54 protein-coding genes, 1 tRNA gene, 1 other RNA gene, 1 pseudogene and 1 CRISPR repeat array (1 of these 58 only partly in view) are annotated in these 57,671 nt (G+C 39.1%); of the genes and pseudogenes, 28 read left to right on the top strand and 29 right to left on the bottom strand.

All coding sequences use genetic code 11. The features are described from left to right. Positions 1-245 precede the first annotated feature (245 nt). Both H6G06_RS12825 and H6G06_RS12830 read left to right on the top strand, forming a co-directional pair. Entirely contained in the window at positions 246-1,148 is a 903-nt protein-coding gene (locus tag H6G06_RS12825; RefSeq protein ID WP_190560641.1) for a TIGR02587 family membrane protein, read from the top strand. Beyond that, a complete protein-coding gene (locus H6G06_RS12830; protein WP_190560643.1) occupies positions 1,145-1,543 on the top strand; it encodes a TIGR02588 family protein in 399 nt (132 codons plus the stop codon). The genes H6G06_RS12825 and H6G06_RS12830 overlap by 4 nt, the downstream gene beginning before the upstream one ends. 296 nt (positions 1,544-1,839) lie before the next feature. Here H6G06_RS12830 and rpe read toward each other — a convergent pair whose 3' ends face one another. Continuing rightward, positions 1,840-2,547: a ribulose-phosphate 3-epimerase gene (rpe, locus tag H6G06_RS12835; protein WP_190560645.1), complete on the bottom strand. Its 708-nt coding sequence runs from the start codon at positions 2,545-2,547 to the stop codon at positions 1,840-1,842. A 186-nt stretch (positions 2,548-2,733) separates the two neighbouring features. Here rpe and H6G06_RS12840 point away from each other — a divergent pair, with 186 nt between their 5' ends. Next, positions 2,734-4,323 (top strand): S8 family serine peptidase, encoded by a 1,590-nt coding sequence (locus H6G06_RS12840; RefSeq protein WP_190560647.1) that lies wholly within the window; start codon positions 2,734-2,736, stop codon positions 4,321-4,323. A gap of 261 nt (positions 4,324-4,584) precedes the next feature. Next, positions 4,585-4,797: a proteinase inhibitor I4 serpin gene (locus H6G06_RS12845; RefSeq protein ID WP_190560649.1), complete on the top strand. Its 213-nt coding sequence runs from the start codon at positions 4,585-4,587 to the stop codon at positions 4,795-4,797. A gap of 25 nt (positions 4,798-4,822) precedes the next feature. Here the strand turns inward: H6G06_RS12845 and H6G06_RS27415 are convergent, their stop codons facing one another. The 7 genes from H6G06_RS27415 to H6G06_RS12880 form a co-directional block, all read right to left on the bottom strand. After that, positions 4,823-4,984 carry a hypothetical protein gene (locus H6G06_RS27415; RefSeq protein WP_242039684.1) on the bottom strand — a complete coding sequence of 54 codons (162 nt, stop codon included), beginning with the start codon at positions 4,982-4,984 and terminating at the stop codon, positions 4,823-4,825. 292 nt (positions 4,985-5,276) lie between these two features. Next, on the bottom strand, positions 5,277-6,989 hold the full coding sequence (locus H6G06_RS12855) for a diflavin flavoprotein (RefSeq protein WP_190560946.1): 1,713 nt from the start codon (positions 6,987-6,989) through the stop codon (positions 5,277-5,279). Between the two features lie 497 nt (positions 6,990-7,486). Further along, entirely contained in the window at positions 7,487-9,205 is a 1,719-nt protein-coding gene (locus H6G06_RS12860; protein WP_190560651.1) for a diflavin flavoprotein, read from the bottom strand. A 402-nt stretch (positions 9,206-9,607) separates the two neighbouring features. Further along, on the bottom strand, positions 9,608-12,508 hold the full coding sequence (locus tag H6G06_RS12865) for a HEAT repeat domain-containing protein (protein WP_190560653.1): 2,901 nt from the start codon (positions 12,506-12,508) through the stop codon (positions 9,608-9,610). A gap of 223 nt (positions 12,509-12,731) precedes the next feature. Further along, positions 12,732-13,122, bottom strand: a transfer-messenger RNA (tmRNA) gene (gene ssrA / locus H6G06_RS12870). A gap of 229 nt (positions 13,123-13,351) precedes the next feature. Then, positions 13,352-15,007 (bottom strand): NYN domain-containing protein, encoded by a 1,656-nt coding sequence (locus H6G06_RS12875; protein WP_190560655.1) that lies wholly within the window; start codon positions 15,005-15,007, stop codon positions 13,352-13,354. Between the two features lie 120 nt (positions 15,008-15,127). Continuing rightward, positions 15,128-15,436 carry a TIGR03792 family protein gene (locus tag H6G06_RS12880; RefSeq protein WP_190560657.1) on the bottom strand — a complete coding sequence of 103 codons (309 nt, stop codon included), beginning with the start codon at positions 15,434-15,436 and terminating at the stop codon, positions 15,128-15,130. A 91-nt stretch (positions 15,437-15,527) separates the two neighbouring features. Here H6G06_RS12880 and H6G06_RS12885 point away from each other — a divergent pair, with 91 nt between their 5' ends. Together H6G06_RS12885 and H6G06_RS12890 are read left to right on the top strand one after the other, a co-directional pair. Beyond that, positions 15,528-16,559, top strand: coding sequence for a VOC family protein (locus H6G06_RS12885; protein ID WP_190560659.1), 1,032 nt, complete (start codon positions 15,528-15,530; stop codon positions 16,557-16,559). Positions 16,560-16,695: 136 nt separating this feature from the next. Further along, the gene (locus tag H6G06_RS12890; protein ID WP_190560661.1) at positions 16,696-17,511 is read left to right on the top strand and encodes a DUF1838 domain-containing protein; all 816 of its coding nucleotides are present in this window, start codon (positions 16,696-16,698) and stop codon (positions 17,509-17,511) included. Positions 17,512-17,838: 327 nt separating this feature from the next. Next, positions 17,839-18,382: direct repeats of the CRISPR family, unit length 37 nt; unit sequence GTTGCAACATTAAATAATCCCTATTAGGGATTGAAAC. Between the two features lie 513 nt (positions 18,383-18,895). On the opposite strand, the gene H6G06_RS12895 is transcribed toward H6G06_RS12890, so the two are convergent. Then, positions 18,896-19,264, bottom strand: a complete 369-nt coding sequence (locus H6G06_RS12895; protein ID WP_190560663.1) for a pentapeptide repeat-containing protein — start codon at positions 19,262-19,264, stop codon at positions 18,896-18,898. Positions 19,265-20,574: 1,310 nt separating this feature from the next. Between H6G06_RS12895 and H6G06_RS12900 the strand changes: the two genes are divergently transcribed. Continuing rightward, positions 20,575-22,290, top strand: a complete 1,716-nt coding sequence (locus H6G06_RS12900) for a response regulator (RefSeq protein ID WP_190560665.1) — start codon at positions 20,575-20,577, stop codon at positions 22,288-22,290. A gap of 230 nt (positions 22,291-22,520) precedes the next feature. On the opposite strand, the gene H6G06_RS12905 is transcribed toward H6G06_RS12900, so the two are convergent. Next, on the bottom strand, positions 22,521-23,540 hold the full coding sequence (locus tag H6G06_RS12905; RefSeq protein WP_190560667.1) for a S66 peptidase family protein: 1,020 nt from the start codon (positions 23,538-23,540) through the stop codon (positions 22,521-22,523). Positions 23,541-23,876: 336 nt separating this feature from the next. Between H6G06_RS12905 and H6G06_RS12910 the strand changes: the two genes are divergently transcribed. The 3 genes from H6G06_RS12910 (at position 23,877) to H6G06_RS12920 (ending at position 25,720) form a co-directional block, all read left to right on the top strand. Next, positions 23,877-24,158 (top strand): hypothetical protein, encoded by a 282-nt coding sequence (locus tag H6G06_RS12910; RefSeq protein WP_190560669.1) that lies wholly within the window; start codon positions 23,877-23,879, stop codon positions 24,156-24,158. Between the two features lie 349 nt (positions 24,159-24,507). Then, positions 24,508-24,885, top strand: a complete 378-nt coding sequence (locus H6G06_RS12915) for a Lin0512 family protein (protein WP_190560671.1) — start codon at positions 24,508-24,510, stop codon at positions 24,883-24,885. Between the two features lie 496 nt (positions 24,886-25,381). Continuing rightward, positions 25,382-25,720, top strand: a complete 339-nt coding sequence (locus H6G06_RS12920) for a hypothetical protein (protein WP_190560673.1) — start codon at positions 25,382-25,384, stop codon at positions 25,718-25,720. 118 nt (positions 25,721-25,838) lie between these two features. Here the strand turns inward: H6G06_RS12920 and H6G06_RS12925 are convergent, their stop codons facing one another. Then, positions 25,839-26,555: an ATP-binding response regulator gene (locus H6G06_RS12925; protein WP_190560674.1), complete on the bottom strand. Its 717-nt coding sequence runs from the start codon at positions 26,553-26,555 to the stop codon at positions 25,839-25,841. Between the two features lie 278 nt (positions 26,556-26,833). Between H6G06_RS12925 and H6G06_RS12930 the strand changes: the two genes are divergently transcribed. From H6G06_RS12930 to H6G06_RS27995, 3 genes are all read left to right on the top strand, one after another. Then, a complete protein-coding gene (locus tag H6G06_RS12930; protein ID WP_190560676.1) occupies positions 26,834-27,403 on the top strand; it encodes an IS607 family transposase in 570 nt (189 codons plus the stop codon). A 402-nt stretch (positions 27,404-27,805) separates the two neighbouring features. Then, positions 27,806-27,955 (top strand): hypothetical protein, encoded by a 150-nt coding sequence (locus H6G06_RS12935; protein ID WP_190560678.1) that lies wholly within the window; start codon positions 27,806-27,808, stop codon positions 27,953-27,955. A 57-nt stretch (positions 27,956-28,012) separates the two neighbouring features. Continuing rightward, complete coding sequence (locus H6G06_RS27995; RefSeq protein ID WP_190560679.1) at positions 28,013-29,299, top strand: ATP-binding protein; 1,287 nt, start codon at positions 28,013-28,015, stop codon at positions 29,297-29,299. A 10-nt stretch (positions 29,300-29,309) separates the two neighbouring features. On the opposite strand, the gene H6G06_RS12945 is transcribed toward H6G06_RS27995, so the two are convergent. Continuing rightward, positions 29,310-30,398, bottom strand: a complete 1,089-nt coding sequence (locus H6G06_RS12945) for a hybrid sensor histidine kinase/response regulator (protein ID WP_190560681.1) — start codon at positions 30,396-30,398, stop codon at positions 29,310-29,312. A gap of 602 nt (positions 30,399-31,000) precedes the next feature. Here H6G06_RS12945 and H6G06_RS12950 point away from each other — a divergent pair. Beyond that, complete coding sequence (locus tag H6G06_RS12950) at positions 31,001-31,531, top strand: hypothetical protein (protein ID WP_190560948.1); 531 nt, start codon at positions 31,001-31,003, stop codon at positions 31,529-31,531. A 171-nt stretch (positions 31,532-31,702) separates the two neighbouring features. Here the strand turns inward: H6G06_RS12950 and recA are convergent, their stop codons facing one another. From recA to H6G06_RS13005, 11 genes are all read right to left on the bottom strand, one after another. Then, entirely contained in the window at positions 31,703-32,782 is a 1,080-nt protein-coding gene (gene recA, locus H6G06_RS12955; RefSeq protein ID WP_190560683.1) for a recombinase RecA, read from the bottom strand. A 233-nt stretch (positions 32,783-33,015) separates the two neighbouring features. Then, positions 33,016-34,188: a molybdopterin-synthase adenylyltransferase MoeB gene (gene moeB, locus H6G06_RS12960; RefSeq protein ID WP_190560685.1), complete on the bottom strand. Its 1,173-nt coding sequence runs from the start codon at positions 34,186-34,188 to the stop codon at positions 33,016-33,018. Between the two features lie 33 nt (positions 34,189-34,221). Further along, positions 34,222-34,695 (bottom strand): M67 family metallopeptidase, encoded by a 474-nt coding sequence (locus tag H6G06_RS12965; RefSeq protein WP_190560687.1) that lies wholly within the window; start codon positions 34,693-34,695, stop codon positions 34,222-34,224. A 575-nt stretch (positions 34,696-35,270) separates the two neighbouring features. Continuing rightward, complete coding sequence (locus H6G06_RS12970) at positions 35,271-36,005, bottom strand: carbonic anhydrase (RefSeq protein ID WP_190560689.1); 735 nt, start codon at positions 36,003-36,005, stop codon at positions 35,271-35,273. A 208-nt stretch (positions 36,006-36,213) separates the two neighbouring features. Beyond that, a complete protein-coding gene (locus H6G06_RS12975; protein WP_190560691.1) occupies positions 36,214-36,942 on the bottom strand; it encodes an ABC transporter ATP-binding protein in 729 nt (242 codons plus the stop codon). 157 nt (positions 36,943-37,099) lie between these two features. Beyond that, positions 37,100-37,327 (bottom strand): indolepyruvate ferredoxin oxidoreductase subunit alpha, encoded by a 228-nt coding sequence (locus H6G06_RS12980; RefSeq protein ID WP_190560693.1) that lies wholly within the window; start codon positions 37,325-37,327, stop codon positions 37,100-37,102. Between the two features lie 64 nt (positions 37,328-37,391). Further along, positions 37,392-38,603 (bottom strand): ATP phosphoribosyltransferase regulatory subunit, encoded by a 1,212-nt coding sequence (locus H6G06_RS12985; RefSeq protein WP_190560695.1) that lies wholly within the window; start codon positions 38,601-38,603, stop codon positions 37,392-37,394. Continuing rightward, positions 38,603-39,529, bottom strand: a complete 927-nt coding sequence (locus H6G06_RS12990) for a J domain-containing protein (RefSeq protein ID WP_190560697.1) — start codon at positions 39,527-39,529, stop codon at positions 38,603-38,605. Before H6G06_RS12990 ends, H6G06_RS12985 begins: the two co-directional genes overlap by 1 nt. 87 nt (positions 39,530-39,616) lie before the next feature. Next, entirely contained in the window at positions 39,617-40,426 is an 810-nt protein-coding gene (locus tag H6G06_RS12995; protein WP_190560699.1) for an inositol monophosphatase family protein, read from the bottom strand. Positions 40,427-40,548: 122 nt separating this feature from the next. Then, entirely contained in the window at positions 40,549-41,142 is a 594-nt protein-coding gene (locus H6G06_RS13000; protein WP_190560701.1) for a thermonuclease family protein, read from the bottom strand. 9 nt (positions 41,143-41,151) lie between these two features. Then, positions 41,152-41,520 (bottom strand): 2Fe-2S iron-sulfur cluster-binding protein, encoded by a 369-nt coding sequence (locus tag H6G06_RS13005; RefSeq protein WP_190560703.1) that lies wholly within the window; start codon positions 41,518-41,520, stop codon positions 41,152-41,154. A 106-nt stretch (positions 41,521-41,626) separates the two neighbouring features. On the opposite strand from H6G06_RS13005, the gene H6G06_RS13010 reads away from it, so the two are divergent. The 5 genes from H6G06_RS13010 (at position 41,627) to H6G06_RS13035 (ending at position 44,754) form a co-directional block, all read left to right on the top strand. Further along, positions 41,627-41,713, top strand: a tRNA-Ser gene (locus tag H6G06_RS13010). Between the two features lie 186 nt (positions 41,714-41,899). Beyond that, positions 41,900-42,286 (top strand): hypothetical protein, encoded by a 387-nt coding sequence (locus tag H6G06_RS13015; protein ID WP_190560705.1) that lies wholly within the window; start codon positions 41,900-41,902, stop codon positions 42,284-42,286. Between the two features lie 9 nt (positions 42,287-42,295). After that, complete coding sequence (locus tag H6G06_RS13020) at positions 42,296-43,933, top strand: caspase, EACC1-associated type (protein ID WP_242039685.1); 1,638 nt, start codon at positions 42,296-42,298, stop codon at positions 43,931-43,933. 26 nt (positions 43,934-43,959) lie between these two features. Next, entirely contained in the window at positions 43,960-44,184 is a 225-nt protein-coding gene (locus tag H6G06_RS13030) for a 2-oxoisovalerate dehydrogenase E1 subunit beta (protein ID WP_199306683.1), read from the top strand. A gap of 285 nt (positions 44,185-44,469) precedes the next feature. Continuing rightward, complete coding sequence (locus H6G06_RS13035; RefSeq protein WP_190560707.1) at positions 44,470-44,754, top strand: PIN domain-containing protein; 285 nt, start codon at positions 44,470-44,472, stop codon at positions 44,752-44,754. Between the two features lie 4 nt (positions 44,755-44,758). Here the strand turns inward: H6G06_RS13035 and H6G06_RS13040 are convergent, their stop codons facing one another. Continuing rightward, positions 44,759-45,361 carry a Uma2 family endonuclease gene (locus H6G06_RS13040; RefSeq protein WP_242039686.1) on the bottom strand — a complete coding sequence of 201 codons (603 nt, stop codon included), beginning with the start codon at positions 45,359-45,361 and terminating at the stop codon, positions 44,759-44,761. A 103-nt stretch (positions 45,362-45,464) separates the two neighbouring features. Between H6G06_RS13040 and H6G06_RS13045 the strand changes: the two genes are divergently transcribed. From H6G06_RS13045 to H6G06_RS13070, 7 genes and pseudogenes are all read left to right on the top strand, one after another. Continuing rightward, positions 45,465-45,782, top strand: a complete 318-nt coding sequence (locus H6G06_RS13045; protein WP_190560709.1) for a hypothetical protein — start codon at positions 45,465-45,467, stop codon at positions 45,780-45,782. Between the two features lie 17 nt (positions 45,783-45,799). Further along, positions 45,800-46,096 (top strand): hypothetical protein, encoded by a 297-nt coding sequence (locus H6G06_RS13050; RefSeq protein ID WP_190560711.1) that lies wholly within the window; start codon positions 45,800-45,802, stop codon positions 46,094-46,096. Continuing rightward, positions 46,035-46,175, top strand: a pseudogene (locus H6G06_RS27420) (type II toxin-antitoxin system VapC family toxin); the annotation flags it as partial. The gene H6G06_RS13050 and the pseudogene H6G06_RS27420, both read left to right, overlap by 62 nt. Before the next feature lie 255 nt (positions 46,176-46,430). Next, positions 46,431-47,864, top strand: a complete 1,434-nt coding sequence (lpdA, locus tag H6G06_RS13055; RefSeq protein ID WP_190560713.1) for a dihydrolipoyl dehydrogenase — start codon at positions 46,431-46,433, stop codon at positions 47,862-47,864. Positions 47,865-47,967: 103 nt separating this feature from the next. After that, a complete protein-coding gene (gene trpC, locus H6G06_RS13060) occupies positions 47,968-48,852 on the top strand; it encodes an indole-3-glycerol phosphate synthase TrpC (RefSeq protein WP_190560715.1) in 885 nt (294 codons plus the stop codon). Positions 48,853-49,027: 175 nt separating this feature from the next. Next, on the top strand, positions 49,028-49,276 hold the full coding sequence (locus H6G06_RS13065) for a DUF5340 domain-containing protein (protein ID WP_190560717.1): 249 nt from the start codon (positions 49,028-49,030) through the stop codon (positions 49,274-49,276). Between the two features lie 142 nt (positions 49,277-49,418). Next, entirely contained in the window at positions 49,419-50,567 is a 1,149-nt protein-coding gene (locus tag H6G06_RS13070; RefSeq protein ID WP_190560719.1) for a pyridoxal-phosphate-dependent aminotransferase family protein, read from the top strand. Between the two features lie 353 nt (positions 50,568-50,920). Here H6G06_RS13070 and H6G06_RS13075 read toward each other — a convergent pair whose 3' ends face one another. The 3 genes from H6G06_RS13075 to H6G06_RS13085 form a co-directional block, all read right to left on the bottom strand. Then, entirely contained in the window at positions 50,921-51,148 is a 228-nt protein-coding gene (locus tag H6G06_RS13075) for a DUF2949 domain-containing protein (protein ID WP_190560721.1), read from the bottom strand. A gap of 638 nt (positions 51,149-51,786) precedes the next feature. Further along, positions 51,787-52,290, bottom strand: a complete 504-nt coding sequence (locus tag H6G06_RS13080; protein ID WP_190560723.1) for a DUF192 domain-containing protein — start codon at positions 52,288-52,290, stop codon at positions 51,787-51,789. Positions 52,291-52,610: 320 nt separating this feature from the next. Next, positions 52,611-54,353 (bottom strand): ShlB/FhaC/HecB family hemolysin secretion/activation protein, encoded by a 1,743-nt coding sequence (locus H6G06_RS13085; protein ID WP_199306684.1) that lies wholly within the window; start codon positions 54,351-54,353, stop codon positions 52,611-52,613. A 527-nt stretch (positions 54,354-54,880) separates the two neighbouring features. On the opposite strand from H6G06_RS13085, the gene H6G06_RS13090 reads away from it, so the two are divergent. After that, entirely contained in the window at positions 54,881-55,120 is a 240-nt protein-coding gene (locus H6G06_RS13090) for a transposase (RefSeq protein ID WP_242039687.1), read from the top strand. Positions 55,121-55,156: 36 nt separating this feature from the next. On the opposite strand, the gene H6G06_RS13095 is transcribed toward H6G06_RS13090, so the two are convergent. Continuing rightward, complete coding sequence (locus tag H6G06_RS13095; RefSeq protein WP_190560725.1) at positions 55,157-55,765, bottom strand: class I SAM-dependent methyltransferase; 609 nt, start codon at positions 55,763-55,765, stop codon at positions 55,157-55,159. A 188-nt stretch (positions 55,766-55,953) separates the two neighbouring features. Continuing rightward, positions 55,954-56,553 carry an MBL fold metallo-hydrolase gene (locus tag H6G06_RS13100; protein ID WP_190560727.1) on the bottom strand — a complete coding sequence of 200 codons (600 nt, stop codon included), beginning with the start codon at positions 56,551-56,553 and terminating at the stop codon, positions 55,954-55,956. A gap of 927 nt (positions 56,554-57,480) precedes the next feature. Between H6G06_RS13100 and H6G06_RS13105 the strand changes: the two genes are divergently transcribed. After that, a protein-coding gene (locus H6G06_RS13105; protein WP_190560729.1) for a four-helix bundle copper-binding protein crosses the window boundary here: on the top strand, positions 57,481-57,671 show its 5' portion. It continues 172 nt past the right edge of the window; only the first 191 of its 363 coding nucleotides appear in the window; the start codon lies at positions 57,481-57,483; the stop codon falls past the right edge of the window.

Here is a 57,671-nt window from a genome sequence, read left to right on the forward strand (position 1 = left end):
AAACCTAACCCCCCAGCCCCCTTCCCTACTAGGGAAGGGGGAGTCAAAGCCTCTCCCCTACCAGGGGAGAGGTTTGGAGAGAGGTTTTATATTTAATTGTGCCAAGTTACTTACCAAAAAGCAATTTCTTGTGTGTCTACCGCAGGAAATATATAACAGTATATTTATAAAATAACGTAGGATAGATGTTGAAAATATATATTTCATGAGACATTTATCATAGATTAAAATATGAAAATTCAATAATGAGGTACATATTCTTAGTGATTAAAAAAGATTATCAAAATACTTGGACACGAGAAATAAATGATATTGTGCGTGGCACTTGTGGAGGTTTTTTATTTGGTATTCCACTAATATATACTATGGAAGTATGGTGGATTGGCTCTCTAGCAAAACCAAGATTGATTTTTATAGCGATTGCTTTAATGTTTATTGTAGTTTTTTTGCTCAATTATACAGAGGGTTTTCGCAAACGCAGAAATAACTGGCGAGTTGATGAAGCAGCGATAGATACTGTAGAGGCAATGGCAATTGGATTTGTTTGTTCTGCATTTATGTTGTGGTTATTGCAAGAAATTACGCCAGAAACTTCCTTGAAAGAAAACCTGGGTAAAGTTGTATTTGAAGGTGTACCATTTACGCTAGGGGTGGCATTAGCCAACCAGTTTCTCCAAGAAAGTAATCAAAATAATTCAACATCAATTACTCATAAAGGTAATGGTATCAGCAAACATAAGCAAAATGGTTTGCACGGCACATTGGCTGATTTAGGTGCCACTCTCATTGGTGCAATTGTGATTGGTTTTAATATTGCACCAACCGATGAAGTTCCTATGTTAGCATCTGCTATTTCACCCCCTTGGTTATTGGCGCTAATGGCTGCATCTTTAGTGATTTCCTACGCAATTGTCTTTCAAGCTGGTTTTTCAGACCAACAAAAACGCAGACAGCAAAAAGGGATTTTTCAGAGGCCATTAAGTGAAACGACTATTTCTTATTTAGTATCTTTACTAGCAAGTGCAGTGATGCTGTTATTTTTTCAGAAGATAACTCTTGCAGACCCTTGGAGGATGTGGTTAGAACATACCTTAGTCTTGGGATTACCTGCAACTATTGGTGGTGCAGCGGGTAGGTTAGCAATATGATGCAAACAGAACCCCAACCAAAACTTTCTTTAGCTGAGTGGGTAACATTTAGTATAGCTTTATTTATCCTGGCAATTATTATTAGCTTAGTCGGTTACATTTGGATGAATGAGGAAGACAAACCTCCCATTTTATCAGTTACTAAAAAACAAATGATTCGCGAAATTGATGGGAAATTTTATGTTCCCTTTGAAATAGTTAATACTGGTGGTGAAACTGCTGAATCAGTGCAAATTATTGCTGAGTTACAAATTGCTGATAAAGTTGTTGAAACAGGAGAGCAACAGATTGATTTTTTGTCTGATGGTGAAAAGGAAGAAGGAGCATTTATATTTAGCCAAAATCCGCGTCAGGGGCAATTAACTGTGCGGGTTGCTAGCTATAAGTTGCCATAATCCAATTTCTGCACAGATGAGGTAATCATAACTAATCAACCGGACTTGATATAACTCAAGCAACTCTTAACTTCTCTTTATATATTACAAAATGAAGTGCAGAATGCGGGCTATAGTTTCCTGAGTTGAATGCGGAAAATAAACAAGGGCGCTCGCTTGAGTTAGCGCCCTTTATTTTTTTGATTTCGTTAGCTGAACCATTCTCATGTTCAGAAGTGATCCAAGTCAGCTAAAGATACCACTTCTGAAATAATGCAAGTTCAATGTGTAACAGGTGACTAATTATTCTTTCTAGCTTAAACAGCAGCTAATTCTGGTGCGGGACGCTTACTGTTACGGATATTGTTAATCGCTTCAGCATAATCAGGAGCATTAAACACAGCAGAACCCGCTACAATAGCATTAGCTCCTGCTTCCAAAACTTGCCAAGTGTTATTAGCTTTGAGTCCCCCATCAACTTCAATCCAAGGATCTAAACCGCGTTCATCACACATTTGACGCAGTTTACGAATTTTGGGAACCACACTAGGAATAAAGCTTTGTCCACCGAAACCGGGGTTAACGCTCATAATCAGCACTAAATCACACAGTTCCAGTACATATTCAATTAATTCTAAAGGTGTACCGGGGTTCAGTACAACTCCAGCTTGTTTACCGAGTTCTCTGATTTGTCCCAAAGTCCGGTGTAGGTGAGGTGAAGCGTTATGTTCAGCGTGTACAGAAATTATATCAGCACCAGCCTTAGCAAAACCTTCTACATACTTTTCTGGTTCCACGATCATCAAGTGGACATCCAGCGGTTTGGTTGTAATCGGACGAATCGCCTCCACAACCAGAGGACCTATTGTAATATTAGGTACAAAGCGTCCGTCCATTACATCAACGTGAATCCAATCTGCTCCCGCTTTGTCCACAGCGCGAATATCGTCACCCAGACGACTAAAATCCGCTGATAGGATAGATGGAGAGATAACTATAGGCTTTTTAGATGGGTTTTGGGTCATGGCTAGTGGGTTCTTAAGCGTCCTCGTCTGTAAGCATTGTAACAAAATATGGACTTTTTGGAAATTAGTGATTTGTGATTGGGGACTGGTGATTGGTGATTGGTAACTAATTATTCTCTATTCCCTATTACCTCTTAACTGTCACCTGTTCCCTGTTCCCTGTTCCCTGTTCCCTGATAATTGACTATGAACAAAATCTGGATAATTTGCGGTTTGGGTATTTCCTGTTTAACTGTGCCAGTATTGGCATCTGTAAAGTTTGGCAGTTCTCTAGGAAGCGGTGGTATTGATGTGCTGAAATTACATCAACCTCCTTACAATTTAACTGGCCGCAAAATTGCCATCGGTCAGGTAGAAATTGGTCGTCCTGGTATGTTTGGCTTAGATAAAGCCGTGTCTAAAAATCGCGCTATTTCTCCCGTTGCCGTTTTTTTACGCACAGTACCAGCTAAGTCAAATACTGGCGTTGATCCCCATGCTTATAATGTGGCTGCGGTGATGGTCAGTAAAGACAAAGCTTGGCCGGGAGTTGCACCAGAAGCAAGACTATATTCTTCTGCTGTCGGTGCTACAAAAAATATGGGTCAAGCAGAAGAGTGTTTATCAGCACAACATATAGCATTACAAAACAGTGGTGATGTTCGCGCTATTAACTTTAGTTTTGGTGAACCTTTGAACCGTGACCCCAGACCAGAAGCTGTTTTAGATGGTCAAGCTTTACTGACTTTGTGTATTGACTGGTCGAGTCGGGTTCATAATGTCGTGTATGCGATCGCTGGCAACCAAGGCAAAGGCGGGATTCCCATTCCTACAGATAATTTTAACGCAATTAACGTCGCTTTTTCATCCCCAAGAGAGGAGATTTTTAATAAACTTCATGTTTCTAATCTAGCAGGTAATAATCAAGGAGTGGGCGATCGCCTTGTTGGTAAAGAATTTAATATTGGTGGACGCAGATCAATTAGTTTAGTTGCTCCTGGTAGTAATATTCATGTACTTAACCCTGATGGTAAATTGAATAAATCTACAGGTTCGAGTTTTGCCGCACCTCACGTTACCGCTACCGTAGCTTTATTACAAGAATTTGCTGACCGACAGTTAAGAATTAAACAACCAAATTGGACTATTGATGCTCGAAATCATCAGGTTATGAAAGCTGTATTATTAAATTCAGCCGAGAAAATTCAAGATAGAGGTGATGGTTTGTGGTTGGGAATGACCAAGACTTTAGTTGATAAACAAAATCGAGATTGGTTTGCTTCTGATGCTTACAAAAACACGAAAATTCCCCTTGATGATCAAATGGGAACTGGTCATTTAAATGCTTTTCGTGCTTATCAACAATTTATGCCGGGTCAATGGCAACCTTCCGCACCAGTTCCATCAGTTGGTTGGGATTATAACACAATTAATGCTAATTCTTTCAGAGAATATAGTTTAGCAAAACCCTTAAAACAAAACAGTTTTATAGCTCTTACCTTAACTTGGGATAGATTAGTGGAATTAGATGATAAAAATAAAAATCACCAATATGATATAAATGAACCTTTCCAAAATAAAGGTTTAAATAACCTTGACCTTTATCTAGTCAAAGCAGACAGTCCAAAAACTGAAATTGCTGCTTGTGCTTCTGTGAGTGAAATTGATAATGTAGAACATATTTTTTGTCCCGTTCCTGCTACTGGGAATTATAAAATTCGCGTCCATTTTAAACAACAAGTCAATGAACCAACTCAAGCATACTCCTTAGCTTGGTGGACTGTTCCTGTCAATTAGGAGATAGCCCGGATTTCTAGCAACAATTTATAATTAATTTACAAATTCAAAAAAGAAGTCGGGGATGTGATTGTCCAGATCCCCGACTTCTAGCAACAATTCATAATTTATTCACAAATTCAAAAAAGAAGTCGGGGATCTATGTCTGTTACCAAAACTGTAACCATTAGCTGTTTATGTGCGGTATATGAGATAGTGAACACCTGACACATCATTAGCGTCTAACTTAATAGAAAGCTGAAACAACAAATGAGGTAGTAGATGAACCGACACAAGTTTAGTGCTGTGCAAGAAAATTTCTTACAAAGACGGTACGGAGTGAGTTTAGGTAGACGCTACGTTTTAGCCGCAGCTAGTATTGTGATGTTGAGTGTACTTGGATGTTCCCAAATTGATCACAATACAGCATTAATCACCAAATCTCGTCTACCTGGCACTGAGTCGGAATTTACCAAGGATAATGGCTACTTCTGATGTTTGTTACTTCTGGCTGCTTGTACTAACGCCAATCATCCAACACAAACACATCCCTACGATTGTATCCTGGTTGATTAGGTCTGTGCATGGCTACACCGATGCTTTGACTACGAAAACCACGGGTTTGCATCTGCAAATAAGCGGCTTCTCGACTGGTATTTACTCCCGCAACCAAGCGAGACATCCGCTACAGTTAAACCTTCACACAAGTCTAACAACTGGTCAAAACGTTTTTGTGCATCATTCCCAGAACGCACAGCGCCAAATTTGACAAAGCAATTATTACTACCAGCTTCTGTAGCAGCGCCGGACATTTCTCGTTCCCATACTCTGTATGGGAATGAATTTTAGAAGGCTCTGCCTTCTATTAAATCAGAGGCAGAGCCTCTTCATAGCATTCCCAGTCTGAGACTAGGAACGAGATCAACGAGATGTCTATTTTTCTTTCTTCTACCTCCTAACTCGTTGATCTCCTGCTAATAATGTGAACCCGTCTTGCGGTGGTTGATAGCAGTCACTGCATCAGGTTTGAGTAATTTGCCGTTATCAATGGTTGCGTATATCACCCAATGATCGCCACATTCTAGACGTTGGTTAACGGAACATTCTAAATATGCACAAGCATCGGTGAGGACTGTGCAACCGTTGTCTGCTTCTACAGTCTGGAAGTTAGCAAACCGATCTTCTCCAGGGGCGAAATTCTTGCGGAAATGTCTCATGTAGTCTACATGAACCCCTTCAGGGAGAATATTCAGGACAAACTTACCACCAGGATACATTAATGATTCAACTGCTCGTTCCTTAGCGATCGCCACTGTAATTCCTGGTGGATTAAAAGTAGCCTGAGACACCCAAGCCCCTAGCATTCCTGTAGAAACTTCTCCTTGTTTAGCTGCGATCACACACACAGAACCAATAATTCTACCTACAGCTTGTTCTACAGGAGTAGCAGCTTGTTGGGGTACACGGATTTTCTTTGCTTTCTTCAAACTTTGAGCAAAGTCTGTACCGATTTCTTCCGACATTTTCAGAGTCACTTCATCTGGTTTAAACTTGACTTTCAGCGTGTCAAAACCAAACCGATATCCAGCATCCCGCAGTTTACATTCTACCAGGTCTAATGCTTCACCACTCCAACCATAGGAACCAAACACCCCGGCTAATTTACTATTGTCACCGATTGCCAGGACAATACCTAAAGCAGTGTGAATAGGTGTAGGTGCATGACCACCGATGGTAGGAGTACCAATAATAAACGCATCCGCTTGTTCTACGGTATGACGAATTTCGTCTGGGGGTGCAAATTCGCAATTTATAGATTTAACCGCAACTCCACCTTTGGTCAATCCCAAAGCCATCGCCTGTGCTAAAGTTGCTGTGTTGCCATAGGCTGAGGCATAAAGTAACGCCACAGATATTTCCCGATTCTTGTGGGAATGACACCATTCACCATAAGCTTTCGTTAGTTCAATTAAGCCAGTCCGTACCAATGGACCATGACCAACAGCATACATCCTCACCTGCAAATCAGAGATTTTCTCTAAAGCAGCTTCTACATGAGTTGCATGGGGAGCCATCAGGCAATTAAAGTAGTAACGTTGGTCTTCTTTGAAAGTTTCCACGTTATCATCAAAGACTTCATCACCGCAGATATGCACCCCAAATAACTTATCTGTGTAGAGAATTTGGGTTTGCTGGTCGTAGGTGCAAAGTGCTTCTGGCCAACGGGGACTTGGAATAGGTAAGAATTTCAAAACATGACCCTTACCCAAATCTAAGGTTTCTTTCCCCCGCATTGTCAAAACTTTGATATCTTGGTCGAGAAAAGCCGCTCGCAAATTAGCAGCACCAGGAAGAGAACATACAAAAGTAATTTGTGGTGCAAGTTCTAAAAGTGCTTTTAAAGTTGGTATGCGGTTAGGGCTAAAATGACCCAAAATCACATAATCCAACTTGCGGAAATTGACGCTATTTTGTAATGCTTCCAAATAAATATTTGTGAAGCTTTCCCCCGGAGGATCAATCAATGCAGTTTTATCGGCTTCTATTAAATAGCAATTGGAGGTAGTACCTCGGCAAAGTGCATATTCAATTTCAAACCGTAGACGTGACCAACTTCTCGCTCTGAGAACTTTTGTATTTGTAGCAATCGGTAGAATTTGTACGTCGCGTGGTTTGGAATCGCTCATAGCTGTTTGTTGTGGAGAAAAAACTTGAAAAAACCAGTTTTTAGCCGATGCCAAGGCGTTAGAAAAAGAATCTGGGGGTTGCATATAAATTATGAAATATTCGCCAGCAAATATCTGTGCATTGCAATTCAAAATTAAAAAAGGGGTAATTGGTAATGGGGGGTAATGCGTAATTGGTAATGGGTAATAGGGAGAATTATCTATCACCTATTCCCAGTCCCCAATCCCCAATCCCCAGTCCCTCACAAGGGTAGGTATTTTACATTGTCGTGAGGGCAAGACTTGGATGACAAGGAAGGACAGTGGATAAGGGAGGAAAACCGTACCAAATCAAATTCTCTTGGTAACAAGAACAGTCCGTCAAAATACCATTGTGCGTATCAAATCTTCCTTGTCTACCTTCCATCCTTGTCTTCCTAGTCCTGCCTTCACAGTTAATATTAAAAACCTACCCCTGTGAGATCCCCAGTCCCCAATCCCTAGTCCCCAATCCCCAATTAATAGTAGTTCCCTACTTTGCGATGACGTACTGCTGTCACTGCTTCAGGTTTGGAAACTCGTCCATCTTCGACTGTGCAGTATAAAATCCAGTGGTCGCTACATTCCATGCTGGTGACTACTTCACATTCCATGTATGCGAGTGCATCGGTTAAAATTGGTGAACCGTTTTTGGCGGTTTGGGTTTTTACTCCTGCAAATCTATCCGCACCCGGATGTAAACGTTTGAGGAAGTGTTTTTTCAGGTCTTGATAGTTTCCTTCTTCCAGAACATTGAGAACAAAGCGATCGCCTATTTGCAGTAAGCTATCAATCGCTCGATCTTTAGCTACAGCAATTGTGAATCCTAAAGGCTGTAAACTAGCTTGTGTTACCCAAGAAGCTATCATTGCACCGCTAACATCTCCTTTTTTAGCAGTAACAATGTACAATCCACTGCTAATTCTCCCTAACGCTTTTTCCATGTTCACGTCGAGGGATTTGATTTGTTTGATGTTGCGTTCTCGCATCACCAATTGTCCCAAATCTGTACCAGCTTCTTCACAACTTTTATAAGTTGATTCACCAGGAACTTCTTTAATCCGAATTGCTGGGAATGCTTCTTTAATCCCTAAGTCAATAAACTTGCGTCGTAGGGTATCAATGGGTTCATCATCACCACCATAGGACTCAAATAGTCCTACTACTTGCTTATTTTTGGCGACAGATAATAAAGAACTAATTCCGGCTTGTGCAACAATAGAAGAAGTAGGTGGCATTCCAATAATTAAACCGGATGCTCTACCTGCTAGTTCTTGAATTTCTTGCAATTCTGCTGTGTGGAGATCAATTACTTCTACTCCTACACCAGCTTTTTGGAGACCGTCACCAATTGCATGAGCCAAGCGATCGCTATGACCATAACCGGAAACATAGAACAAACCAACCACAGTTTCTGCTGTAGCTTGTCTTTGGCTCCAAGTTTTGTAGCATTCGGTTAAAACATCAAGGTGATGGTATAGTAATGGTCCGTGTCCGTTAGCAATTATTTGAATTTTGCCTAAATCACCCATTCTCTTCATTGCATTCAATAAAGAACGAGCATTGGGACCCATTAAGCAATCATAATAAAATCGAAAATCAGCTTCAATTGCTTCTAAATCTTCGTCAAAGGTGCGACTATCACAAAAGTGCATTCCAAACGCATCACAAGTGTAAAGGATTTGGGTTTTGCGATCAAAACTGAAGATGGTATCAGGCCAGTGTAAATTTGGCGCACTGACGAATTCTATTTCATGTCCTTTACCAATATCGATGCGATCGCCACTTTTGACAATTCGCTTGGAAAAAGGATCATGTACCAAACCTTCCAAAAATTGCAGTGCTACTTTGGAAGCTAAAACAGTTGCTCTCGGTGCTAACTGTAATACGTCTTCTACCAAACCACTATGATCTGGCTCTGTGTGACTAACAATTATATAATCAATTGTCTTGGGGTTAACAAGTCCTTTGAGGGTGTCTAAATACAATTGACGGAACTTCTGGTGAGAAGTATCAATCAAAACAGTTTGTTCACCCCTAATTAAATATGAATTATAGGTTGTACCGTTTTGCAATCCAAATTCAATATCAAAACGATCTCGATCCCAATCAAGAGAGCGAATCGCTGTCGTATTAGGGGCAATTTCTACAGTTTGTATAGTTAACCTTGGTTCAACTTTCTCTGAGATCGCTACCATGATTCGTCTCCGAGTCCAAATAATATTCTCTTCTCCCCACCATTTTCTTCCTAAATTCTTTTTAAAGTTGTAATCAAGAATATATTTCGATAAATTAAACTTGTATTAATTAATGCAGTTTTTTAGCATATTTTCTAACTAGGAAAATACACTAATTTTAAATTATGTCAAAGGCAATACAACTTAAATATTTATTTTTATTGGCATAATTTAAAATCCCCAAATCATTATACATATCCTTGCATTTCTTGACAAATAATTCGTCAAAAAAAAATGATCGATATAGTATTTCCTAATCAAATGATATGTATCATAGCCCCCTCCTGGCTTGCGAGTATGGGATTGGAGTTGGGATTCTATTTTGACATTTTTACAGTTAGTTCGGAAATCATTAATTAAATTCTATTCATGTTGAGTCCAAGCTTTAACGCCTTCAATTAAAATACCAGCAGGAGCAAATATCACCTTTACTGTTTCAATACCAACTGCTGTTGCAACTCTACGTAAACGTATTTTTAGATTTGGATAATTTTTTATCGCTTGTTCAATCACTTGTTTATCTTTAAGTACAGGATAATTATCAACGGCTTGATTAACAATTAACTCAGCTTCGATTGGTGTTGGTTTATTTTGTTCTATTTGTTCAAGCAATTTTTGAATTACTGTTTCTACTTCAGCAATATTTTGTGCTGATGGATAATTGTTTTGAGTACCAATGCTATCGCCTTCAACATTTCCTGCAACACTGCTACCAGTAATAGGTGCGTGAAAATTCATTGATACTTTAGGTTGTTCTGACATAGTTTTGATATTTTGAGCGAGTGTGTTTATAGAATTAGTTAACTGATTAGTTAATGGATCAGTATTATTCTCCTTTTCAGGTGGCGGAGAAGTTGCGATTATATAATTATAATACTTACAACGCCCTTGAATTGCTAATATTACTTCAAGGATGCCGGAGAAACTATTTTCAAACTTTAATAGCATCTCCGATAGGTCAGGTAGCAATTCAGGAATAGCACTTGTAGCTAATACAGATGCAGCACATCCTGCAACGTCACCATTTTCATCATTTATAGCTTTTAAGAGGCAGGTAAATATAATTTCATTGTGATTGTGGCTTGCAATTTTACCTAACCAATGCACACTATCAAATCGTACTCTCCAATATTCGCTTTCTAGAGCTTTTAAAAGAGCATTGATAGCTTCTTCATTGCCAAGTTTACCCAATAAATAGACCGCAACTTTACGAATGTCTGGGTCTTCATTTTCCAAATTTTGACACAATTCAAAGACTGTTGGCTCGTCACACATTTTATCTATTTGAAAAGAATATGGAGAACTGTAGCCTAACCGTCCTAGCAATCTTTTTTTGGGAGGAGATAAAATTGAACAATAAAATTCAGGTAAACTTTTAATAGCAACAATAACCGACTTGTTGATTTGAAAACCTTTATTTTCTAAATATTGAATGAGTTCGGAAATATTATTTTTACCGCAAATATGTCCCAGCATTTGTATAGCTAAACCATGAGCCGGATCTTGTCTAGCTAGAGCTTCTATTAAATCTGGAATAGCCGCTTCACGAAGCATATTTCCCAGACGGTGAATAGCTTCCCACGAAATGAGCCAATCCTGATTTTTTAACGCTTGTTTAACCGAGGGTATTATTGCTTCAGTTCCTATGTTATCTAAACTATCCCAGGCATCAAAACGAATGTAAGAATTTTCATCTTCTAAAGCTTTACTCAAAAAAGTAATAGTTGCTTCACTACCAATTTTACCTAGTGCTTGGTTAGCAAAATAACGAATACCATCATCTTTATTTTCTAAAGATTTAGATAGAATGGAAATTGCATAATTTGAGCGGGTTATACCTAGTAACCAAAGTTTTAATCTTTGATGAATCTCTGTTCGTTCAGCAATCAGACCAACAGTTTCTTCCTGAACTTTTGTTTTCACTGATCCTGCCAACTTTGCTCCTAAATTTAAATCTACATTTAAAGCTAAACTCACTATTTCGACTGCCTTCTTTTGTGTTACTTCAGGCAATGCCAACATTAATGATAAAGGTTCTGTCCACTTCAAATAATTCAGATAATAATATTTCAACTGCTCAGGACTAATTTGGTCAAGTCGTTGCAGCAGACTTTCTGCGGCGTAATATTCCTGAAGTAATTGATGACAAAATTCAATTTCGTCATTTTGAGGATTGCGTTGAATTAAGTGGTGCTTTAGCAAATCTTTTAGACAAATCTTCGCTAAACTTGCTGGTAACTCGTCCTTACCTTGTAGAAATTCTCCAAAATTTTTTTCTGCTTCTTTTTCAGAAATACTCAAACGAAAATCTGTAGGTTTATCAGCTTGCATCATTTCAAAAGCCAGATGTGCCAATAAACCAGACCACCAGCGACGGGACTTTTCGGTAACTGGGACATCATCTTTAGACTTACGTTCATACAACTGGGTAAACTCCCGCAATGCCGCTCCGCTACTTAAAGGTACATCTTGCGTTTTCTGAAATATGAAATAGAGCATCCACATTACTAGCGGCGTTTGTCCCAACTCCCGCAAGCGATCGCGTAATTGTTGTAAAATTTCTCTAGTCTGCCCTGGCATACAATCATCAATAAATCTCTGCACCTCAATATCGGAGAGGGGTTGCATTTCTAATTTCTTTCTAATCCCTAAATCATCACCACCATCTCTTGTGGTGAATATCATCGGTGTATGAGAGTTATCCCGACAGAAAAGTTTGATATTTGTCCGAGCATTATCGTCAGGTAATTCATTAATGCCATCCATTAACAACAAAAATTGCCCCTCGAATAATAAATCTTCTAATGTAGAAATATCCAAACGTAACTTGTGTCGTTTCAGAAAAGCTTGCACTAAATCCAGGACTGAAGTTTTGTAATAATCTTTGTAATATCGCAACTCCACCAACACCGGAATCTGGCTTTGCTGATTTTGAAGTGCTTCTTTAGCTGATTCCACCAACAACCGCGCTAAAGTCGTCGATTTACCCGCACCTGGACGACCTATCAACAACACAGATTCGTTGGCAGCATACTTACGCAATCCCTCCAAAACTGAGAGACGTTCTGTTTTTTCAGAAATTTCATTTTGTCGTTGTTTTGGCTCAATTATCTGCGCCATCAAGCCAAAATCAAACAGTGAGGATAATTCTTCCCCATCAGCTTTTTGTAAAGCTACGGTATTTGTTAGTTTATCTACTAGGCTCCACCACTGTTGATACTTCCTGCAAATAGATTCCAGATATCTTTGAAAATCAATGCCCATACATCAACGAGAGAAAGGTAGGCGCTGTTTTCTATGTTACTCGATAAAATAAGCTGTTCCGCATTTAAACTGTATAACTTAAACAAGTCTAACTCTTGTGGGGTGGGCATCCCTGCCCGCCCTCATCTTTAAATTAGATGAGTTTTAGCTTAACTGTTGATTCACCCATAATAAACAAAATCCACCCACACATCAAAGTGTAAGTGGACTTGTTAATCATTTAAAATGGAGCTTATGGGAGTTGAACCCATGTCCAAATTGGGTATTAACCCACCGCTCATTCACAGGTTTAGCCTTTCTGACCCTCAAGGCGGGAATCGTTCATTATCCCGAACGTAGGATGCTCTGATTTAATCTTAGTCAGCAAGCCAACCAGAGAACGCTTACTGAAGCATCCGTTGGGGTTAGGTCTTTAATCCTTAACGGAGTCAAATTAAAGACGCTCGAACCTAAAAGAGGTTTCTTAGGCAGCTACTAGAGCTTCCCGACGAGCAAATTTTACGATATTGTTCGCATTTACTTTTTTTTCGAGTCTTTGATTTCCGAGAGGAGACTCGCTCTCGACCTGAATCACAGAGAAGCTTTCGCCAACCTGTCGAAACCGTTAAAGCCCCATGCGCTTTATATTTTTATTATAGTATACCGTTTTGGAAATGTGTTGCCTAACAGAAAAAATTTTATTGTTATTGGTCATTGGTCATTAGTCATTAGTCATTAGTCATTGGTCATTAGTCATTAGTCATTAGTCATTGGTCATTGGTCATTAGTCATTAGTCATTAGTCATTAGTCATTGGTAAAATTCTTACCAAGTCCCCAGTCTCCAGTCCCCAGTCTCCAGTCCCCTAAGATGGCGATACCTTGTATTTATTGCCTTTTTGCTGGATCTGTAAGGAAGTGCAAGATTGCAAGAATTTGACGAAACTACCACTAATCTGTAAATCTTTCATCTGCTTAGTGATGGGTTTACCATATTTTTGATTAAATTTAATACCTAAAATCCCAATATCAACATAGCTGTTGTGAGATTCTTGTGTTAACTCTATCAGAATCATCTTTAGTGCTTGTTCTAAATCAGAGAGGGAATTAATATCAGAGAATGAAACAGAGGGCTGGATGCGAGAATCTATTTTACTTACTTCCCATTTATTATCTTTGAGTTGAATTTGGAAATAACTACAAGACTGCAAAAACTTTACGAACGTACCACCTATCTGTAATTCTTTCAGTTGCTCAGTAATAGGTTTACCATATTTTTGCTTAAATTTACTGGCTAAAACGGTAATATCAAAATTACTATGCTTGGATTCTTTGATTAATTCTTCCAGAATTTTCTTTAGGGCTGCTTCTAATTCTAGTTGGGAAGTAATAGTAGATAATGACTTAGATGTGATGCTGTTGAGTGTTTCAGATTTGTTACTATCTTTTTGCTGAACTAGACCATGTTCAAAAAGCGTTATGTATAATTCCCCAACATCATCAATTTGATGAATTACAAAATCTGCCGGATAGTTAATAAATATATCCCTAGCCCTTTTACCGGGTAAATATTTGGCAACAATATGGCTTATATTCAACTCATATTTAATTTTATATAATTTAGAAAGTTGAGAAAGTTTAATCCAATAAGTATCAGTCAGCTTCTGCTGTTCTTTAATTAAATTTTTGACTTGCAGAACAAATTGCTCAAGGGTTGGTATTTCTGGTAATGGTTTAACGCTATGGATGGTATTTTTACCTGTAGAGTTATTGAAAATATTAATGTTTTCTCCATGCTGGCTGACTTGATATACTGTTAACCCATGCTGCTGTAAATTGTTGCATAAATTAGTCATTACCTTATCTGATGAGCAAACAAAAACTTCTTTAGCATTGGGATAAAGTTCATGAATTGATGCACCGAAAGCAATCATTTTTCCGTCAGCATTATCCCTACCTGCGGGAACATGAATTAAATCATAGCCACGTTCATGTAATTCTATATCTAACTTGCCCCGGTTACTCCAATTAGCAAAGGCAATTTTTACTTGAATCGGACATTTACAAATGGTTGCTAAAAATTTTTCTGTGTTGATGTTAAGTTGTAAATTTTCAGCATCTAAAAGTAAAACAGCAATTCCTACTGGCACTAAAGGGGGAATCAATGCCGGATTTAATGAACTATTTAACTCAGATATCACAGGATTGTGTTGGCGAATTTCGGCAATTAATTCGGCTAAGATTGGTAAATTTAAAGCTTCGGGAACTAGAATTGCTTTCAGGTATAATTGCAGCTTTTTTACTAGGTCTTCCCAAGTTCGAGTTTGACTGAGTAATGCTGTAAATTTAGCACTCAAAGCAGATTGATTAGATATGTGTTGCCACTGGACTTTCCTGTACTTTTCCAGCAATAATTCTGGCTGCTGTTGTTGAATAGTAATGATGGCTTGGCAGACCTGAGAGGCTATTTTATTTAACAGGGCAGAATCATAGGTAGTCAGCGATCGCTCATGATTTGACATAAGTTACACAGTACAGTAAAGCATCCTGGCGGAAAATCTTGTTCAAGATCCTAATTTAATTTATACCAATTTGGGATTTTAGATTGGGGAACATCTATCTAGACGTATAAAAGTGCTAATCTAGTGTTGAGGAAATTTCCGTACTTGATATTCACTCGCTTCTGACATTTCATAGGAAAAGCCCAGATATTGGTCAAATTTTTGAGCGATCGCCTCTAGTTCCGTTTCCGAGATAGCTTTCCACTGTTCCCGATTTTGCCAATGCACCACAATCACGACTTCTGTGAGATCATCAGGACTAATCCAAACTTCCTTACCTAAAAACCCTGGATACTTAGATAACACAGTAGTCCAGATTTCCTCATCCTTCTGGATAAATGTTTCTCGCAGTTCCGCAGGCATTTTAAACTTAAGAAACTCAATAATCATGTTTTTTGACTCTAGTTATATAACAGGTAACAGGTGAAAGGGGACAGGGGACAGGTGAGAGGTAACAGTTGACACCCAAATTGATTTTGCCATGACTCAAGGAACAATGACTGCAATTGAAGGTATCTATGAAGTGTGTATTGGCGTTCCAGAGCCGATTTTAGCAATTCAATATTGGCAACAGTTTGGCTATCGCATCGGGGAAGTCGGAGAATTAACCCCAGAGTCAGCGTATCAATTATATGGGGTAAATTCCCCTTTAAAAGCAATTCGTCTTTATCACCAAGATGCAGATCATGGTTTAATCAGATTGATGATTTGGCAAAATCCCACAAATCAAGGTTTGGGTATCAGTTCAATGAAAGTTAAGGGTAATCGCTGGACTACAGCTTTAACTGCTGATTTGTTAGGGATTTTAAACCACGCCGAAAATGCCAAAGGCGCTGGTGAGATAATCAGATATACTTACCCTTATTGGGAAGTAATTTATCAAAAAGAACGCAAAAGCCGTCCCTTTGTTGATCCTGCGGTGGGAGTCAGAGAAATGCTACTGCTGCAACCCTTGATGCGACAGGTGTTATTTCAACGCTTTGGTTATGTTATGCCCCATTATGGCAAAATCAATCACAATGCAGCTTTTAGCACCAGCCAGTTTACCCATCTGGGGTTAGTTGTTCAAGACGACAGCAAAGACAGCTTGCGGTTTTATGAAGAGGTGTTAGGTTTGTTGCGTGTGCGGGATGATGTGGAAACCAGCTATGAGTCTTCTTTTGCAGGTCGAGACTTTTTTGACCTCCAACCAGGGGAAAAATTTATCGTCACTGCTTTTGATGATCCTCGTTCCTCTGGGACTGACTTAATGGCAGCACGCAGCGGTAGACTTTATATTGTCCGCTTTCCAGAGCATATCCCATTAGAATCACGGTTTACATTTGCCCAACCCGGAAGTTTAGGAATGTGCCTTTACACTTACCGCGTGCAGGGAATACACAATTATTTTGACCGCATTCGGGCAAGTAATGTACAGAAATTTACTAATATTGTAAATAATGAATTTGGGGAAATAAGTTTTTCTTTTGTTGCCCCAGATGGGTATTTCTGGACTTTAGTAGAAAAAAGTTAATGTCAGGAGTCAGAAGAAGCAGGGGGGCGGGATGCAGGGTGCAGGGGAGAAGAGTGATCCCCCTTGCTCCCTGCTCCTTGTCCTCTTCCCTGTTCCCTGTTCCCTACTATAAAAATCAGGAGAAAAAATACAATATATGGTAGCCCACATCCAAGAAATTGATGCCCAACAATGGGTAAAAACTCGTTCTTCCCTCGATGCTAATGAATCTACTTTTCTGGTTTGGACTGGTAAGATTTATAGCTTTGTCCCAGGGGAAAAGCGACAAATATTATTTAAAATCATCGGTATGAGCGTGAGCCGGTGTATCCTCACTGCTGAAGGTCGCTGGGATTTTACTTCTAGAGAACTAACTTATTACCTGAACCCAGAAACAGATGAAATTTTGCGAAAATGGGAAAATCCTTGGACGGGTGAAACTGTCTCAGTGATGCACGTCGCTAACAGTCCGGTACAAGGTAAGTTTAAAGGTAAGCTGCCGGTGGAAGTGGAAGGTGAAAATACTACCTTTGTATTTGATCTGTTTCCCCATTATCCCAACCCTTTGGCAGAAGATCCCAAGTTTGCGCCATATTGTCCATCTCGCATTTATCAAGCAGCTGAGTTGTTTAAAATCACCGTCAAGAGTGCAGATTTGCTGAACTCGGAACTCAATTCTGTAACGGAACTAAAATTAAGTTGGGATAGAATTGGTCAATGGTTGCCTTGGATGAAGATGGGAGAATACCCTGGTTATCTGATCTATAGTGCTACTGGTAGCAAGGTTGGCGGTTTTACGGAGTTACCCCCACTGCTACAAACTGAAATTAATAACCGTGTTCCTTTGTATAAGCAAGCGCCAACTGCTTTTCTGGATGGGGAAGATATGACTTCTTGGTTATATTTCCAAAAGAATTTTCCGGCTTATGAAGCTGGGGAAGTTTTTCCTTTACCAGCACCGGAGGAAGGTTAGTTAGAAGGCAGGAGGCAGGAGGCAGGAGGAAATATTATTGTTTAATCAGCTTTTTAACCTCTTGTGATGATGCCGTTGTGTACTGCTTTTTTGGCTAAAATGCGCGAGGGGGTGGGTGTAAATTTTCAGGTGATGGAAAAAATGCTTGAATCTCTCTCTACAGAATGGTTTGCAGGTATTTTTGTGGTTGACACCCTCGCGCACCTTACACCGTCTAGGTTTCAGCGTTTTTCGCTCTTGACACGATTCCTGAAATGGACTATGATGATATCGCTCGCGCAATCGAACCTTGAAAACTACATATATATAGGCTTTCAGACTCCCGCAGTTGCAACATTAAATAATCCCTATTAGGGATTGAAACCATTAAAAACCTCTGGTAAGCAATTTAAATGCAGATATCAGGTTGCAACATTAAATAATCCCTATTAGGGATTGAAACTCAATAACTATGAGCAAATAAAAATTGCTCATAGTTGCAACATTAAATAATCCCTATTAGGGATTGAAACCTTTCTTCTGGAGAATAATTGATGATTGTTTACCAGTTGCAACATTAAATAATCCCTATTAGGGATTGAAACAGGAGTCGAGCCGGTGGCGATCGCCCAAGTTGCAAGTTGCAACATTAAATAATCCCTATTAGGGATTGAAACGTCTTTATATCAAATATATTGATGTAAAAAAGCACGGTTGCAACATTAAATAATCCCTATTAGGGATTGAAACAATAAATTCTCATGCCTCAGCCCCTCAAAAATTTTGTTGCAACATTAAATAATCCCTATTAGGGATTGAAACCGCTCGATTTTGGATGGTAGAGAAGCGGATAAAGTTGCAACATTAAATAATCCCTATTAGGGATTGAAACAGAGAAAAACGTCAATCCCTAATGGAGCGCGTCAAACGTGGCAGTTGCAACATTAAATAATCCCTATTAGAACCCAACATTTACAAGGGTTTGTTGGGTTTCACTTTGTTCAACCCAACCTACAAAAATCCTTAACCGAACAGTATTGGGACAGGACTTACGCAAAATTTCTCTGAAACCCTCTTTCCTTCGTATCCTTGGTTCCTATGCCTTCGGCACGCTTCGCGAACGTAGTTCATTCTTTCGCAAGTTCTAACAAATTAAATGCACAACAGCTTAATATTGGGCGAAATTTTACAATACAAAAGAGCGATCGCTAAAATTCCCCTAAGAGGTTGTTTGAAAAGTATTAGATGAAACCAATAATCTTCAGCAACTTAACCCCCCTTCCCCCCTTCCCTACGAGGGAATGAGGGTTTCAAAGCCTCTCCCCGCGTCGGGGAGAGGTTTGGAGAGGGGTTTATTTATACATTCAAAACTTTTAAAACATCCCCTAATAAAAATAGTTAACCTTTAGAATTTCCGCATCCCATGATTAACAGGATCAAAACCCCTAGAAAAACGCGTACTGTCATCATAACAAGCACCCGTCAAATTCGCACCATATAACTTAGTATAGTGAAGCCTAGCACCCCGAAGATTAGCTTCAGAAAGATTAACACCGCACAAATTAGCCCTAGTCAAATTAGCATTCGCTAAATTAGCCCTACTCAAACTTGCACCCCAAAGTTTAGCCTTAGCAAGATTCGCATTACTTAAATCTGCTCCCCACAAATTGATTCCAGGTAAATAAGCATCAATCAAATTGATTCCACTTAACTGAGCAGATAGAAAATATCTCTCTCCAGCGGCATAGCGCCGTTTAATATCCTCAGCATCCATCTGTGATTCACCAGCTTTGGCAGTAAAACAGCGATTTCTATTTCTACTTCTGATTTAACCACAAAAACAGCCTCTCCGCTATCTACTTCCTGCCTCAGCCCTGTATTTTCCCGTCTTTTCCAGTACCATTAAAAACAAACAAATTGATACCAGAAAAATAACGCTTATTTCTTTATACACGAAAAAGCGCCTGAGTCCTTTTCGCTTACTCAGACGCTCCCCCGTATAACTTTATACCATCTCACTGTGTAATGCAACATTTTAAATCCTGCACACTGCTATTAGGGGAAGCACTGCTAGGATAACCTGTAACAAACATGAATGAAGTGGTATCACTCCTTGCATTAAATAAGAATATCTCTTTTGACACCAAATAGCTAGTGTAGAGAGTGACAGTTTATTAACTGACACGAGTTAAAAACGACGCAACCGGGTTAGTAACTTACAAGACAAAGACAAACAGTAAACATTTTCTGAAAAAAGTATAAAAAATCTCAGGCTTTTGGCCAATAAATCCAATACAACCTCATCAAACCCATGAGCCACGAAATCAAAATTGTAGCCTGATTTACTGAATTTTATCGGTGAAGAATCCCCCTAGCATCCACAGATAATGGCTTAGAGAATTGGCTCTAGCCGATTTAGCAGCCAGAAAACCCAACCTCCAGAAAAGCTGAATGTATTTTTTCTCCCCCCCAACCCTGAAAATTGCGGTTTTGGAGTGCTTGTATCTATTTGCAAAACATAGTGATTAAGTAAGAAGTTATCCTCGCTACCAACCACAACTAGAAAAAAGCTACCTTTGTTTTTGAGAACTAATCAGCCCAAAGCCCACCCCTCTGGAGTTTTGACACAAAATATCGCCTGCTTGCATCTCTACAGTTGCAGTTTTGTAAAACTTCGCCCAATCTATAGACAAATATTACCTAAAATATCCTCAGTGCCATTTTGACCGAAAAAAATTGTAGCTCCGACCCACTTTGCCGACAACTATTGTGGCTGCCATATAGCATAGCAAGCCTAACTGATCAGAGCTTAGTAGTCTTACGGACGGTTCTGGGATGCAACACCGTAGGACTAACTAAATTACGGAGAGTGAATAATTGGTTATTTGTCACGAAGCCTAAATAAACAGTAGTTGTCCATAATAGATCATTCGATATCTGGAGGTAAAAAATAGAGCCGAGAATCCCCTTCCATGGAACATCTCTACAAAAATTCTAGAAGATACAAATTTAAATTCGGTCGATGTCTATTAAAAGTAATTACCCACAGGATCTAAACTTTTACCCCAAATTTTCCTTAATTTTATGAACAAAATTCTGATTATTGAAGATGATGCTCAAATACGAGACAACATTCAACAAATTCTCGACCTAGAGGGGTTCAGTACGATCACAGCTGAAGATGGATGGCACGGTTTACAGATGGCTGAACAACATCAGCCAGATATGATTATCTGCGATCTGATGATGCCTCATTTAGATGGCTATGGACTGATTAAAGCATTGCGTCAAAAGCCAGGAACTGCCGCTATTCCGTTCATTTTTATCACCGCTAAATCAGAAAGAGCGGATCTGCGTCGAGCGATGGAACTTGGTGCGGATGACTATTTAACCAAGCCGTTTCAAGTAGATGAATTTCTCCAGGTGATTACGACTCGGCTGGAAAAACACCAAATAGTTAGCCAGTATTATCGAGGTCAGATTGAGCAGATGGAATCTCAGCTTAATTATCTGGCTCGTCATGATAGCTTAACTGGCTTACCTAATCAACTATTTGTAGAAGAGCATTTCAATCAAATCCGCCTTCAAGCGTACAGTCAAGGTCAACTACTCCCCTTGTTACTGATTGATATAGATATCCTCAACCGCAATAAATTCTTATTTGAACCAACCTTGAGGTGTTTATTACTCAAAGCTATAGCTGAACGATTAAGTGAGTTGAATTCTCCACATCAAATTATTGACTTAATCGCTTACTTAAAAACCGACCAAATTGTACTCTTGTTAAAGCCAAATCAAGACAGTCAAGTTGCTGCTGATATTGCTCAACAAATTTTAGATCATCTATCACAACCTTTATTAGTCAATCATCAGCAAATCTCTGTTAAAACTAAAATTGGGATTGTTTGTTATCCTGATGACGGGCTGCAACTCAATGAACTACTGACTCATGCAGAATTAGCCCTGGAACATTTTAAACATGAAGATACTACTTCTTATCATTTCTACAATCAAGAACTTTTCAATATTCTCTGTAGAAAAATTATTTTGGAAACTGATTTATGGCACGCCCTAGAACGAAATGAGTTTGAACTTTACTATCAGCCTCAATGTAATGTCAAAACTGGAAAATTTGTCGGTGTGGAAGCTTTAATCCGCTGGCGACATCCAGAATATGGACTTGTTTCTCCAGGCGAATTTATTCCTATTTCTGAAGAATCAGGTTTTATTATTCCTTTAGGGAAATGGATTTTGAAAACTGCTTGCTCCCAATTAGAAGATTTGCGATCGCAAGGATTAGTAAATTTGGATTTAGCGGTTAATATATCAGCAAATCAGTTTAAACAACAAAATTTTATTCAAGACAAAACTTTTGTGCGTTCAACCATTGAAAAGGTAGCTTTTAGAATTTCTCAAGACGCAGGGAGAGCATCTGATTTAACTATAGAAATATCAGATGCCATGATCAATATTTCTCAATTAAAGCTGAGTAAAATTGCTGAAGAAATAATTGACAATGCTTTTAAATTTTCTCAACCAAATACACCTGTAAAAATTATAGGTTGTAGCAGTTTTCATGGGTTTAATTTGTATGTAATTGACAGCGGTCGAGGCATGAATAAAGAGCAAATTGCTAGTGTCGGGGGTTATGTACAGTTTGAACGCAAAATGTATGAACAGCAAGGTTCCGGTTTAGGATTATCAATTGCTAAGAGATTGGTGGAAATCCACGGAGGAGAACTTTCAATTGAGAGCTTACCTGGTAAACAAACCATTATCCGCATGGTTCTGCCTCAGTAATAACGTCAGTTGCAAGTTCGTCGGTTATGAATGAAAAAACAAAATCCTCATTGTTATAGCTGTAGCCAGGATAATGAGGACATGATGAGTCCTTGAAACCAAAGAATAACAAGGGTTTTACTCTTGCCTCTTGCATGAGTGCCTCTTGCCTTCTGCTATAAATTGTAAGTGGGTTAATGGGGGAATACAGAAGCTTATTTACAAACAATAATTGACTTGAGAAATTTTGGCTAAATTACTGCTGCTGCTAACATTTTGATTGTGCCATTATCAGCGTCTATTTCTACCTCTAAACCTACAGGCACTGTAAATTTATCTTTGATATGACCAATCATAGAACCATACCAAGCGGGAATATCTAAAGGCTTGATATGTTGTTTTAGTATTTGCATTAAAGTAAAGGATTGTTCATCTGAAGCTTGACAATTTGTGCATTGTCCAAAAATAAAACCTGCAATTTGATTGAGAATACCAGCATTTTTTAACTGCGTCAGCATTCTGTCTATGCGATAAGGATCTTCACCTATATCTTCCACAAATAAAATACTGTTATACCATGATGGCAAATAAGGAGAACCTACCATAGCAGCTACAACTGATAAATTACCTCCAATTAGTTTACCCCTAGCTTTACCCGGTGTAATTATTTCTATTTTGCCCTCTTTGGTGGAGTTATTTTCCATTGTTAATTTTTCCCCGTTAAATAAGATCCTTTTAAAGTAATCAACGGTAAATTGATTCCAAGTAGAAGTAGCAACTGCGCCATGAAAGGTAATTAATTGACTCCGAGCGTTAATTGCTAATAATAAGGAAGTAATATCGCTATAGCCGATGATAATTTTCGGATGGGAACGGATCAGCGGATAATTAAGTAAAGGTAAAATCCGATTACAACCCCAACCGCCACGCATCGCCATAATTACTTTTACCGATTTATCGGTAAACATGGTATGAATATCTTGGGCGCGGTTTATATCTGTTCCTGCTAAATATCCATCACGATCTAAAATATGTGCGCCTGTTATTACCTTCAGCCCTAAGTTGGTAAAAGTTTGTTTTGCATCTTCTATATCTTTGGGTTCAATAATACCAGCAGGAGAAACCAAGCCTATCGTATCCCCTATTTTTAGACGTGGTGGTTTGATGGTGGTTTGTGGTGAAAGTTGACTTTGGGCGATAACTGGGGAAATTTGGGCTGCTAAGGTCGTTATTCCTAAAGTGGTGAGAAATTGACGGCGTTTGATGGTCATCGGGAATGTAGGCTGAACAAGGACTATAACAAAGTTTCAACTATAAGTGACACAACCCTACGGGAAATATGAATTAAATTTAAAGTTTTCTTAAGAAATTACCAAAAAAATTGACCCTAAAAATGGTAGATAAAACCAAGTGTAATCCAGTAATTGAGCGAAATTTGCACAAATATTGTATTGCTATTGGCTCACTCTGAGCAGAAAAAAAAGAAGCTCAAATTCTTAAATTCCCTATAGCTGATATACTATCTTATGATAGGTAGCTAAAGTATTATACTTGGCAATATCATAAGATGGTGTTTATCTGACCACGCATTTAAACGTGTATAAGCTATGGAAACTACTGCAAATTCAATTCCAGCATTTGAACAATTATTTAGACAAAAACTCAAACTAAATAATTGCAAACTCAAAAAGAAAAGACAAGAGAATAATTATGAAATTACTACTCCATCTAAAGACGTTTTTTTGATGTATTGGTGCGAATTTCCAGAAATTAACTTGATCTATCAACATATAGGGGTACGCACACCACAGACTGGAGTTTATGAAAAGGCTATCCGCTCCCATATTAATTTTTGTGTCAGTAGTATTAAGGATAAACCGCTCTCTTAATTAAGATTCTTGGTAAAACCTTTACTATTCAAATAACAGACAGAATCATACAGCACAATTGAGGAGTAGAGACGTTCTGGTGGAACGTCTCTACAGGGTTAAAACCTGCTTGATACTTAATTTTTGATTTAAATTTTTTCAGGACTTACGCAAACAGAACCAAAGTAGCGGTAATTCATGAATTACCACTACGCCAGAATAAGGTTTTTAGTCAAATCTTGCGTAAGTCCTATTTTTACTTCATTTACCTGCAATACGCTGTAATTATACTCTTGTCAGTGTTTGTGTAAAATAACTGACTGGAAAACTAGCCGCAAGCCCCTGGCTTTAGACGTGGAAAGGTTCAACTATGGCACTAAAACGCTTTATTATCGAAATGGGCATGGGTGTAGACCAGCACGGACAGGAACCGACGGTAGCAGCAGCAAGGGCGGTGAGAAATGCGATCGCTCACAATGCCTTACTCGGTATTATGGAAGTAGTCGGTTTAAAAGACCCCAATGACATGATTGTAGAAGTCAAGGTAGCCGTACCTTACCCCGAACAAGTACGGGAAGCAGAGGTATTAGCTGTCCTTCCCTTCGGTCGCAAATCTCTAACAGTAGAAGCTGGGGGAATGGTAATTGATGGGTTAGCGATCGCTTCCCTCAACGATAAAAATGACCAAATGTTGATAGCAGTTGCAGCAGTGACAGTTTTAGTTGAAACAGCAGAACCGAGAAACTAAGTAAGTCGGCGGGAAAAAACCGAAGTATGTAACAAAAAGTAAATTCACCAAAACCCTCTTCCCCGTTCCCCGTTAAGAGTTCCCTGTTCCCTTGTCATAACGACAATTTTTAACGCCCACTTACTTAATCAACCATGTTTTGATTTTCAGTTTGTACCTCATTCACTTGCAATCTGCTGTAAGCTTTTCAACTTTCCATGTGTATTTTCTGCGCTAAACTAAATTTATTGGGATTTATATGAGACATCTGGTGAAAAAGTAAAGACGTTTCATGGAACGTCTCTACCAGGGTTTCAGGTAAGGCATATTTACACATACAGCAGGAGTCAGGAGTCAGGAGTAAAACTGGCTTTGTGTATAGGTTTCAATTTAGATTCTCTACCTCATTGATCTGCAATCTGCTGTATTTATTTCTCACCAGATGTTTATCGAGATTTAATGGGATCATCTCTGGCAGTAAGTTCAATAAACCAACTACTTCCATCACTACAGAGCAATGTCTCAAGAGCCTAAAAAATCACTCCAAATTCAGGAAATTATCGGACTAAAACCGCAACACTTTGCCGATTTAATCAGAACTGCACAATTAGTTTTTGACCCCTGTGCGGGACTGTCTGGCAGAAATCTAAAAGTTGATTGGGAAGACTTTGGGATTCCGCGCGATGTAGCGGATAATCTCAGAGAAATTGGCCAAGAATATCAGTATGCTTCTCCTTACATTCCCCCTGAAGTAGTTTGGGGTAAGTTAACCACTGAATCACGGATTTGGTTCATTGAAAATAAAGATAGTTTGTGGCGGTTTGAAGAAATTTTCCCTGCACTTGACGAAGACTAGAAAGCTTGATCATTCTCAGCAATATAGGGTAAAGGGTAAAGGTTTTTTCGTTTCACCTTACCCCTTCCCCTGGAATCGAAACCCGCCAGATTGAATACAGTGCTACTTCCTGACAAAATCAATCCCCCAGTAATTTATAATTTCGGAGTAACTTTGTATTTTCAGCAGTCAGTAATTCCTGCAAACTATCTACCTCATTCAATATATCGAGTTCCTGCGTGTATGCTTCTTTTAAAATTGACAGATATTTCTCCCGATTTTTTTCATCCTTAGCCTGTTTGAGCATATAAATTGCCATATTAATACTAGAAAGGGGATTGCGTAAGTCCTGGGAGAATTTCTCTAACAAGTTTCCTCGAATTTGTGCAAGTTGCTGGGAGTTTTGCAATTCAGTTCGATTCTTTTTTATTTCCTGTTGGAGTATTTCTGTATTCTGAGATTCTTTCAGATATGCTTGATTTGAAATTGAATGTCTCTCCAAACGTGCTTTGACTGCTTGTAAAATTTCAAACGGCTCAAACGGTTTGGTAATGTAATCATCAGCCCCCAACCCCATACCTTGACGGAAATCATTGCGATCTGCTTTAGCGGTGAGGAAAATTAGGGGAATATCAGCAGTCTTAGGTTCTTGTCGTAGTTCTGTTAACACTTCATAGCCATTTAACCCTGGCATCATAATGTCACAGAGAATCAAATCCGGGTTTTTTCTTTTAGCTAATTGCAAGCCGATAATGCCGTCTTCAGCAACAATAACAGAGAAATCTGCTAGTTCTAAAATTTCTTGGAGATTAGACAGAATTTGAGTTTCGTCTTCAATCACTAGAATTAAGCTCATAATTGAGAGGCAACCTATATAGAGACTTATCTATCAGTATTGTTGACTAATTCCGGCAAATAAATCACAGATTGTAAGGGAATTGTCACAATATTTACAATAACAGTTGTTCCCATTCCCATTTCGCTATTCACAGCGATTGATCCGTCGTGCAATTGCTGGAGTAGCACAAGTTAGTTTCCAAGGACAAGGTATTGTTAAGTTTTTGAGAGTTTATAGACAAATGTTCCCAAATATAGACTTCTGCACTAAAATAATTGTGGAAGTCGGTAAAAACTATGAAGTTATCAGATTACGCTAAATCAATAGGTGTTAGCTATAAAACAGCTTGGCGAATGTGGCAACGTGGTGAGCTTAATGCAACTCAATTGCCGACTGGGACTGTCATAGTTAAATTTAATGTTCCTACTAATAAGGGTGTTGTAATTTATGCCAGGGTTAGCAGTAGTGAAAATAAATCTAATTTAGAAAGTCAAGCTCAAAGGCTTGAAGACTATTGCACCGCAAAAGGTTATCAAATTGTTAGAGTAGTTAAGGAAGTTGGTAGCGGTGTAAATGATAACCGACGTAAGTTAATAGATTTACTCAATCAAGATGACTATTCGTTAATTGTTTGTGAGCATAAAGACAGGTTATCTAGGGTTGGGTTTAACTATCTAAAAGTGCTTCTTAATCAGTTAGGTAGAGATATTGAAGTAGTTAATTTAGCGACAGAAAGGACAGATGATCTGATGCACGATTTTGTCTCCATAATCACTTCTTTCTGTGCAAGGCTTTATTCAATTAGACGACGTACTCGTAAAACTGAATGCCTGATTAAATGCTTGCAGGAAGACGAATGCAGATAGTTGACAAACACATAACAGCAGGAGTCACTCGATTTTGGATTGACGATTTTTCCATCCTGAACAACCCAGACCTATACCAATTTTTTTTAATCTAAAATCTAATATCTAAAATTCCCGGTCAGGAGTCAGGAGTAAAATCCTTTTTTAGTGGGAGTTTCATTATCAATTGATGTCCTAACCACCCTGTCCATGGCTATAGAATATGCCATACAGGGACAAATGAAGGGTTAGTAACTGAATGCAGCAAGAGCTAGATCGCCTACTTCAAAGTAATGAAAGCTACCGCCCCTTTGTAGATAAAATAACTCTGGTGCTGCGAGGGTATAAAATTAGTTTAGCGATCGCCTGAGTGCAGACCAAAAACAGAGACACCTAGAGACTATCCAAGAAACTATCAATCACATGACTCAACTTCTTGATGACGTACTAATGATTAACCGCACCGAATCTGAAAATATGGAATTTAAACCAGAAGCCGCAGATATTATTGGCTTCTGTCGCCATCTCCCAGAGGAAATAGCAACTATAGTCAAAATTCCTTTTCAAATATAGCAGGAATCAGAAGTCAGGAGTTAAAATCTTGTGCTATATGGCTTCTTCCGTAAATAGGTGATAATTAAAAATAATCAATCACCAATCACTAATGACCAATTACTAATTACCAATCGCAAGGACGAGACTGTGGAGAATTTACCTAAAAATAGCACCATTTTAGTAGTTGATGACAATCCGGTTAATTTAAAAGTTCTTGGTCATACATTGAACGCCGCAGGTTACACAGTCCAAATGGAACTAAATGGGCTAAATGTCATCCAAAAAGTTTATGACAGTAGTCCCAATTTAATCCTGCTAGATATTATGTTGCCTGATATTAGCGGATTTGAAATTTGTGAGCAGCTTCAAGCCGATCCTCTTACCCAAGGTATCCCTATAATTTTTATGACGGCTCTGACTGATACTATGGATAAGGTGAAAGGTTTTAGTTTAGGTGCTGTAGACTATATAACTAAACCATTTCAAAAAGAGGAACTACTAGCTCGTGTACGTACTCATTTACATTTACAGAAGTTAATTACATCTTTAGAACTGCAAAACCAGGAACTCAGACAACTTACACAACGGAATGAGGACTTAGAAAATAGAGTTGCGGAACGGACAGCAGAATTAAAAGAAGCACTAGAAAAGGAAAAGGAATTAAGCCAATTAAAATCGCGGTTTATTACCATGGCATCCCACGAGTTTCGTACACCTTTAGCCATTATTTCCTCATCATCGGGTATTTTACAAAAGTTTAGCGATCGCCTCAGTGAAGAAAGAAAACAGGAACATCTACAAACAATCCAAAGCACCATCAAGCATATAACTCAAATCCTTGATGATGTATTGATGATTAACCGCGCCGAAGCCGAGAAGATAGAATTACACTTAGAAGCATTAGATATCATCCCGTTCTGTCGTCATCTCAAAGAGGAAATAGAAACTAGTATTAGCGAACATAAAATTAATTTCTCTTTAGAATTAGGCGAGGAAATTTCTAACAATTCTCTGATTGTTCAGTTCGATCAAAAACTGTTACGGCAAATTCTCACCAATATCCTTACTAATGCTATTAAGTATTCTCCTGATCACAATGTAATTAATTTTAGTTTGACTCAAGAAAATAATCAAATTATATTTAAAATTAGCGATCGCGGCCTTGGTATTCCTGAAGCAGATCAAGCTAATCTATTTGCACCTTTTCATCGAGCATCTAACGTCGGTACGATTTCTGGAACTGGGTTAGGGTTGGCCATAGTCAAAAAATGTCTAGATTTGCACAAAGGGGAAATTAGCGTAGATAGTCGAGTGGGAGAGGGAACAACATTTACAGTTAGGATTCCTTTTTTAAGAAGATAAAAATCTGACCCTACTGCGGCAGCACAATCTTAATAATGGTTTGTTTTTCAGGTACGCTCTCAATGCTAAACTCTCCTCCGTGCAGTTCCACTAACCTCTTAGCAATTGATAATCCCAGACCAGAACCTTGTTGTTCATACATTTTCCGTTCAAATTGGACATAAGCCCCAACCTTAGTAATTTGCTCATTGGTTAGTCCCCGACCGTGATCAATCACATACAAGTTAAAGGTATTTTTACTGCTATGCCCTATGATTTTTACAGGTGTATTGGGCTGGGAAAATTTAAAAGCATTATCAATTATTTCTTCAGCTATTTTACTGAGCTTGGTTGAAGAAATTTTGACTATGGCATCTGATATTTCTATACTTAAATCAGCCGACCTATTTGCATTTTGAGCAATTTTTACAGCTAGATTTTCCACCACTGACTGCACGAAAGTTTTCGCCCCGTTATTCCTCAGAGCCACAATTCTTTCTGGGTTAGATACTAATAACTCCAGGTCTGCATACATGAGGAAATTAACAGTCAGTCTATGCAGCCTTAGAGCCGCTTGATGAATTGATTCTACCATTTCTAAATTTTCACGGGAAAGGTTTTCCTCCTCAAGAATCAATAAATTTGATAGTCCTAGAATATGATTGAGAGGAGTATTGATTTCATGGGGGAGTGAATGACTGATAGAACTGCTTAAATCATTTAATTTTTGTTGAGTTTGTTCGTCAGCTATTGCTTGTTTATCCAATCGAGTAGTGATGGCTTGTAGTAATTCATCAGGACGAAAAGGCTTGGTTAGGTAATCATCTGCACCCAGTTCCATCCCTCTACGTAAATCTGACCATTCCGATTTAGCAGTTAAGAAAATTAAAGGAATTGTGGCAGTAGAACTATCCTGACGGAGTTGAGTTAATACACTATAGCCATCTAACTCAGGCATCATCAAATCACAAAGAATCAAATCAGGATGCTTATCTTTAGCCAATTGCAAACCCTTTAACCCATTTTCTGCAACTATCGCCTCAAAGTCTGATAATTCCAATATTTCTCGGATATTGTTTCTGATTTGAGCTTCATCTTCAATAATGAGAATTGTATTCATATAGATTTGGGTGAAATTTCAGATGGCTTTTTTAGTTAATCTTGATACCCTATTATCACCAATTCCCAGTTCTTTGCGCTTCGTGATAAATGAGGAATAGTTACTTAATATAATTTAGCTGATCATACTGTCTAGTGAGTAGAGCCTTACCGTAGATATACTGAACTAGCTCCGTAGGTTGAAGAGATTGAAGTTAAGAGGGAACAGGGAACGGGCAACAGGGAACAGGGGAATCCCCATAATTAAAATTAGGGGCTTTAAACCCTACATTCGGGGCTAATTCTTTTTCCTGTTAAGAGGGTGTTTGAAAAGTATTAGATGAAACCAATAATCTTCAGCAACCTAACCCCCATTCCCTCGTAGGGAAGGGGGGTTTCAAAGTCTCTCCCCGCGTCGGGGAGAGTTTTGGAGAGGGGTTTATTTATACATTCAAAACTTTTAAAACATCCTCTAAGAGTTCCCGCCCCGAAGGGGCTTGGTAAAGTCTTGGAAATTTAATTCTTGTACAGTTACGTTACGTGATGATTTTAATGATCTTAACCCGGAATGGGGCTAAAGATAATGGAATTAATGACTAATATAATATCTGACAGAAAATGCTTATGAGAATTTCGGCTTTGAGGTTTTTGCTAACTTCTCTGTGGTTAATAGTTGGCTTTGTAGCTGCGAATTTGAACAATAGGAGTACGGTTTTAGCGGAAGCGCCCCCGGAAGTTTCTCAATTAATTAATGGTAAACAAATTACTGTCAATAAATCTGAGTTTGGGGTGAGGATAGTTGATTCTCAGGGTAAAGCTAATTTTTTTCCCACAACTAAAGTGCCACTGAAAAAAGGTGATGCTTATGGTTGGCGAATTAAACTGCAAAATTACCGGGGTAAAGTCAAATGGAGGGAAGTGCTGCGTTTACCAAAAACCCCAGAAACTTGGGCTACACAGGAGAAAGATGAGAATTTTTCTTTATCTGCTGATGGAACTACAGCCATCACAAAACGCACCCAAACAGTTACAAATGGTGTGATTGAGAATTTTTGGAAAATAGCTCCTGGTGATCCTCTTGGTAAACATAGAATAGAGGTCTATATTGATGACCGTCTAATTGCAATTTTTGAATTTGAAACCGTGGAATTTTAGGCACAGGAAGCAGAAACTAGGAAGTGAACTACCTACACCAACCTGACGGTACAGTGTAGGCTTCCCAATTCATTTTCATGAGTTGCTGTTTAAGGTAAAAAGCTGGTAATTTTAGGTTATTAAAGAAGTCTGAATCGTGAAAATATTCAAACTTCTTCAATTATCAGGCTTTTATTCTTCCTCTAATTCAATTTCTTCTTCTTCTTCTTCTCCATTTACTTTAGTAACAGAGTTAGCAGAAACCACAGCCCCTTTATCTAGCTTTTCACGTACCTGCTCTTCAATTTTGGCAGCAAATTCTGGTTTTTCTTCTAGATATTTGATAGCGTTGTCTCGACCTTGGGAAATGTTGTCACCGTTATAACTGTACCAAGCACCTTTACGCAGGAGGACACCTGTTTCTTCTGCTAAGTCAACTAGACAACCCAGGGTGGAAACTCCCTTACCAAAGATAATGTCAAATTCCGCAATTCTAAAAGGTGGTGCTACTTTATTTTTTGCTACCTTCACCTTCACGCGATTACCAAATTCATCAGTGCCTTTTTTCAAGGTTTGAATCCGACGAATATCTAGACGCACGGAAGCGTAAAATTTCAACGCATTACCGCCAGTTGTGGTTTCTGGACTACCGTAGGTGACACCGATTTTTTGCCGCAATTGGTTAATAAAAATTACTGTGCAACCTGATTTACCAATATTACCTGTAATTTTACGTAATGCTTGGCTCATTAATCTGGCTTGTAAACCAACGTGGATATCACCCATATCGCCTTCTATTTCGGCGCGGGGTACTAGTGCTGCTACGGAGTCAATGACGACAATATCAACTGCGGCAGAACGCACAAGTTGATCAACAATTTCTAAACCTGCTTCACCTGTGTCAGGTTGGGAAACGAGCAAATTTTCAATATCTACACCTAGTGCGGCGGCGTAGGTGGGGTCTAGGGCGTGTTCAGCATCAACAAAGGCAGCAATACCGCCTCCTTTCTGCACTTCTGCGATCGCGTGAAGTGCTACTGTAGTTTTACCAGAACTTTCCGGTCCATAAATCTCAATTACCCTTCCCTTGGGTAGACCACCACCCAAGGCTAAATCCAAAGTCAGCGCCCCAGTGGAAATCGTCTCTACACGCATCCGGGTTGCGTCACCCAAACGCATGATTGCTCCTTTACCAAAGCTGCGCTCAATCTGGTTGAGTACCATATTCAGTGCTTTTTGCTTGCCAGAAGTATCTGCTGTGTTGGTTGCCATTAGAGCCTCTAAATATAGGATTTAAGGAAGTTTGCGTTGGGAGCTTGATTAGAACAGATATACTATTTTAACCGGAAAATGTGCGATTGGTACTTTTGGGAAAAAAGTTTTGGAGTAGGTGACAGGTGACAGGTGACAGGTGACAGGAGTCAGGAGAAATGAAAATTGTAACTTTTGCCTCTTCCTATTCCCTGTTCCCTGTTCCCTGTTCCCTGTTCCCTGTTCCCTGTGATTTAATACTGAGGAACAGAAGGATCTACTTCTTGACTCCAAGCATTAATCCCACCTTTGACATTTGTTCCCACAATACCCGCTTCCTTGAGGATAGCAAGAGCTTTGGCAGAACGTCCGCCCATCTTACAATGAGCAATCAAGCGGTGTCCGTTGAGTAATTCCTTCACCTGAGCAACACCGTCACCATTTTCAATATCTGGTAAAGGTACTAATACAGAACCGGGAATTTTGGCAATTTCATACTCATGGGGGTTGCGTACATCCAGCAGTACAAAATCTTTGGCATCACTATCCAGTAATGCTTTCAATTCCTTAACTGTCATTTCTTGAACTTCCATCTGCTGTTTCGCTTCTTCTGCTTTTGCTTGGGGAATACCACAGAATTCTTCGTAGTCAATCAGTTTTTCGATGACTGGACGGATGGGGTTAGGACGCAGTTTCAACTCCCGGAATTTCATATCCAAAGCGTTGTAAAGCATCAATCTACCACTGAGGGTATTACCTTGGCCAATAATAATTTTGACTGTTTCCGTCGCTTGGATAACGCCAATAATTCCCGGTAAAATACCCAGTACACCACCTTCTGCACAAGAAGGAACCATTCCTGGTGGTGGTGGTTCGGGATACAAGTCACGATAGTTAGGACCACCTTCGTAGTTAAATACGGTTGCTTGTCCTTCAAAACGGAAGATAGAACCGTAAACGTTGGGTTTGTCTAACAATACGCAAGCGTCGTTAACTAAATACCGAGTGGGGAAGTTATCAGTTCCATCCACAACGATATCGTAAGGACGAATGATATCTAAGGCGTTTTCGGAACTTATCCGAGTTTCGTATAAATCAACCTGACAATGGGGGTTAATTTCGTGAATACGGTTTTTTGCGGATTCTATCTTGGGTTTACCTACCCAGGATGTCCCATGAATAACCTGACGTTGTAAATTTGAGGTATCAACAACATCAAAATCAACAATACCGATGCGGCCAATACCTGCTGCTGCTAAATATAACAGCAATGGTGAACCCAGTCCACCTGTACCGATACACAATACACTGGCAGCTTTGAGGCGTTTTTGCCCCTCTAGTCCCACTTCTGGCAAAATCAAGTGGCGGGAGTAGCGTTCATAGTCGTCTTTGGTCAACTGGATTTCATCCAGATTGGGATTTAGCATAGTAGTAAGATGCAGAATCTCAGAGTATTAATGTTAACTTAAAGTTGCTAAATTTATACGTTCAATGGTTTCCGATTGAAATTGGTGGTTGTCGTCAAGACTCCAGCTTTGCAGTTCACAAGCTTTACCATTTTGCACGGATACTATCACATAAGAGTATTCTGGCCAAGCATATAGGCGATCGCATTCTGAAGGTATAGCGGGATAATCGGGATGGGAGTGATAAATACCAATGATATTCAGATTGCGGTTTCTGGCTTCTCTCTGCGTTTGTAATAGGACTTGGGGCGCGATCGCATATCTCCGTGTGCTAATATATCCTTCCTGGTCTTCTGTAAAATTAGCTGCTTCTGTATTCCACACATTTTCTGTAGGTATGACTTCTACTACAGTTTTAGATTCACTACTTATATAGCCCAGTATTAGCCCACAGCATTCGTCTGGGTAGGTTTTTTGGGCGTGGTTTTTGATAATTTGGAGATGATTTGTATTAAATTGGAGATTCATTTAGATTTTTAACCGTAGATGAACGCAGATAGACGCAGATGAAGAGGATGATTTGATTTATAGTTATAGGGTAAGAATTCAGGTGAAGTGATAAGATCCCCGACTTCTGAGATCAATTTATCATTTATGGAAATAATAAATAAAATAAGTCGGGGATCTGGGTATCAATTGCTATAGCTGAATACTTAGGTTATAGGTTACGAACTACTCTTTTAAATCCTACTTTTACTAACAGCAAATGCACTACCCATAATCTTTTCTGTAATATCATTTAAATCCCATCTGCGTTTATCTGCATTTATCTGCGTTTAAAAATTACTCAATTTAAATTTTCTATTATTATTAGGACTTACGCAAGATTGAACTCAAAACCTGATTCTTGCGTAGGGGTAATTCATGAATTACCCCTACTTCCGTTCTGTTTTGCGTAAGTCCTGATTATATTATTATAATAATAGACCCAAATATAATCTAAAAGCTAAACTTAATTATACCATTATCTAAATGAATTTATTATAGATGTCTATATAAAAAATCTCCCATCAACTTTAAAGAAGAAAGGAGATGGGTAAGGATCAATTTAAAAATCTAACTTTACCAGTGTCAATATCGTAAAAAGCGCCAACAATTTTCAATCTACCTGCGCGGATTAATTTAGCTAAAACTGCTGAATTTCTCAACAATTTTTCAGTTTGGAATTGAATGTTGGTAATGACAGCATTTTCATCATCATTAATATCACTTGTTCTGTCTTGATTTTGATCTAAAGTCGGTTTAATGCCATCAACAACAGTAGCAATTTTTCCCGAAACTGCTTCATTTTTCATAGCTGCTGAAACTGCACCACATCTTTTATGACCCAAAACTACAATTAGTTGTGTACCCAAAGCAGCGGTAGAATATTCTAAACTGCCTATAGCTTCATCACTAGCAATATTACCGGCTACACGCACAACAAATAAATCCCCAAGTCCTTGATCAAAAACCATCTCTGGTGGTACACGAGAATCAGCACATCCTAATATTGCTGCATAAGGATACTGTGTTTTAGCAACAGATTGTAACCGTCTTTTTGATTGATTGGGATTTTGAGGATTTTGATTATAAAATCTTCTATTTCCCTCTACTAATCTTCTTTGGGCTTCATTTGCACTAACTGGGTTAGGATTAGGATTATTTTCAGGAATTGTGATTGTTTCTCGATTCGTAATTATGCCATTACAGGCAGTAATACCACCAATACTAAAGGTGGTTAAACCTGCGAATTTTAAGAAGTTACGACGACCTACAAAACCGTTAATTCTACTCATAAGTCTACCTGACAACTTCTATATAGCTGCTAGGAAGATATCAGATTTAATAATAATGTAAGAGTTCCTAATTACACGGTTTAAGGCTTATTTAATCTTTTGCTGAAAATAAGGTCAAATTATTGACAAATTGAATTTATAATCTTACCTCATTTCACTCTTGCATTCTTCTTTGCGCCTCTGCGCCTCTGCGTGAGAAAAAATATCTTTAATGTCTTTTTCCTGCACCTAAATATAATTCTCCCACCTTGGGATCATTTAATAATTGTCTACCAGGTCCAGACATCGCATCACGTCCCGATTCTAAAACGTAACCTGTATCAGCCATTTCCAAAGCTTTCCGGGCATTTTGTTCTACTAAAACAATAGCAGTACCCGCTTGATTAATTTGTTTAATTTGTTCAAATACTTGCGTTACCAAAATAGGAGATAAAGCCGCAGAAGGTTCATCTAAAAGTAGTAGACTTGGTTCTAACATCAAAGCTTTACCCATGGCTAACATTTGACGTTCTCCACCAGATAGTGTACCAGCACGTTGACGACGGCGATCGCTCAATCTCGGAAACATGGTAAATATCTTATCTTTCAAGGGTTTGAGGGTAACATTCCGCACAAACGCCCCCATTTCTAAATTTTCTTCTATTGTTAACGAAGGGAAAACGTTAGCTATTTGGGGAACATAACACATTCCTCTCTCCACAATTTGATTTGATTTTAAACCTGTAATATTTTCCCCTTTAAAAGTAATAGTACCTGTGTGGGGTGTCAAAAGTCCAAAAATTGTTTTTGCTAAAGTAGATTTACCAGCACCGTTAGGACCAATTACAGTCACTAATTCTCCTACTGCAACTCGGAAATTTATACCCTGCAAGATATCTACATCTTTAATATATCCAGCATGGACATTTTCAACTTCTAATAAATAGTTATTGGTCATTAGTTATTAGTTATTAGTTATTAGTTATTAGCAATAGGGAACAGGGAACAGGGAACAGGGAACAGGGAACTCTTAACAGGGAACAGGGAACAGGGAACAGGGAATAAGTAAAAATGATTTACTGTCACCTGTCACCTGTCACCTGTCACCTATCCACCTAATCTGCTATTTTTTGCAATTCAGGGCGTTCTTCTGGCAAAATAGCCCCTTCTACTGGGCAAACTTGTAAACAGATGCCACAGTCAATACAGGTAGCAAAGTCAATCCAGTACCAATCGGTTCCTTTGACGTTTTTGCCTGGACCGTCATGAATGCAAGCTACAGGACAAGCTGCTACGCAGTCAGCAACGCCTTCACAAACTTCTGTCACAATTGTATGTGGCATTTTCTGAATCCCCTCTCTTTATTGAATCAGCAGTTTCTAGCGTAACAATTTGTAATATTACCTGTTAACGGACTGCTTCAATTGTGGGTGTACCATCGGAGTTAATCCAAGCGATTTCGGTGATAGAGCGATCGCGTGCATAGTTCCGAATCGCCTCTGCATCCCTTCCCCCTAAATCCATTTCTACCCGCACTAAATTGGTAGAATCTCGCAATTTTTGGGCGTAAGCAAAGGCAGCAGCATCAGCATTTCTGCTTTCTGGTACTACCAACCAGTTACTTGCTGGGATAGTTTGCGGTAATTGCTGAGTAGATGCCAGAAGTTGGTATAAATCATCAATACTCAATTCAAAGCCAATGCCGGGAATATTTTCCCCTTGGGGATGATATAGCCCTAAAAGTTGGTCATAACGACCACCACGACCTAAAACCTGCGCCTGACCATCAGTATCACTGACTACTTCAAACACAATTCCTGTATAGTAGTCAATGGTTTGAATCAAACTCAGGTCAAGAATTAAGGAAAATTTACCTTCTGATTCTAATAACTCGACCAGAGATTTGAGATTATTTACCGCTTCTTGCTGATCCGCATCTAAATCTAAACTGCTGATTTTTTGCAGCACATCGGCACTATTCCCACGCAAATCTAGCATGATTCTAGCGCGTTGATGCAGTTCTTCATTCAGATCCAAAGTATCTAGAGTTACACGATCCAAATTAGCGATCGCATTTCTCACCTTACTTCTGATATTAGTAGGAAAAGCATCAAGCAAGGATTTGGTAATTCCGGCTTCACCTAAAATCAGATGCCATCCGCGCAAATCTAAAGCTTCTAAACAATTGGCTACCAACAACAGCACTTCCGTATTTGCCAGTAACCCACCCGATCCTAGCAACTCCACTCCAGCCTGATAATACTCTTGCTGACGATTATGGCGCTTTTCCCAGTTGCGGCGAAATACATTAGCATTGTAATATAAGCGTTGAGGATAGGTTGCTTCCGCCATGCGAGTAACTACAGTCCGAGCGATGGAAGCGGTTAGTTCTGGACGTAAGCCCAATTCTTCCTCTTGCCCATTTTGCAATTGAATTACCTTATGACGCTGAATCGCTTCACCAGCCATGAGCGTATCCATCCGTTCCAAAGTTGAGGTGATAATCCTGTGATATCCCCAACGGTGAAAAACTTGTTGTAACCTATCTTCAATCCAGCGTTTTTGAGCCACATCTAAGGGTAATAAATCCCTAGCTCCCGCTGCTGGTTGATACACCATTATTTTTTCTTCCCACCAAACAAACCACCAAACAAACCACCACTTCCAGACTTATCTGGTTGTGTATCTCCATTATCAGCAGATTTCTTCACCTGATTCGTAACGGATTGATTCCCTAAAACTTTATCAACTTTAGGTTTCCATTCCAATGCTAATTCGTCATTTGGATTTAATTTCAGTGCGTTGTCAAAGTGAATTTTAGCCATTTTTAGCTGACTTTGGCGTAAATATACGATTGCCATCAAGCTATGGCAGCGGCTATTTTTCGGCTCTAGCTTCAAGGCCTCCTGTAATTCTACTTTGGCCTGGGCAAATTGCTCATTGTCAATCAGAGTTTGAGCGCGACGCTGGTACTGGTCTACCACGGATTCTTCTTTTGGTCTTGCTGGTAACGGTGTTATTGTGGTAGTAGTAGGCGTTTGAATAGATTGGGATGCGGTTACTAACCGCCCTGCACGCCGCATCAAGTAAACTAAATTTAATTCGCTAATTTGGGCAATGAATTGGGATACCTGTTGCAAATCAACAAATTGAGTTTCGGAAATTTTAGCTAATTCTTGTTTATACAATAGGTCAAGATTGGGAGCGATCGCTAATTGCTTGCCCACATCAGTTGTGAGTACCACCTCCACTGATTCTTGTGCTAGACGCTTGCCTATTTGCGACAAAATCAAAATATATTCAGCACGATTACGTTCTACAGACAGTTTTTCATAAGCAGGATTAACCAACTTAGATAATAATTCAGTTGCTATATCTTTGTTAGGATCGTTGATAACAGCGGCGCTATCTGGGTGCAAGCGACGGGCAATTTTGAGATAGCGTTTGCGTACTTCCCCAGCATTAGCATCAACCGGAACACCCAAAACTGCGTGATGATCTATAAAATCATATTTGAATAATCCGCCATCTATTTTTAAAGACATATAAGATATGTTGCACCCAAGCAGCAATTTTTTATAGTTTACCCTGTCAGTAATATTGGGATAACAGTTATTAGCAATTTTCCCATGTTACCAAGCTGACAAAGGTCGAACTTGCATTAGTTCCTGACTGAGAATGTTATGAATATAACCATTAGTAGCCAGGATTTTCCCGGAATCGATTTGTAAATCACTGCCATTATAAGCTGTGACTATACCACCTGCTTCCTGCACTAGAATTATACCAGCTGCAACATCCCAAGGTGCAATCCCTCTTTCCCAATATCCATCAACACGGCCACAAGCAACATAAGCTAAGTCTAGAGAAGCGGAACCGCCACGCCTAACACCTTGGGTAAGATGGGTAAGATGACAAAATTCTGCGTAGTTGTTGTCAGAAGTTTCCCTGCGGTCATAAGCAAATCCAGATGTTAATAAGCTTTTACTTAATTCCGCAGTCTTAGAGACCTTAATAGGTCGGCGGTTGCGTGTTGCACCCAAACCAGCAGCAGCCCGGAATAGTTCGTTATGGAAAGGGTCATAAATTACACCAACTTGTGGTACACCCTGAATAAACAAACCAATGGAAACTGCAAAACAGGGATATTGATGGGCGTAGTTAGTTGTACCATCTAAAGGATCAATTGCCCAAAGGTATTCACTGGCTTGATTTCCTAGTTTTCCCGATTCTTCTGCAAGGATAGAATGTTGGGGAAAATGGCGGTTTAAGATTTCTAAAATTACCTTTTCCGAAGCTTTATCAGCTGCGGTGACTAAATCACCAGGTCGTCCTTTTTCGGTAATCGCATCTTCTACTTTACCTAAATAATCTTGCAAAATTACACCAGCAGCTAGGGCAGCTTCGGTAGCTATATCTAGAAAAATTTGTAAATTAGTCATTGGTAAGGAGGCAGGAGGCAAGAGGCAAGAGGCAGTAGGCAGTAGACAGAAGGCAGGAGGCAAGAGACAGAAGGCAGGAAGTAATATATTATTCTCCCCAGTTCCCAGTTCCCAGTCCCCAGTCACCTGTTCATCCGGCGAAATTCACCGGGAGTTAGACGCATGGGTTTTTCTGGGTTCCAGATGCCTTTGCCCATGAGTCTAGCCCAATGTTGGGCATTTTCTAAGCGATCATTATATTTGTGATTAGGCGATCGCCCTACAAATAGAGCATACCCTTGTTTGAGGACTTGTTCATTCAAAAACATCTGATCTTTCCACACATAAGCCAAAGTCCGTCCAAATTTGTCCTTGGCTTCTAGGTCAAACTCTAACTTGACAGATTTTTCACCCTCACCAATCAAGTTTTCCATCAGTTCTTTGCCATTATCTCCCCAAGGACGCTGACGCAAATCTGGAGCATCTAAACCAATTAAGCGGACTTGGGAAATTAAATTTGGTTGTTGTCCCATACCCAGCACTTCTAAGGTTTGTCCGCTGACCACCCGTGCTACTTTTACCTCAGCAGTCATGTTTATCGGCTGATTTTCGGCTTGACAACTGACCAACAACAACAAACAGGATAAGATTGTCATTTTTTGCGCCAAGATGCCCAAATGGGGTACTAAAGCGGCTATTTTACCCTGTAAGTATCTGCACCCTGGTACAATTTTCATTTTTGTCCTCTAATCTTCATCTAAGGGTAAACCCGCTTTGACTTTGCCCTTACCAAAAAAGCGCCCAAACTGAAGTTCATAAACTTCATCTTCGTCTTGTGTTTCTACTTCTAAGTCAGAACGGGCATAACTCACACACAACAAAGCGTAACCTTGACGGCGTAACTCTGGCGATAGTCCAATGGCTTCCGGTTGGTAAATTTCTCCTGACAGCACCCTGACAGCGCAAGCTGTGCAAGCCCCATTTCGGCAAGAAAACGGTAGTTCTATGCCATTATGTTCCGCTGTGTGCAGGATATAGCGGTCTTCTGGAACTTCCAGGCTGTATGATACGCCTGTTTGGCGGTTGTGAACTTTGATTGTGTGGGTCTGAACCATCTTGATTTTTGCTTGGGAATTTGGGATTTTTATTCATTGTAAAAATATCTTGTGAAATATTTGCATTTTTTGCAGTTTCGTTTTATTATTGAAATTCATGGCACCTGGAGAGGTGGCCGAGTGGTTGAAGGCGCAGACCTGGAAAGTCTGTTATGCAGAAATGTATACGAGGGTTCGAATCCCTCCCTCTCCGTTTCTGAAGCAAGTTTTGATATTTAAGTTGACCCAGATTGGTAAAAGCCGTCTGGGTTAATTTTTTATTAGGTAAAAGTTAGGACGGAATTAAACGCTAAAAGTGGCAAAAATTACCTGATTAACGTAATTTATCGGGCTGATATTAGTATAATTATGAGAAAATTAGAAATAACAGCCCAGTGATATGTCGGACACATCCAATTTTAAAATTACTATTGCTTTTACCGATTCAGAATTAGACGACGAAGAAAAAAATAAAGAAGTGCAGAAGCTACTGACTCAAATGCAGAAGCTAGATGATGTGATAGAAGACGTTAACCGAGTTATTGACTCCAACCCACCAAAACTAAACAAAGCTGGAGGAGGTTTTTTACCCGGACTGCTAACAGCGCAAGTGAACCCAGCCAACTTTTTGAAATTGTTTGGATTTTTGGCAGAACGTTTGGGTAACAAACCAATTAAACTCAATGTTAAAGCCCCAGATGGCCGAGAAATCAACTTAGAAGCCAGCAGTAAAGAAGAATTTGAGTTTGCTTGGCAAAAAGCACAAGATTTTATTAACAACAAATAAGGCTGGACAATGGCGAAAATTGCACTGCTGATAGGGGTAAGTGAATATCAACCAGGCTTGAATCAACTGGCTGGGTCTGTAAAAGATGTGGAAGCAATGCAGCGAGTTTTACAGCATCCAGAAATGGGCGGTTTTGCTGAAAGTGAAATTATAGTCATGCAAAATCCCCAACGACAGCATATGGAAAATGCTATTGAAAAGCTTTTTGATAACCGTAAAAAAGATGATTTATTATTGCTTTATTTCTCTGGTCATGGGATTACAGATGATACTGGCAAGTTATATCTAACTAATAGCCAAACTCGTAAATATGACAATGGCAATTTAGTCAAAACTACTGCTACTCCTGCCAGTTTGATACATGAATTCATGGAAAATAGTCGTTCTCAGCGACAGGTAATTATTCTGGATGCTTGCTTTAGTGGTGCTTTTGCCGAAGGTATGAAAGCAAAAGATGATGGTAATGTCGATATTAATCAGCAATTGGGAGGAAAAGGTAGGGCGGTTTTGACTTCTTCCTCTTCTAGCCAATATTCCTTTGAACAAGAAGGAGAAGAATTATCAATTTATACTCGTTACCTTGTTGAAGGTATTAAAATAGGAGCGGCGGATACTGATAACGATGGCAATATATCAGTTGATGAATTGCATGAATATGCCTCCAAAAAAGTGCAGGAAGCAGCACCAGCAATGAGTCCAAAGATTTATGCTGTTGAAGAAGGATTCAAAATTAAGGTAGCAAAAGCACCTCTTGGCGATCCAAAATTGAAATATCGTAAGGAAGTAGAAAAATATTTACGTGATGGTAAAATTTCCAGTATTGGTAGTCGAATTTTAAAACGTTATCAAAATCAATTGGGTTTATCAGATGATGAGGTTAAACAAATACAGGATGAAGTTTTAGAGCCTTATCGTATATATCAAGCTAACCTGAAAGAGTACGAAGAAGCTGTTCAAGAGGCTTTGGAGTATGAATCAACTCTTAGCCAATTGACACAAAATGAGTTAAAACACTTTCAGCAACTTTTACAACTCAGAGATGAGGATGTAGAACCAATTAACAAGAAGTTAATATCATTTTCATCACTTATTGATGAGGAAGTTAAGGAAAGTGAAAATAAATTCTCCCAAGAAAAGCAAACATTTTCAATTGTAGAAAATATAACCATTCCCAGTAGTGAAGATGACCTTAGCTCAGAAAAAGAAATAGACTATACTAAACTGCGTGACCTACTCAAAGCAGGTAGCTGGAAAGAGGCAGACTATGAAACCTATATGGTAATGCTCCAGGCTGTAGGTCGCAAGGAAGGTGACTTGAGGAAAGAAGAACGATTAAACTTTCCTAGCACTGACCTATACACAATTGATAGACTGTGGACAAAGTACAGCAACGGAAATTTTGGCTTCAGTGTTCAGAAAAAAATTTTATTGCGTATCGGTGGTAAAAGTGACGGCAATTATCAGAAAGGAGCCTGGGAACAATTTAGTATTGAAGTTAGATGGAAAGTGAATAAGGATTGGATTTTTTACGGTGATCTAAGTTTTGATACTAGTATGCCTGTGGGACATTTACCTAGAAGGGTGTTTTCTGGGACTTCTTACGGAAGATATACAGGACTTTATCTTCTCTCACATAGAGATTTGTAAACTTTAAATCTAAGGATTTACGAAATATGACTGAAAATAGAATCAAAGAAATTATTTTCTTAGTTGAAGAAGAAGATGATGAAGGAGGTTATATTGCTAAAGCTATTAATCAATCAATTTTTACTCAAGCTGATAGTCTTCAAGAACTGCGAGAATTAATTAAAGATGCTGTTCATTGTCATTATCCTGATGAACAAAATCGTCCTCAATATCAATACAATACCTTGTCCATTTTTTGTAGGTTGGGTTAAGCGACAGCGCAACCCGACGCATTTGTTGGGTTTCGTCCCTCAACCCAACCTACAAATCAAGATTTTTTTCAATTTAGACAAGGTATTGCAATATGCTAAGTAAGTCGGTGGGAAAAAACCGAAGTATGTAACAAAAAGTAAATTCACCAAAACCCTCTTCCCCGTTCCCCGTTAAGAGTTCCCTGTTCCCTTGTCATAACGACAATTTTTAACGCCCACTTACTTAAACAACCTTCATGTGTAGAAATTATCATTTCAGAAGAGTTATTAGATCAGATTTTACGAGTGTCTAAACGTTTATATAATAAAGATTGGGGTAGTCAGATTGTTGCTCAAATTTGGCAGCAATTACAAGTTATCTATGTAAATTTTACCGCTGATGAATGGCTAAAGATAGAAGAATCAGGATTAATTCCTCGTGAAGATATTGGCGTTTATTTAACTGCAAGTAAGGGTGAAACTAAATGTTTTGTTTCTGCTAATTATAAACTAATTCGTTGTTTAGTCCAAGAAAAAAAAGAGTTTGAATGTTTAACTCCTCAAGAATTTGTGGATAAGTATTTGGAATAAATTTTTATTTTTCACCAATAAACTCAATAAATTGAAATACAGCATCATATTGATCAGGAATAGCTAAAAACCGCAATAATAACTCCTTATCCAAATCTGGGAAAAACTGACTTCGGTTCACTTCCTCATATTCAAAAACAGCATTTAAACTAAAAATTTGGATTTTATTATTTCTCCAAAACCAAACTTCTGGAACTCGCTTAGGTTTATACAATTCAGTTCTCTTAATTGTGCCACTACTAACTATAATTTCAATCACAATATCAGGAACTTCTTTATTAGTACCAATACAATAAGACTCATCCGGTGTTCCCGAAGCATAACCAGATTCTTCTAAAGTAAAACCACCCCTACCATAAAACCGAATCCCCTTATGTCTCATGTACGCTTCTAATAAATAGGAAAGCGTTTTTTTCACATATTCATGTTTATCACCAATAGGAGACATTATTTCTAGCACCCCTGCTAAATATGCTAATTTTACAGCATGATTTTCTTCTAACTGCACCTCAATTGTTTTAAACTGCTGCCAAGAAACACCAGGTACAGTTACCAGTTTTTCTTCTTCCTGTTCTAAAAGTGGAACTGTCATAGAAAAAACCGCCATACTTTTTACTTAATTATACTCTATTGTAGTAGGTTGAGTTAAACGAAGATACACCAAATTAACTTCTTGATAATGTTAAGATGAAGAAAAACTATCTAAAAATATGACTAACCAAATTACAATCACTCTACCAGATCACGTTTACCAAAAAGCTGAACACTTCGCACGTTTAGCAAACCTTGAACCTGTATCAGCACTTTCTGAGCAGCAAGTTTTGGCTTTGACAGAATTACAAATGAAACCTGAAGAAGATAGCCGTTTGAGTGAATTGCTAGACAGACAACAAGCTAGTATTCTCACAGAATCAGAACATTCTGAATTACAAGCACTAATGCAAATTTATCAGGAAGGGCTTTTACGAAAAGCTACTGCATTGAGTGAAGCTGTAAAACGTGGATTAATTAAAGAGTTAGGTGCGTGAGTTCTAGGAGAGAAAAAATGAGCCTTTCAATTGAGCGTGTTTTAAGTGAAATTGAACAATTGACTCTAGTAGAACAAATGCAAGTATTAGAGCATTTAGTTAAGCAGATGAAGCAATCTGTGGAAGCCGTTGCAGTAACTCAAAAGCCTAAGTATAAAGTAACTAATTTTTATGGTATAGCTCCCAATTTACTAGAAGGAATGGATGCCCAGGAATGGGTAAATCAGTTGCGGGATGAGTGGGAAGAACGCGAAGTATGGGCTGAAGTTACCGGATGCTTTACAGGTAGCAACTGCTATTGCTGCTGGTTGTGAGGCGTTTTTGACGAATGATGTGGCTTTAAAACGGGTAACGGATTTGCGAGTTTTGCCCTTGGTTGAGTTGGAGGTTTAGAAAATGATGAGCAAATCTACTCCTTCATAAATATTCCCGTGACTCTAAATATCCAACACATCAACCAGACCGAAATTCTAAATTATCCGAAAATCAGCTAAAATTGCACAGTGTGATAAAAAACCGATTATCCAAATATAACTATAATTTTACCCAGTCATCCCCAGTCTGAACACTAACGCATCGGCTGAAATGTGGAAACAGGGGGGGATATACAGTTAAAAATAAGTAGGTTAAAGAAACGGGGAGACTAACGTGAGTTCTGGATTTGATTACGATTTAGTGATTATTGGCGCGGGTGTAGGTGGACATGGCGCAGCCCTACACGCCGTCAACTACGGTTTGAAAACAGCGATTATCGAAGCAGCAGACATGGGTGGAACCTGTGTTAACCGGGGCTGTATTCCCTCTAAGGCGTTGCTGGCTGCTTCGGGAAGGGTGCGGGAGTTACGCAACGCTCACCATCTGAAATCTTTGGGAATTCAAATTGGTAATGTAGAATTTGATCGGCAAGCGATCGCAGATCACGCCGATAATCTTGTTTCTAAAATTCAAGGCGACTTAACCAACAGCCTCAAACGCTTAGGAGTCGATATCATTCGGGGTTGGGGAAAATTAGCCGGTTCGCAAAAAGTCACCGTCTCTACAACAGATAAGGGTGAAAAAACCATCACCGCGCAAAATATCATTCTTTCCCCTGGTTCTGTTCCCTTCGTTCCTCCGGGAATTGAAGTAGACGGCAAAACTGTCTTTACCAGCGACCAAGGGGTAAAATTAGAATCTCTACCCCAGTGGATAGCAATTATTGGTAGTGGTTACATCGGTTTAGAATTTTCTGATATTTACACCGCTTTGGGCTGTGAAGTGACAATGATTGAAGCCCTAGATGTGTTAATGCCAGGATTTGACCGTGATATTGCTAAACTGGCAGAACGGGTTTTAATTACTCCCCGTGATATTGAAACCAAAGTGGGAATATACGCGAAAAGAATCATTCCTGGTTCTCCCGTGGTAATTGAATTAGCAAATTTCCAAACTAAAGAAGATTTAGAAGTATTGGAAGTTGATGCTTGTTTAGTAGCTACAGGTCGCATCCCCGCAACCAAAAATCTTGGTTTAGATTCTGTGGGTGTGGAACTGGATAAACGGAATTTTATCCCTGTTAACGACGGGATGGCGGTACTTTCAGCAGGTGAAGTAGTTCCCCATCTGTATGCAATTGGTGATGCTAACGGGAAGATGATGTTAGCTCACGCGGCTTCGGCTCAAGGTATAATTGCGGTAGAAAATATCCTTGGTAAAGGTAAAAAAATAGACTATCGCAGCATTCCCGCAGCAGCTTTTACCCACCCCGAAGTTAGTTATGTGGGTTTACCAGAAACAGCCGCCCAAGAATTGGGTTTAGCTGAAGGATTTGAAATTGGTACTGCTAAGAGTTACTTCAAAGGCAATTCTAAAGCTTTAGCAGAAAATGAAGCCGATGGTATCGCTAAAGTGATTTATCGTAAAGATACAGGTGAAGTCTTAGGTGTGCATATTTTCGGTTTACACGCTGCTGATTTAATTCACGAAGCATCCGCCGCAGTTGCTAACCGTCAATCTGTAAAAGACCTCGCTTATTTAGTTCATGCCCATCCTACTCTTTCAGAAGTGCTGGATGAAGCTTACAAACGAGCGATCGCAAGTTAGGTAATGGGTAATTGGTAATGGGTAATTGGTAATTGATTATTCTCTCCAATTTCCCGTTACCTATTCCCTGTTCCCTGTTCCCTATTCCCTATTCCCTAAAGTAATGCAAATCCGTCGTCGTTCACCTAATCCAGCTATTGATGTATCTATTATTCGCTACCAAGCAATTTTAAAGGATGCACCGCCAAATCATATTTTAGAAGAAATTGTTTGGCAAAAAGAAATAGAAGTTGAGCAAATGCGGGAAAAGCTGCCTTTGCAAGAATTGCAGAAACAAGCCCTCTCTGCACCTCCTACCCGTGATTTTGTCGCCGCATTACGTCAAGGTAAAACCAAACCCGCCCTAATTGCCGAAGTAAAAAAAGCTTCTCCTAGTAAGGGGGTTTTACGCGCAGATTTTGACCCAGTAGAAATTGCTAAAGCTTATCAAGAAGGTGGTGCTAGTTGTCTTTCTGTACTCACAGATAAGAAGTTTTTTCAAGGTAGTTTTGAAAACTTATCTCTAGTACGTGCTGCCGTAGATTTGCCATTGCTATGTAAGGAATTTATCATCTATCCTTATCAAATGTATTTGGCACGAGTTAATGGCGCAGATGCGATTTTATTAATTGCGGCAATTCTCAGTGATCAAGATTTACAATACTTTGTCAAAATTGCTAATAACCTAAAAATGGCAGTTTTGATAGAAGTCCATAGTTTAGAAGAACTCGACAGGGTTTTAGCCTTAGATGGTGTTTCTTTAGTTGGTATAAATAATCGCAACTTAGAGGATTTTTCTGTTGACTTACAAACTACTTGTCAATTACTGAAAGACAGAGGTAGTCAATTACAGGACAGAAATATTCTGGTAGTGAGTGAATCAGGAATTCATACCCCAGAGGATTTAAGTGTAGTGGAAACAGTCGGCGCATCAGCTGTACTGATTGGTGAGTCTTTGGTAAAACAACCAGATCCGAAATTAGCAATTACTAATCTGTTTGGTAAATAGGACTGGGGACTGGGAAGAGAGCAGGGGAGCAGGGGAGCAGGGGAGAAAATTCTTTCCCAATTACCAATTACCAATTACCAATTACCAAACTTTGTTTGCTATGTAACAATTTAGTTGGTAAGAGATAAACTCTTGTTAAGCTAAAATCTCACATTGGCAATCTTACATGAATTTCATGGAGCAACTTCCTCTACCTGCGCCTATCCACTACGAACTTATACTGCAACTGTTAGAAAAGCAAACAATGAGTGCTGTAAATAACAACCAGGATTTACGGCACGAGGTCAATCAGCTTATTATTACCCTGCGAAAAGCTGCGGCACAACAAAAGCGATTAGAGGAAATTTGTAAAGCTTCCTCTTTCGCTGTGGATCACCGTTGGTCACTCAATCATCTTGGGGAAAAAACTATTAATCCTGATTGATACTTAGAGCAGATGTCACTCACTAAGTTACTATAAACTGATGACAACTGATTGAATTTGTAGATAAATATCTAAAATTTGCCATCAGATTTAAGCATCCTCACACAATTTTGACTTTTATTGGATTTTTAGGATAGAGATAATGGACAATAAGTTGATGTTGATGATTCCTGGTCCTACCCCAGTTCCAGAAGCTGCTTTACTGGCATTAGCTAAACACCCCATCGGACACCGCAGCGGTGAATTTAGCAGCATGATGGGTGAGGTGACAGAAAACCTGAAATGGCTGCACCAAACCCAAAGTGATGTACTAATGCTGAATGTTAGCGGTACTGGTGCGGTAGAAGCGGGGATGATTAATTTTCTTTCCCCAGGCGATCGCATTTTAGTTGGTTCTAATGGTAAATTCGGTGAACGCTGGGTAGAAGTTGGTCAAGCTTTTGGTTTGAATGTGGAAACTGTCACCGCAGAATGGGGACAACCTTTAGACCCTGCTAAATTTGGGGAAATATTGCAAGCTGACACTAACAAAGAAATCAAAGCTGTAATTATCACCCACAGCGAAACTTCAACAGGTGTCATTAATGATTTGGTAGCTATCAATAGTCATGTAAAAGCACACGGTGAAGCTTTAATTATTGTTGATGCCGTTACCAGCTTGGGTGCTTACAATGTAGCTGTCGATGCTTTGGGTTTGGATGTAGTTGCTTCCGGTTCCCAAAAAGGTTACATGATACCTCCCGGTTTAGGATTTGTGTCTGTGAGTCCTAAAGCTTGGGAAGCTTACAAAACTGCGAAATTGCCAAAATATTATTTAGATTTAGGTAAATATCGCAAAGCTACCACTAAAAATACAACTCCTTTTACTCCCCCAGTTAACTTAATGGTGGCATTACACACCACCTTGGGGATGATGAAAAAAGAGGGTTTGGAGTCCATTTTTGCCCGTCATGAACGCCAAAAGAATGCGACCCGCGCAGCGATGAAAGCTTTAAATTTACCATTGTTTGCGGCTGATGAATGCGCTAGTCCAGCTATTACCGCTGTATCAGTACCAGGAATGGAAGCGGATAAAATTCGGTCATTGATGAAAAAGCGGTTTGATATTGCTTTAGCTGGTGGTCAAGACCATCTGAGTAATAAAATTTTCCGTATTGGTCACTTGGGATTTGTGAGCGATCGCGATATCCTCAGCTGTATAGCATCATTGGAAATTGTGCTTTCAGAACTTGGCTATGAAAACTTTACCCCTGGTGCTGGTATAGCCGCAGCAGGGAAAGTTTTTGGATAAGGTAGGTGACTGGGGACTGGGGACTGGTGACAGCAAGAAGGGAATAGGGAGATGGGGAGAATAAATAAATAATTATCTGTTCCCTGTTCCCTGTTAAGAGTTCCCTGTTCCCTGACTCCTGACATTAAAAAGGCGAGTGTTTGATCAACTCGCCTTTTTATTTTGGATGTCAATGAGCAAAAACTCTTAGCATCTATTTTAATTTTCCTATCTATCAAACTTTGCAAAGAGCAGAGTTGATTTGACATACCTCAATTCTCCTGAAGTAGCTCAACCGTTCCACATTGAATTTGCATACAGTTAGCCGCCAGAATATTTGCCAGCAATAGATTTTCTGGTTTTCCATTGCTGATTTATGCAGTTTCCAACCAATCATAAATTTGTTCTAACTGCTCTAGGGTAATCAATCCATACTGCCACAGGATCATGGTTAAAGAGCCTGTATCTTGCTCACGATGACGCAAAGCCACAGCCAGAGAAGCTGCTGAAATTGCCAAATCTTCTTGGAGAAAATTAATTAAACGAGAATATCTTGATGGTGCCATTTGTATCTCACCTCCTTGAGTAGAGTGTATTATCATATATCCTTCCTTCATTTCTCAGTGATCTCAAGCCAGTATTTGATGTGTCACTGTGCTATGACTGAATAAATCTGTTAATTAAGGCAAAACTAATGTTTTATTTCTCTGAGAGCAGATGATGTTCACTCCTGCCAGAGTTTTTTACAGAAAAGTAACTTTCGTACTGCTTGTTTCCCCCCATCTGAAGTAGCACTAACTCGCTTGTTAAATAGGCTTCATCCTGTTTAGCTTTTTTTTGCTGGATGTGATTACATCTGGAGTATCCAAGTTTCCATAGCCTATACTCCTCTATTGATGACTATTTACACTTATGTCAAAAGAAGGATTTTTATAGTTAAACTTTGAAGCCGGGATTTTAGCTGTGGAAAAGCCAGGTCTAATGTTATGAGAGCTACTGGTAAATATTAACCTCTAAATGATACGGAATAGTTTTTTTACCATAGGATCTTCATACAAACTTGATAGATTCTTCACACAGGGAATGGAGAGCAGGGGAGCAGGGGAGATGGGGAGATGGGGAGATGGGGAGAATAATGTATTACCTCCTGACTCCTGACTCTGTGCAATTGCTCCACTTGGGCAAAGAAGCCCAAAACAGCATTGATCTCTACCTGCTGACACTAAGAAGCACTAGACTTTCAGAACTCAATTTTTACCGTGTCACCTACTTGTAAACCTAATTCCGTAGCTCGTCTGGATCTGAGTTCAATTACTTGGTCTATTGGCACGTTAGGACCGTAGGTGGGACAAGGTTCACTATTACAGGGAGGTGCAGCAGTCTGAATATATTGGATTACCCCATTGTGAAGAAATACCATATCCAAAGATACGGGGACATTCTTCATCCAGAATCTGACTGGTTGGGCTGAGGGAAATACAAACAACATACCTCTGTCATCTGGTAAAGCTGGTCGATACATCAATCCCATCATCTGCTGTTCTGGTGTTTCTGCTACTTCTAAGTTGATTGTTGCCCCGTTGGAAAAAGTCGCTTGAGCAGAAATTGGCAAATTTTGACCTTGAGGGGCTTGTGCTTGAACTTGAGAAGCTGATGTAGCAGTAGGTTTAGCTGTGCTTGGGGGAGAACAGCCTATGAGTAAAATACTCAGTAATATAGAAAACGAAGTTGCGTGACGAAACATAAGCAGCTGAAAATTCAAGTTTCTAAATGGACTAGTGCAAGAAGGCAAAAGGCAAAAGGCAAGAGGTATCAGGTAAATAATTAAGGTTTTTTAATTTAGATTTCGATTTTACAGAAATTTCCACAAAATAGCCCGCTATTTGCAATTATTTTTTTGGTCATCAAAACTTCCACCCTTGTTGAGGTTGGGAGGCTAAAACGCTTAAATGTAACTTGATATACCTTATGAGGGATTAGTGACCCTATTGCATATCGCCTTTTCCCAATTACCAATTACCAATTACCAGTCACAACTAGAAGCCACATAACTTGGGTCAATTTCTAAAAAGGTCTATATTCAATCGAGAAGTAAAGTCCATTTTCTTGTAAAGTATTTCCGGTTTTATCGACGTTAACTAGGGGAATACCCCAATCAAATCTGGCGTTAAAATTTTGACCTACTAATAAGCGTAAGCCTACACCCACTGAAAATAGGGTTTTTTGTTTGATGTCTACATCAGAACTAGAGTGATTCCAAACAGTACCCAAATCAAAAAAGGGACTTAATTCTAAGGTGGTTTGCCATTTAGGAACGCGAAGAATTGCGGTACGAACTTCTGCGGAGGCAAATAAGCCATTATCAGCTAATAAATAATCCTGTCGATAACCACGCACACTCTGTTGGCCACCGGCGCTAAATTGCTCTAGTGCAACTAAAGGGCGATCGCTCAATTGAATATCTGACCTCAATAATAATGTTGTATCTGGTGTTAATAACCGCAAATATTGAGTTTGTCCACGCCATGTTAAAAACTGACTATCAGGCTCTGTATCATTATTTGTGGCGTTAAAAGCATTAATTCCCAAGTTAAATTGCGATCGCATCGCAAAAACTTGCTGACTATCTCGCTGTGTATATTCCTGAAAAAAGCGGAGTGCAGAAATTCTCACTTCTCCTTGATCATTTGCACCTGGAGATAAAGGAAAAGCTTCACCTAAAAGTGTGGTTTCTGATTCTTGTCTGGAAGCTGTTAACCCCATGGTAAATTCTTTGGTGGGGCTTTGATACAGGGGTTGACGGTAGGTAAGTTGATAGTTGCGGGATGCAGATTGAATATCTAAGACGTTGAAAGGGTCTTCAATAATGTTGGTACTGGTGCGACTGTAGCTCAAGCCGATAGTACCGTTGTGGGGGTTAATTGGGAAAGTATAGCTGAGATCATCGAGGGAGTTGCTACCGTCAGTGTTGATATAGCCAACACGAAAGCGATCGCCAAATCCGAAAAGATTGTTGTGATTGATTTGCAGTTGACGACGTACACTACCAACACTAGGCGATCGCTGATTATCAATACTGATCTGCCCAGAAAAAGCGTCAGCTTCTCGCACTTTAATTTCTAATACGCTCACACCAGCACGAGAACCGGCAGCTAATTCTGCTGATAAATTAGCAATTAAAGGATCAAGTTGCAGCATTTGCAAAGCTTGAAGCAAGCGATTTTGATCCAAAGGTGCTTTCGTTGCTAATGCCAATCTACTGCGTACATAACCAGGGCGCAATCTGTTTAACCCGGAAATATTAATTGATTCGACTTTACCTTCAATTACTGCAATTTTTACCACTCCATCTTTTAATTCTTGGGGAGGAATAAAAGCTCCAGAAGTGATATAACCCTGCTCTAAATATAATTCATTAATGACTTCTTTAGCTTTCAATAATTCAGCAAAAGAAATAGGGGTATTTGTAAAATCTTTAAGTTTATTTGCCAGTTCTTCTTGACTGAAAACTGTACTACCAATAACTTCAAACTTTGTAACTGTAATTGTCCCAGGAATATCTCCTAGTGATGGCTGGGGAGTCGTTGGAGTTGTATCTGGTTTGGGAAGTAATTCTTCTAGGGGTGGTAAGGGTGTTTCTGGTAAAGGTAAGGGTGTTTCTGGTAGAGGTCCAAGATTAGGTAATACGAATACTGGCAGTTGTTTTTCTGTTTCCCTGAGTTGCTCAGATGTTGGTGTGACAGTTTGGCTAATTATTTGAGCATTGACTGGTAATAGAAGGCTGGAAATAAAAAATTCGCAAGACAAAATGTAAAAATAAAGTATGGATTTTTTTAACTTTTTATTTTTAATGATCCTGAGTTGATTTTTCACTTTTCCCCACACACCTTAATTTCAAACTGACGATTTAACAATTATTGAATCAAACACAATACTTGCTTTTTATTGAATAAATAAGTTAAAATTGCTATTTTATTACTGTCTCTATTTCCGAGAATATATAAGCTAGGGCGGAAAACAATAACAATGTTTTTTGTGTAAAATCTCAGACAATTGTTACTTTAATCATAGCAGTAAATGTAATTAGCTTATTGCTTACTTGATTGTTATTTGATTTATAATTCATGACAAGCCCAGCAAAGACAGCCCATATAGCTGCATAATTCTAGCCTGCGGGTGATTTTATGGATCAATAAAATTAGTTACAGTTATAGTTAATACCAATTTTGTATGAAGATGCGCTAATGTGCAAGAAATAAAAATGAACCACGAAGACACGTTCGCGTAGCGTCCCGTTAGGGATAGGACACGAAGAGAAGAGGCAAGGAGATAATTTGGGCTTTAACACTGAGCGAAGCGATGCACTGAGCTTGTCGAAGTACCGAAGTGTAAAATTTAGCAGTCGCAGAATCAAAACTAAGCTTTATAAAGCAGGTAATGGTAAACTGATTCACGCTGATATTAATGGTAGTTTAAATATTTTAAAAAAAGTAGTCCCGACAGCTTTTAGTCTAGGGATAGAGGGCGTTGTAGTCCGCCCTGTTGGGGTTATTCCCGGCAAACAAACGGCATGACATATTTGTCTATGCTTTTTGGAACTATTTATCAACCTACTCAGGTTTTACGAAAATAGTTAGCAGTACGGGACCTAATAAATAATAATGACCTAAACACAAAAGTCCAGCACCAGAGCCTAGTTGTTGACGTTGTTCTTGATTATAAAATTTAATTCCAGCCGGAGAATTTGCCATAAATTGAAATGCTGAATTATTAGCAGTTATATCAACTAAATAAAATCTTCCACCGGGAGCAAGTACCCGCGCTACTTCACTTAACACTCTTTCTGGTTGAGAATAATGTAAGAAACTGATAGTGTTAAAAACAGCATCAAATTGACCTTCAGCAAAAGGAAGTGATTCCGCATTACCTTCCAGATAAATTAATCGTGGACGATGGTGATTACTTTGTCTAGCTACGCGCAACATTTGGGGAGATAAATCTAAACCTGTACCGCGTAAGTCAGGAAACTCACTGGCTAATCTATTTAGTAAGCGTCCGGTTCCACAACCTAAGTCAAGAACGTTGGCATTTGCTGGGAGTTCAATTTTGGAAATTAATCTTTTATGGATAGCTTGGTAGATAAAAGAAGGAAATGTCCAATCGTAACTTGATGCCCAACGATCAAAGATTTGTTTTTTATTATTGATAAATTTATTCATAGATGACAGGGATGAGGAAATAGTTATCTATATCTATTGTAATTTTAATTTGCTCCTGTCAGGGCGGGCTGTCCTGCCTCCTGCCCATCCCACAAGAGTTTTACACAAGAAGATCCCCCCAAACCCCTTAGAAAGAGGGGTTAAGAGATGTTATCAGTAACAGGGTTTTGGTGAAGTTGTATTACTGCTCACAAAGTAGCTACCAGTTCCTGTAATCTTTCTCTTCCGTCTCGAAATACAGACCAACCATCTCCGACTAAAACCGCTTGCACTTTTGTTAATTCGGCTAAAGAGCGAACCGAAGCAATAGCTTGTTCTCGATTTAGTAACTTGTTGTCTGGTAAGATTGTCAAGCTACCCGCTGAAGGCGATCGCACCAAATCACCAGTAATTAAAGTTGTTTCCTCTAGTAGTAAAGCTAGTTCACCGGGAGTTTTCGAGCCTTGCAGTTCAATCACTTTTAGTCCTGGTACTAATTCTTCACCATCTGTCAACCAGCGATCGCAAGGGATGGGGAAATTTTCCTTCTCAGCTAGGGGTGCAGCAATTTTGGCATAGGTTTGATTAGCAATTTCCTTGGCTGACCGGAGATGATCTGAGTTTGTCAGTACAATCCAAACCACACCACCGAGAGATTCCAGATGATTCCAATCATGGTTTGATAAAGCTACTGGATCAATTAAGATATTACCCTCTGGACGAATCCAGGCGAACCCATTAAAATCAATATTTCTTGTCGGGTTAAAACAAGACCAGGTATATAAATCGGGACGGTGCAGAGATTTCATGTTGATTCTGGCTTGTGAACCTTCTATAGTTTGTGTTGATTAGGCAGCATCAATAACAATCTATCATTCATACTTCCCTAATTGCGAAAATTTTGCAGTTTCTGTTGTCACAAGCATAGGCAATTGAGCATGAATCGGTTAAATACTGGATACTTTTATAACATGGCGCATTTGCGAGGTTCCCGCCAAGAAGTAGATTTTCTAGCTATATGTAGAGACATTATTGTGAACATTGCAACACCCAGATCCCCGACTTCTGACATCAATTCATAATTTATTTACAAGATAAAAAAAGAAGTCGGGGATCTTATTTTTCACGACTCATTGAGCATTGCTATATAACATTTATAAATTTGTAGGGGTAAAGCGCATTGCTGAATTCTTAGTCAGTCATGTAGAGCTACAAGATATAATTTAATTTATGTTAAAAACATCAGCCATAAGATAGAAGGCAAAAAGCGGTTAATCGAAGTTAATCAATATTGTCATCAGCAAAAGATGACCTTAGTATTGAGAACACAATAACTCTCTATTAAGACACTCAAGTTCCAAGTTAGAAGCTGAGAAGTTGGATAAAATCTAATTAAGTCAGCGGGAAAAAACCGAAGTATGTAACAAAAAGTAAATTCACCAAAACCCTCTTCCCCGTTCCCCGTTAAGAGTTCCCTGTTCCCTTGTCATAACGACAATTTTTAACGCCCACTTACTTAATTTTTCATCAGAGAGGTTACTGTACAAATTTGGTAGAACTTACTGCCAAAGTAGCCATAAATCCTCTGTCCTTTTTGCTAATATTCATTGTCGGAATTATCGGCTGATAAATTCAGGTCTTAAAGCATTATTTACCCTTGAGAAAGTGGGAATTAATGTTGTAATTAGTCCAATTCAAGACTATAACTTCGCATCAAAAAATCAGGAGTATTTTCTATGATGATGATGATGACTGAATCCATGACTACTGAAATGCAAACTTGCTTGAACGCTTGCATGGAATGTCATAAGATATGCTTGGAAACCATGACATACTGCATTACCAAAGGTGGTAGGCACATGGATATGGGGATGATGAGCATGATGCGCGACTGCTCAGAAATGTGCATGATGTGTACGAGCATGAT

Source organism: Anabaena sphaerica FACHB-251, from assembly GCF_014696825.1.
Lineage (GTDB): Bacteria > Cyanobacteriota > Cyanobacteriia > Cyanobacteriales > Nostocaceae > RDYJ01.

What these genes read in the sequence shown, in the direction of transcription:
- H6G06_RS12970 (WP_190560689.1), bottom strand. Translation starts at nt 36,005, where the DNA reads ATGAGTAGAATTAACGGTTTTGTAGGTCGTCGTAACTTCTTAAAATTC.
- H6G06_RS13075 (WP_190560721.1), bottom strand. Translation starts at nt 51,148, where the DNA reads ATGATAATACACTCTACTCAAGGAGGTGAGATACAAATGGCACCATCA.
- H6G06_RS12910 (WP_190560669.1), top strand. Translation starts at nt 23,877, where the DNA reads ATGGAAACTACTGCAAATTCAATTCCAGCATTTGAACAATTATTTAGA.
- H6G06_RS12925 (WP_190560674.1), bottom strand. Translation starts at nt 26,555, where the DNA reads ATGAGCTTAATTCTAGTGATTGAAGACGAAACTCAAATTCTGTCTAAT.
- H6G06_RS27415 (WP_242039684.1), bottom strand. Translation starts at nt 4,984, where the DNA reads ATGTCTCGCTTGGTTGCGGGAGTAAATACCAGTCGAGAAGCCGCTTAT.
- H6G06_RS12890 (WP_190560661.1), top strand. Translation starts at nt 16,696, where the DNA reads ATGGTAGCCCACATCCAAGAAATTGATGCCCAACAATGGGTAAAAACT.
- H6G06_RS13050 (WP_190560711.1), top strand. Translation starts at nt 45,800, where the DNA reads ATGAGCCTTTCAATTGAGCGTGTTTTAAGTGAAATTGAACAATTGACT.
- H6G06_RS12985 (WP_190560695.1), bottom strand. Translation starts at nt 38,603, where the DNA reads ATGGTGTATCAACCAGCAGCGGGAGCTAGGGATTTATTACCCTTAGAT.
- H6G06_RS12905 (WP_190560667.1), bottom strand. Translation starts at nt 23,540, where the DNA reads ATGACCATCAAACGCCGTCAATTTCTCACCACTTTAGGAATAACGACC.
- H6G06_RS12865 (WP_190560653.1), bottom strand. Translation starts at nt 12,508, where the DNA reads ATGGGCATTGATTTTCAAAGATATCTGGAATCTATTTGCAGGAAGTAT.
- H6G06_RS12975 (WP_190560691.1), bottom strand. Translation starts at nt 36,942, where the DNA reads ATGACCAATAACTATTTATTAGAAGTTGAAAATGTCCATGCTGGATAT.
- H6G06_RS12875 (WP_190560655.1), bottom strand. Translation starts at nt 15,007, where the DNA reads ATGTCAAATCATGAGCGATCGCTGACTACCTATGATTCTGCCCTGTTA.
- H6G06_RS12880 (WP_190560657.1), bottom strand. Translation starts at nt 15,436, where the DNA reads ATGATTATTGAGTTTCTTAAGTTTAAAATGCCTGCGGAACTGCGAGAA.
- H6G06_RS12950 (WP_190560948.1), top strand. Translation starts at nt 31,001, where the DNA reads ATGAGAATTTCGGCTTTGAGGTTTTTGCTAACTTCTCTGTGGTTAATA.
- H6G06_RS12935 (WP_190560678.1), top strand. Translation starts at nt 27,806, where the DNA reads ATGACTCAACTTCTTGATGACGTACTAATGATTAACCGCACCGAATCT.
- trpC (WP_190560715.1), top strand. Translation starts at nt 47,968, where the DNA reads ATGCAAATCCGTCGTCGTTCACCTAATCCAGCTATTGATGTATCTATT.
- H6G06_RS12825 (WP_190560641.1), top strand. Translation starts at nt 246, where the DNA reads ATGAGGTACATATTCTTAGTGATTAAAAAAGATTATCAAAATACTTGG.
- H6G06_RS12840 (WP_190560647.1), top strand. Translation starts at nt 2,734, where the DNA reads ATGAACAAAATCTGGATAATTTGCGGTTTGGGTATTTCCTGTTTAACT.
- H6G06_RS13030 (WP_199306683.1), top strand. Translation starts at nt 43,960, where the DNA reads ATGACTGAAAATAGAATCAAAGAAATTATTTTCTTAGTTGAAGAAGAA.
- H6G06_RS13005 (WP_190560703.1), bottom strand. Translation starts at nt 41,520, where the DNA reads ATGGTTCAGACCCACACAATCAAAGTTCACAACCGCCAAACAGGCGTA.
- recA (WP_190560683.1), bottom strand. Translation starts at nt 32,782, where the DNA reads ATGGCAACCAACACAGCAGATACTTCTGGCAAGCAAAAAGCACTGAAT.
- H6G06_RS12920 (WP_190560673.1), top strand. Translation starts at nt 25,382, where the DNA reads ATGTCTCAAGAGCCTAAAAAATCACTCCAAATTCAGGAAATTATCGGA.
- H6G06_RS13000 (WP_190560701.1), bottom strand. Translation starts at nt 41,142, where the DNA reads ATGAAAATTGTACCAGGGTGCAGATACTTACAGGGTAAAATAGCCGCT.
- H6G06_RS12845 (WP_190560649.1), top strand. Translation starts at nt 4,585, where the DNA reads ATGAACCGACACAAGTTTAGTGCTGTGCAAGAAAATTTCTTACAAAGA.
- H6G06_RS13045 (WP_190560709.1), top strand. Translation starts at nt 45,465, where the DNA reads ATGACTAACCAAATTACAATCACTCTACCAGATCACGTTTACCAAAAA.
- H6G06_RS12990 (WP_190560697.1), bottom strand. Translation starts at nt 39,529, where the DNA reads ATGTCTTTAAAAATAGATGGCGGATTATTCAAATATGATTTTATAGAT.
- H6G06_RS12900 (WP_190560665.1), top strand. Translation starts at nt 20,575, where the DNA reads ATGAACAAAATTCTGATTATTGAAGATGATGCTCAAATACGAGACAAC.
- H6G06_RS13040 (WP_242039686.1), bottom strand. Translation starts at nt 45,361, where the DNA reads ATGGCGGTTTTTTCTATGACAGTTCCACTTTTAGAACAGGAAGAAGAA.
- H6G06_RS13015 (WP_190560705.1), top strand. Translation starts at nt 41,900, where the DNA reads ATGTCGGACACATCCAATTTTAAAATTACTATTGCTTTTACCGATTCA.
- H6G06_RS13080 (WP_190560723.1), bottom strand. Translation starts at nt 52,290, where the DNA reads ATGTTTCGTCACGCAACTTCGTTTTCTATATTACTGAGTATTTTACTC.
- H6G06_RS12860 (WP_190560651.1), bottom strand. Translation starts at nt 9,205, where the DNA reads ATGGTAGCGATCTCAGAGAAAGTTGAACCAAGGTTAACTATACAAACT.
- H6G06_RS13095 (WP_190560725.1), bottom strand. Translation starts at nt 55,765, where the DNA reads ATGAATAAATTTATCAATAATAAAAAACAAATCTTTGATCGTTGGGCA.
- H6G06_RS12980 (WP_190560693.1), bottom strand. Translation starts at nt 37,327, where the DNA reads ATGCCACATACAATTGTGACAGAAGTTTGTGAAGGCGTTGCTGACTGC.
- H6G06_RS12965 (WP_190560687.1), bottom strand. Translation starts at nt 34,695, where the DNA reads ATGAATCTCCAATTTAATACAAATCATCTCCAAATTATCAAAAACCAC.
- H6G06_RS12930 (WP_190560676.1), top strand. Translation starts at nt 26,834, where the DNA reads ATGAAGTTATCAGATTACGCTAAATCAATAGGTGTTAGCTATAAAACA.
- H6G06_RS12995 (WP_190560699.1), bottom strand. Translation starts at nt 40,426, where the DNA reads ATGACTAATTTACAAATTTTTCTAGATATAGCTACCGAAGCTGCCCTA.
- moeB (WP_190560685.1), bottom strand. Translation starts at nt 34,188, where the DNA reads ATGCTAAATCCCAATCTGGATGAAATCCAGTTGACCAAAGACGACTAT.
- H6G06_RS12915 (WP_190560671.1), top strand. Translation starts at nt 24,508, where the DNA reads ATGGCACTAAAACGCTTTATTATCGAAATGGGCATGGGTGTAGACCAG.
- H6G06_RS13020 (WP_242039685.1), top strand. Translation starts at nt 42,296, where the DNA reads ATGGCGAAAATTGCACTGCTGATAGGGGTAAGTGAATATCAACCAGGC.
- H6G06_RS12830 (WP_190560643.1), top strand. Translation starts at nt 1,145, where the DNA reads ATGATGCAAACAGAACCCCAACCAAAACTTTCTTTAGCTGAGTGGGTA.
- H6G06_RS12945 (WP_190560681.1), bottom strand. Translation starts at nt 30,398, where the DNA reads ATGAATACAATTCTCATTATTGAAGATGAAGCTCAAATCAGAAACAAT.
- rpe (WP_190560645.1), bottom strand. Translation starts at nt 2,547, where the DNA reads ATGACCCAAAACCCATCTAAAAAGCCTATAGTTATCTCTCCATCTATC.
- H6G06_RS12885 (WP_190560659.1), top strand. Translation starts at nt 15,528, where the DNA reads ATGACTCAAGGAACAATGACTGCAATTGAAGGTATCTATGAAGTGTGT.
- H6G06_RS13070 (WP_190560719.1), top strand. Translation starts at nt 49,419, where the DNA reads ATGGACAATAAGTTGATGTTGATGATTCCTGGTCCTACCCCAGTTCCA.
- H6G06_RS13100 (WP_190560727.1), bottom strand. Translation starts at nt 56,553, where the DNA reads ATGAAATCTCTGCACCGTCCCGATTTATATACCTGGTCTTGTTTTAAC.
- H6G06_RS12895 (WP_190560663.1), bottom strand. Translation starts at nt 19,264, where the DNA reads ATGGATGCTGAGGATATTAAACGGCGCTATGCCGCTGGAGAGAGATAT.
- H6G06_RS13065 (WP_190560717.1), top strand. Translation starts at nt 49,028, where the DNA reads ATGGAGCAACTTCCTCTACCTGCGCCTATCCACTACGAACTTATACTG.
- H6G06_RS12855 (WP_190560946.1), bottom strand. Translation starts at nt 6,989, where the DNA reads ATGAGCGATTCCAAACCACGCGACGTACAAATTCTACCGATTGCTACA.